The sequence below is a fragment of the Chloroflexus sp. genome, assembly GCF_049970315.1.
Lineage (GTDB): Bacteria > Chloroflexota > Chloroflexia > Chloroflexales > Chloroflexaceae > Chloroflexus.
The window spans coordinates 57,672-115,342 of sequence record NZ_JBMFNE010000011.1 but is presented as its reverse complement, the minus strand read 5'-3'; the positions used below and the strand labels follow the sequence as shown (position 1 = coordinate 115,342).

Here is a 57,671-nt window from a genome sequence, read left to right as displayed (position 1 = left end):
GAACGGCATACTGACCGCCATCACGCAAGCCACCGAAGAAGTAGCGTCCGCTATTGCTGGTAGAAATGGTTATTATTGCCGTCGTCTCCAAACCGTTGATCGTGCCATTACCGTCGGCATCATAGAGCAACTGCACCTGAATACCATCTAGACCAGTCTCAGCCCCATCTACCACACCATTGTTGTTGGCATCAAGCCACACCCGATTACCGACAGTCAAGCTGTAGAAACCGAAGTCAACCGTCAGATTGGTGTTGCTGTCACCATCTTCAGCGGTTGGTTCGTCGTCAACGCTCAGGGTGACTGCCCTGCTCACGACCGGCCCTGAACTGTTCGTCATCACTCCCACATTTGGCCCGATACCGTTGTCGTCATTATCGTTATCGTTATCAGGATCGGTCGTGTCGGCGCTGTCGTTGGCATTGCCACCATCGCTGCTACGGAAGAAGCGGAGAGGAGCGTCGTATGGACCAAAGTTACTGGCCGGAATGACGACGAGGTAGTCATCGGGGGCAAGGTTGTCGAAGCGGTAGAGACCGCCGCCGGTAGTGGTGGTCTCTGCCACCAGTGTGTCAGTACCGCTATCGTAGACGCCGTTGCTGTTGACATCACGGTAGAGCTGCACTGTCACATTATTGATACCGGGTTCGCCCGCATCTACTGCGCGGTTGTTGTTGTAGTCGTGCCAGACGAAGTTGCCCAGCGCCAGCGGACGGAAGAAGCCGAAGTCAACCGTCAAGTTACCGTTATTGCCATCGCCGTCGTTGGTTGGCTCATCTTGCGAGCGCAGGGTAATCAGGACTGCGCGCACGTTGCCGCTCCCGTCAGTAGTACCGTTATCGTCGTTATCGACATTATTATCGGGATCGGGCGTCGCCATACCTTCGTAGGGGCCATTAGCGCTGCCATTAGTGCCGGTGCTGGAGCGGAAGGCCGGTATAGCGCCGCTCGGCCCTAGCACCCCGCCGGCGGCAAAGTTGCTGGCCGGGATCTCGACCAGATAGTTGCCCGGATCAAGGTTGGCAAAGGCATAGAACCCGCCGCCGCTGGTAGTGGTCGTTGCCACCGGCGTATTTTCAGCCGGATCGATCGATCGTGCCGCTGCGATCCGCGTCGTAGTAGAGGTTGACGGTCACGCCGTCAATGCCGCTTTCGCCGACATCGAGCATGCCGTTGTTATTCACATCGTTCCAGACCCGGTTGCCGAGGTTGACCAATTGGTAGAGGCCGGCGTCCCACGTCTGGTCATTCTGGCCGGCCACCAACGTGATTAACGCAGTTGCACCGCTCGTCCGGTCGGGATCGCTATCGGTTGCATCATTACCGCCCTGATCGCGCAGACTGCGCACATAGCCAGTTGGCAGATCGAAGACCAGATAGTAGTTATTCGCCGGGATCAGATAACCAAACCCATACACACCGGAAGCATCGGTGTTGGTACTGGCAATCGGGCTATCGCCGGCACTTTGGCCGGGTGTGCCGTCATCGTCACGGAAGAGCTGGACCTGCACCCCACTCACTCCCGTCTCGTCACCACCGTCCTGCACGCCGTTGGCGTCGCGGTCGAACCAGACCAGATTGCCGAGGCTAGCCGGGCGGAAAAGACCGAAGTCAACGGTAAGATTACTGTTCTCGTTGCGCGCCGGATCGCTCATCGCAGCGGGGAGCGGATCACTCTCATCAGTCGGCTCGCTGTTGGGACGCAACTGCACAACGGTACTACGCACAACGCTGCCACTCTGCGTACCGTTGTCATCACTGTCGGTATTGTTGGTATTGGCATTGGGCGCCGGCTCGAAGGGGCCGCTAGCGCTGCCATTCGTGCCGGTGCTCGATACATAGCCGCTCGGCAAGACCACCTCAACCACATAGTCGCCCTGCACTAAGCCGCTGAACAGGTAGTAGCCGCCGTTGCCGGTAGTCGTGGTTGCCACGGGTATGGTCTCACCGGAGTCGCTGACATCTCCATCACCGTTGAGATCACGGTAGAGACGCACGGTCACGCCGTCAATGCCATCCTCACCGGTATCAAGCAGGCCATTGTTATTGACATCGTCCCACACCCGATTGCCCAATGAGAGCAATTGGTAGAGACCGGCGTCCCACGTTGGATCATTCTCGCCCGACTCCAGATCAACCGTGATCGTGGTGGCTGTTGCGCTCACCCCACCGGGTACGTCCGAGTCGGTCGTATCGGTGGCTGCCGCCGCGTCACCTACCGTAAAGCCGTAGCCGTTCGGACGGGTAAAGCGGACGCGGTAGAGACCGGGTTGCAGGTTGGTAAAGCTATAGCTACCGCTGCCATTGGTGGTAGTCGTCGCCGCCGTATCATCAGCGGTGCCAAAGGTGCGGTCGCGTCCGGCCCCAATCAGCGCGACGGTTACATTGTTGAAGCCGGGTTCGCCTGTCTCTTGCACACCGTTGCCATTGAGGTCTTCCCAGACCAAATCACCTAAGCTGGCTGGAATGACCAGACCGGCATCCCACGTCAGATCATTCTCACCCGACTCAAGCGTGGTGGCGATCATCATGCCGCTGGCGTCAGCATCGCTATCGTTGGTATCGTTCGCTCCGGCCACCTCACTCGCCAGAATATCGCGGTAGGTAAAGACCTCACCACTCGGCGCCGTGACGGTGATCTGGTACGTACCCGGCGCGAGATTGGTGAAACTGTAGAGGCCGCCGCCGGCAGTGGTAGTGATCTGGTTAACCACCACACCCACACCGGTTGTTCCATTTAGTGCCACGACGACACCATCAATCCCTGCTTCACCGGCGTCTTGCACACCGTTGCCGTTCGTATCGCGCCAGACCCGATCACCAATCGTAGCTGGGCGGTAGAGACCAGCATCCCATGTTAAGTCCTCCTCAGCCGATTCAAGAGTCGTTGTCGGCATAGCACCGGCAATGTTCGCATCGGAATCGCCGATATCATCACCCTGATCGGCAGTGGTGAAGAGATAGCCGAGCGGTGCTGTTACCGTAATGGTATAACTCCCCGGCGTAAGGCCATCAAACGAGTAGAATCCGTTTGAGTCGGTTTGAGTCGTCATTGTCACGGCATCGCCAGCACCAGTCGTGCCGGTTAATGTCACGGTGACATTTGGAATCCCCGGCTCGCCGGCATCTTGGCGGCCGTTGCCGTTGCGGTCTTCCCAGACGAAGTTGCCGATGCGCGCCAACTGGTAGAGACCAAGATCGTACTGCGGATTATCCCCAGATACTGGCGTGAAGGGCGCCGTCTCAAAATTGTCGTTGGCATCGCTATCGAGCGCATCGTCCCCACCACGATCTTGGAGGCTACGAATATAACCGATCGGAATCTCACTGAAGCGAATCCGATAGGTATCCGGGAAGAGATTGGTGAACTGATAGAAACCGTTGAGATCGGTGTAGGTGACATCAACGACGGTATTATCGCTGTTACGTAGCAACTCGACCCGCACGCCGGGAACACTGGTCGTTTCGGTCGCATCCTGGATACCATCAGCATCGAGATCGATCCATACCCGATCGCCGACCGTGATCGTCTCGAAGATACCGGCATCGACAGTTTGATTATTGTCACCCGATACCAGTCGGATAACGCCGGTGCGTCCATCGAGCGGGTTGGCATCGCTATCGAGCGCATCGTCGTTGCCCTGATCAGCGCGGGTGAATGAACGATTGGCCGGCAGGTTATCAAAGACGACGTAGTACTCTCCCGGCAACAGATTGTTGAACAGATACAGGCCGTTGATATCAGTCGTTGTGGTCATCACCGGCGTGGCGCTGCCGGGCCGGTAGAGGCGCACCCGCACCCCCTGCACACCGCTCTCGGTCGCATCCTGAATCCCATCCACATCGGCGTCGAACCAGACATAGTTGCCGAGGCTGGCCGGGTTGAGCACACCCATATCGAGACTGAGATCAACTGCGCTCGACACCAGTTCAACAATCGGTGTGCGACGGTTGGCATCGACATCGCTGTCGGTCTCGTTAGTAGCAATGGCTGCATCAGGCGGACTCAGCAGGCTATAGCCGGGAGTAGCACCAAACTGAACAAAGTAGCGACCAGGAGTCAAATTGTCAAAGCGGTAGAAACCGTTGCTATCGGTGGTCGTACTACCAACCAACACATCATCACCTGTACCGGCCACATCATCGGTACCGGGCCGATAGAGTTCTACTGACACATTTGCCACACCCGGTTCGCCACCATCTTGACGGCCATTGCCATTGAGGTCGTGCCACACCCGGTCGCCAATGCTGGCCAACTGGTAGAGACCAAGGTCCCAGCGCAGATCGTTCTCGCCGGCGCTCAGGGTGGTCGGCACGGTCAAGAAGGTCGTTGGATTGACATCCGAGTCCGCATTATCGTTCGTACCCTGATCCTGCGGGCTCACCACAAAACTGGCAGGCACGACGAAGCGTAGATAGTAATTACCGGCCAACAGATTGTCAAAGTGATAGAGGCCATCAACGTCGGTGACAGTGGTGTTGAGTACATTACCTGAGCCGTCGTAAAGCACGACCTGCACACCGGGCACACCGGCCGTCTCGTTGGCATCCTGGATACCGTTGGCATTGAGATCGAGCCAGACCCGATTGCCGATGCTGGCGGTTGGCACAATACCGAAGTCCCATGTTGGATCATTCTCACCGGGTACGAGCGTCGTCATTATGGTCTGGTGCGTCACCGGATCGGCATCGCTGTCGAGCGTATCATCGCCTTGGTCACGCGGACTAGCACGGTAGCCACTGGGTAAGCTAAACTCAACGTAGTAATCATCGGGAACGAGATTGGTGAAGGTATAGACACCACTGCCATTAGTGGTGGTCATCGCCACCGGCACACTGCTGCCGGGCCGGTAGAGGCGCACTTGCACACCACTCACCCCCGGCTCGCCGGCATCTTGAGTCCCGTTGTTGTTCGTATCACTCCAGACCCGATCACCAATGGCGGCAAAGACAAACAGACCCATATCCCAGTCGAGATCGTTCTCGCCTGGAGCAAGATCGATTAACGCAGTGCGGCGGGTGGTAAGGTCAGCATCGCTATCGGCAGCGTCGTTCGTCCCCTGATCGGTCGCTGTGACCGCGTACCCAGCCGGCGGCGGGCCAAACTGGACAAAGTAGCGACCGGGGGGTAGATTGGTGAAGCTATAGTTGCCACTGCTGTTGGTCGTCGTCGTCGCCACCAACTCATCGTCGGCCGTGCCGGCGAGGCCATCGTAGCCGGGCCGGTAGAGGCTCACCTCTACCCCGTTCACCCCCGGCTCACCGGCATCTTGGATGCCGTTGTAATTGAGATCGTTCCAGACCCGATCGCCAAGGCTCGCCAGCGCCGCCACCAAACCAGCATCCCAGCGCAGGTCGGTCTGATTGGCGGCCAGCGTAATCAACGTCGTAAGACCGGTTGCATCAGCATCGCTATCGAGGGCATCGTTCGACCCCTGATCGGGCGTGGTGAAGCTATAGCCGATCGGCAGATCGCTAAAGCGCACCCGGTAGGTACCAGCGTCCAGATCGGTGAAGCCATAACGGCCGGCGCCATCGGTCACGGTAATGGTTGGTTGCACACCGGGAGTCGCCGGGTCGCTATCAATCGAATTGCCGCTGCCATCGAGCAGCTCAACCGTCACGCCGGGCACGCCGGGTTCGGCGGCATCTTGGATGCCGTTATTGTTGGTATCGAACCAAACCCGATCACCAAGCGCAGCGCCACGGATAAAGCCGAAATCGAGGGTCTGGTTGCCGTTAGCATCATCGCCGTCGTTTACCGGCTCGCTGCCCGCCGCGAGGGTAATCGGCAACGAGCGCACCATGCCGCCGATCAGATCGCCGTTGTCGTCGTGGTCAACATCGTTATCGGGATCAGGCGTCGGATCATTGCCGCTGCTGGTGGCATGCCGAACAACGCGCCACCGGGAGCAAAGTTGCTGTCATCAACCACCACAATGTAGTTACCGGCGGCCAAATTGGTGAACTGGTAATAGCCGGCTTCACCGCCAACCGTCATCGTCACCGAATTGCCAACATGCTCGCCGGGATCAGGCTGGCCATTGTTGTTGAAATCGCGGAACAGGCTTAACGACACGCCATTAATGCCGATCTCGCTATTGGCCGGCTCGTAGCGGCCATCGTTATCGCGGTCGTACCAGACCCGATTGCCCAACCGGAGCATGCCGGACGACGCAATCAGACCGGCGTCGCGGCTACGGTCGAGTTGATTGGCTGCCAGCGTAAAGACGGTCGTGCGGCCGGTCGTCGTATTGGCGTCTGAATCAACCTCGTCGTTGCTGCCGGTATCGGCCGTGGTGAAGGTAAAGCCAGCAGGCAAGCCAAATTCGATGTAGTAGTCGCCAGCACTGAGATCGCTAAAGATGTAGTAACCGGGATTGCCCAGGAAATCGTCGGTGGTGACAGTGGTGGCCACCAGCGTATTATCCGAGCGATAGAGCCGCACGGTCATACCATTGACGCCCTCGCTGGGAGGTTCATCCTGAATCCCATTACCATTGCGGTCAATCCAGACATAATTGCCAACCGCCGTCACCATCACCAAACCGACGTCCCACGTATCATCGTTCTCGCCTGCAACCAACTCGGTCACAGCGCTATAGCGGGTTGCCGGCTCAATATCCGAATCGACCGTATCGTTGGCACCCACATTCGGCGTGGTAAAGCCATAGCCGGCCGGTGGAGTCACGCGGATGTAGTAATCGCCGGGCGGAATATCGAGTGGGTCAGAGAAGAGATAGAACCCGGGGTTACCGTCATTATCCGGGCCAGAGATAGTAAAGCCCACCCAACGATCACCGGTACTCGGCCCGGTTATACCGTCGTTATCTTGGTAGAAATCGATCCGAGCACCGTTCACGCCGACTTCACCGGTGTCTTGCACTCCGTTCAGATTAGCATCGAGCCACACATAATTACCATACGACGGGGGCAACACCGCACCGCGCCTAATCCCAACACGCGGTGGTTCGGCGGCGAGGAGCGGATCACCATTGATGGTAAGGGCACGGTAACCAAAGGTATTCCACGCCACCTCGTCAGGAGTACCACCGACCGGCGCCCGCATCGGCCATGTCAAAATAACCGAATCACCTGGATAGAGAATCCGATTCCCGAAATCGATGCGGATCGAACGGACAGTTGTAATATCAGCGGGCGGGACCGTCGACCACTGCGGATCAACACAACCGGGGGCATCTATTGGATTACCATCAATATCGGTCAGGCCCAAATCCGGATTACGACAAGGATTGTTAGTAGTGCTGTAGTAGACCGTCGCACCGTCGGGCACACTGATCGGACCGGCCAAATAGGGCTGCCACTGGCTACCACGCGATTCGGTAAAGCGCACCACACCGACATCACCAACCCACGGCAAAATATCGATCAAGACCAGATTGGTCAGTGCCACCGAGTTGGTATTAGTGATAATCAACTTATAGTCGGCCATACCGCCCGGCGTAGTCTGACCAACATCAGGATCGCGCGTCCAATCGGTATCGAGCTGACCCAACACCCACTTGGCCGAACTAGCAGTGGCTGCTGCCGCCAAACTCAAGCTGGTAATCGATGAAGAGCAGATCAACTCGGAGATAATACCATCGCCATCTAGATCAAAAGTATCGGGTACTTGTTGACTACACTGATCGATAAAGATTTGGCTGGGCGGATTGGCAAAACTTGCCAATGACGCCGTATTCGTAATCATCCCGGCAAGCGTAGCCGGATTGATTCGCGCTTGAAATCGAATCGTAAACGACTGACCGGGCGGCAAGCTATAGCTATCCCACCGCCAACGCAAGAGCATACGACCGGTACCGTTGTAATTCTCAATTGCCTCAAACACCGGAGCGGGTGCGCCGGACGGACTCGAAACCACCGACCAGCTACCGGCTACATAGCTCAAACTTGGCACCAACAGATCGGCTAACACCGGATTCGCCAGTGCCGCCGCTGAAGTACCGATTTGGATATTTTGTAAGGTAAGCGTGTACTCTACCGTATCGCCGGCATAAGCAATGGTCGGATTAACCGACTTTCCAACCACCGCACGCGCACCGGGTTCGATGATACGGGTGCGTGCCTCACTCACGCGCGTGGAGGTAAAGCCATTAAACGTATATGCACTCGTCGCCTGATTGACGATCACCGCATTGACGGGGCTGGCGGTCACAACGGCGCTGAAACCGTGACCGGTGGCGCTAAAGCCAAACGGCAGCGGATCAAGATAGCGCCAGCGGATAGCAGTAATCTGCTCGCCGACGCCAAGCGTCAACGTACTACACCCACCACCGGTCGTCGGCGCAATATTGATACAGTTCGTTGTGGTAAAGGGACTACCGGGCACGGGGGTAAAGGTTGAGTTAAGATTCGTTGTGTATTCGAGCGCAACCCGGATACCAGTAACATTCCCACCATCGACGGTGATGCGAGTCACCTGCAATTCGGGCGGTACCGGATCGGTAATAACCACATCAGTCAAAGCTGTCGTACCGGTATTAACCGCGTTGAGGGTGTAGGTTACCGTATCGCCGATCAGCGCCGTCGTTGGACCACTCTTACTCGAACCTAAGCCAGGCGTGGGCGGTTGAATCCGCCGAACATCATCATCGGTCAAGGTTAAGGTAACCGAACCGGCTTGTGCTGTCACATCTACGACATTGCGCACCTCGGTACCAACGGAAAATGTTGTCGCGGGGAAGAGCACCGTCACCGTGCGGGTAGCGCAGAGACTGCTCGGCACAGTCAGGCTGGTCGCCGGCCATGTCACCGTATTCGTACCGCTATTGTAGGCACCGCCATCTGAAGCACTCACGAACGTCGCGCCGGCGGGTAACGTATCAACAATTTGAACATTCGTGAGATTCAACGACCCCAGACCACTATTCGGAATACAGACCTGCACCTGATAGGTTGTCGGCACATCAGGCGCACCGCCGGACACAAACGTCTTCGTCGCCACCGCCCGCGGTTCGGCACGCGCCGTGATGGTCAACGGATTGGAGAGGCGAGGTGGTGCCGTTGTCGAGCGCATCTCGGCACGCAAAGTAGCCGTCGTACCATCAGGAGTTGAACCGGCAGGAAAGCGAACCCGCAGCTCAAGGCGACCACTATCACCGGCACTGAGAGGGGCAGTAAACGTCCACGTTGCAGTCCGGGTAGCCGGATTGTAAGCCGTCGTTGTTCCGGTACCCAGCACCTGCACATCACCGACGGCACCGGCCAACTCAGGCGGAATAACAGCAGTCACCGTTGCATTCTCGCACGGCGTATTGATCACGCTCGAACAGCTATAGTCAACTTTAATCACCGCCCATTGACCACTATCAACAATGGGAAAATCGGTGCTGAGCATCACACTGACGGTAGCGTTCGCAAAGGCAATCGTCGGCTGTAAACCGCTAGAAACGACAGCGATGACGAGCAACAAGCTTACGAACGAGCGACGAAGTGCGGCGATGTTGGTCCACATAAGCTTAGATTCCTTAAGTAAGCAGACACAGTACTTCGGGTATGGCCGAAGCTACACCGAAGGCCTATCGTAAAATATACGCTTCCGGCGAACCACAGCATTACCAGATGGAACTCATCGTAGCAACCGAATCGGTGAGGATACATCGAACAAACGACCGTATTACACACATAGTGTGAAGAGCAGTACTACCTCTTTGCTTACCGCCGAACTACCATCGGAACAGCAAGAGATGCAACGGAAAGAAGCGGTTTCGCCGCAACAGAACCTTCCTAACCACAACATCAGGGCTGCACAGGGTCGTATGTCTCGCTTGCTTCCTACCAGGCAATAAATTTTTCCGATGCGTAAAGAGTTCGCAACCGTATCACAGATGACCTGGCAAGGCAAATAGTTTCAAATACAACACAATTGAGAATCATGCTCATTTATTGAAACTTCAGCGATATAATCACCTTATTTAGAGAGAAACACAATACGAATCAATTATTAATCCCGCCAAAATTTTGACATATATGCAACAAATCAAGTTTGACAAGCTAATGCACAACTTTTGCAAATATTGCACACCACTGTAATATATGCTATACTCACGGCGTAAAGAATATCCCAAATGCCTCATAGAGCTACAGGAAGCGCTGTCTGCTTTTGCGATCAAGTAGGAACAGGTACTGTCCGAAAAAAGTAGTTCAGATTCTGCGCTACAGGTTCAATCGCCTCGCCTAATCAGCTAGAAAGGTGTGCGCAATGGGTCTGCTCCGTTTCGCCGTCAAGACCTTTCGCCTCTCGCTTATGCGGGTAGGCGCCGGATGGATGTTCGCCCTTCTTACTTTCAATTTCAATCGCGTGACCATTGCTGACCTCGGTGCAATGGCGGTGATCGTCACCACATTGATCGGACTACACCACTTCATTTCATTCTTCCAAGTCTACTGGGGCCGATTCACCGACCGTTACCCGATATTTGGCTTGCGACGAACACCTTACGTTATCCTCTCAAACATTGGCGCCGCACTGATTTTTATGGCACTTCCCAGTATTGCCATTGGCCTCGGTGAGCGCTCACTGCTCGCGACGATTGAGGCATTTGGGTTGATCTTCCTGTTCGGTGTGCTGATGGCGATGAACGGCAGCTCGTCGAACGCTCTTATCGCCGAAGTGACAACCCCCAAAGAGCGCGGCGCGGTGGTTGCGTTTATCTGGGCGACGGTGATTATCAGTGGAATTGTCTCGGCAGGCGTGTCGCGGGTGATTATGCCACAATACTCACCTGAATCGATGCAATTCCTCTACAACCTTACCCCGATTATCGTTACAGTGACCGTCCTGTTAGGCGTAATTGGTCTTGAGAAGCCAATCTCAAAGGAAGAGCATCGCAAGTTGTTACTGGCTGCCCCGGAAAAGGGTGAGGCCGGCCCACTCGGGACGTGGCGGGTAGCTACGAGTCTGATGGGACACAACCCACAAGTGCGCGGATTCTTCCTTTTCGTATTGCTGGCGATTTTCGGTATCTTCCTGCAAGATGCCATTCTTGAGCCGTTTGGTGCTGAAGTCTTCAATATGCCACAAAAAGACACCGCTGCTTTCCAACAGATGTGGGGTGCCGGTGCGCTCCTCGGCATGCTGGGCATTGGTATCTTGTCGAGCGTCTTCTCGATTCAGAAGAAGACCATCGCAACGCTCGGTGGCCTCGGTGTAGCCGGCGGTTTGGCGTTACTCATGATTTCGGCCATGACCTACCATCGCGAGATTATTCAACCGGCCCTGTTCATTATGGGGTTGGGTATCGGCTTCTTCAACGTCGGCACACTCGCCATGATGATGGAAATGACGGTTGAAGGTCAGACCGGCCTGTATATGGGGATGTGGGGCATGGCTCAAGGACTGGGTAACGGTTTCGCAAACGTTGTGAGCGGCTTAGGGCATACGGTCATGATCGAAAGTGGCCTCGTCTCGCCCGCCACCGGCTACGCCCTCGTCTTTGGCTTCGAGGCCTTGTTGATGGTGCTAGCTATCGGCATCTTGCGTGGCATTTCGGTACAGGAGTTCAAGGGCCTTACCCGGCAAGATATTACAACGACATTGGCAATGGACACGGCCTCTTAAGTAGCTGCAATCGTATTGCTTGGCGCGGAGATATGCTCCGCGCCACTGGAAAATCGACTACGCATGGCATTAGAGATTACTTTTGACAAGATCGCCGATGTCTACGACGCCCAGCGTGCGCACCCACCGGCAGCAGCCACCGCAATCGGTCAAGCGATTGTTGCCCAAACCGGAATCGGGGCGAAGGTGTTAGAAATCGGGATTGGCAGCGGGCGCATTGCGCTACCGGTAGCGGCAGCCGGTACGCGCGTGATCGGGATTGATGTTTCAACCGGGATGCTAACAACGGCACGCGAACGTGCCCAACAGGCCGACGTGCCGTTATGGTTGATCCGAGCCGACGCACAAGCATTACCGTTTGCGACAGCGGCTTTCGATGCAGTTCTCGCTGTGCATGTCTTGCACTTGTTGTCCGATTGGCGGACGGCGCTCGCCGAGATGGTGCGCGTGGTTAAAACGGGTGGACTGATTATTCAAGGGGTTGACTGGCGTGACCCGACATCATGTGTTGGCTTGTTACGCAGCCAACTACGACAAGCAGTGATGGATCTCTTACCCGGTTCGCGACCACCCGGAGCCGGGGCGGCGGTTAATCAGCATCTGGCAAAACTAGGCGTATCTGTTGGCGACCCAATTGAAGCAGCCCGTTGGCAACGCTCCATTAGCCCGGCGGAAGTGCTGGCCGGTATGGCCGCCCGCATCGACACCGAAACGTGGGCATTAAGCGATGAGATACTGCAAGCCGCTATCGAACGAGTGCAGGTATGGGCAGAACACCGGTGGGCAGACCTCAACGAGCCACAGGTCGTTGAACATCGGTTTCTCCTGACGGTAGGGCGTGTGGCATAGGAGTGTCGTGGTCGTCGTGGTCAAGGTGGAGGAAGATAATGTACACTCCTGAACAACTCGAACGACGAAATCGCTCACCATGGACGAAAGCCCAATTTATCTTGGCCCCTATTCAGTTTATCGTCTTTATCATCAGCTTTGCCCTGGTTATCCGGTATCTCGCTACCGGTGAGGGATACTGGATTGCAACCATCAGCGTCTGGATCAAGATTGCGCTGATTTGGGCACTGACCATCACCGGCATGCTGTGGGAACACGATATCTACGGCAAATACTTCATGGCGCCCGAATTCTTCTGGGAAGACTTGGGCAACCTGATCGCCATCATTACCCATAACGCCTACTTCGTGGCAGTGTGGCTCCACCTCGATAGCCGCACCGTGATGTGGGTGATGGTCTTTGCCTACGCCACCTACCTCTTCAATGCCGGTCAATTCCTCTGGCGCGGCATCCGCTCGGCCAAAGAGCGACGTCTGCTTGAGGCGCAATTGCGCGCTCAGGCATCAGGAACAGCAAAGGCGCAGTAACAACGATGAGGTTGCGGCACACCTAATGGCCGTGTCGCTCAGCGAGATTACGCTCCGGCGTACTAGAAAGCGGAATAGATTGTATGCCGATCAAATCGCGTGCAGTAGTTATTCCCAAGCGGAACACCATCGAAATTCGGACGGTGCAGGTCAATGAGCCAAAATCGGGCGATGTGTTAATCAAGACGGCATTTACCTCGATTAGTGCCGGTACCGAACGCATGCTGCTCGATGGCCGCCTCCCTCAACCCCAATTGCTCTTCCCGGTCGTTCCCGGCTACGAGACCGTGGGGCAGGTTGTGCAGGTAGGCAGCAAAGCACCGAAAGAGTTGCTTGGCCAGTGGGTGTATATCGGCGGTGCGCGGTGCTTCCGGGGAGTGAATGCTGCGTGGGGTGGGCAGAGCGAATACATCACTGCCGAGCACGAGCGGGTGGTACCACTGGGAACGATAGAACCGGCTACCGGTGTTCTCCTGGCGCTGGCGGCTACTGCCTTGCACGGTGTGCGCATCGGCCAGATTCGACGCACTGACCGTGTTCTCGTGTTGGGGCAGGGGATTGTCGGCCAACTGGCGGCCCGGTTGGCAAAATACGCCGGCGCGCAACACGTTGCCGTCGCCGATCGGGTGGCGGTACGGTTGCAGGCTAGTCAAGCTGATCAGGTGATCGACGTGACCCGCGAGTCGCTTGATGAGGCCATTGGTGAATCGAAAGTGGATGTGCTGATCGAGGCGACCGGTTCGATGGGAGCGCTGTCGGGAGCATTACCGTTGCTCGCGAACCATGGTCGGGTGGTATTACTCGGCTACTACGATCATATCAATATTCCCTACGCACCGGTTTTTATGCGCGAAGCACAGATTCTGGTCGCGCGTGAGTGGGAGTTTGGCCCCGATGGTGACCTCCCGCGGGTACGTGACCTGCTGGCTAATGGTGAATTGAAGGTGGATGGTCTGCTTACCCATTATGTCCCGCTTGACCGGATCCAAGCTGCGTACCGACTGGCACTGGAAGATCCGGCCTGCCTCAAAGTGGTGGTCACGTGGCCTCAAAACGGGGCGGCTGAGTAATATGACACCGCATGGAATGGAGAAGTAACGAACAATTGCCTGAGCGGAGCGACGACGCCTAGAAAGAGAAACAGCACATGCCTGCGCATCCCAAGCAGAAACAGACCAGTACAACCGCCCGGATGCTAGCCGTTTACGGCAAAGGCGGTATGGGAAAGTCGTTCTTTACTACCAATCTGGTCAGCAAATTGGCACTCTTGGGAAATAGGGTACTCCAGCTCGGTTGCGATCCGAAGCACGATAGCTGTAATGCTCTCTTCGGAGGAGTAAGCTTACCCACGCTTGGCGATGTCTGGCGTGAGTTTAAGGAAGCTGGGCGAGAAGATGAATTGGCCCCACATCACGTCATCTTTAAGACGACCATTATGGACGGAGCAGCAACCGTCTACGGTTGTGAGATCGGTGGTCCTGAAGTCGGACGTGGTTGTGGTGGACGCGGCATCACGTTCGGCTTTGATATGCTCGAAAAGTTCGGTCTGAGCCAATGGGCGCTCGATTTTGTCGTCATGGACTTTCTGGGCGATGTCGTGTGCGGTGGTTTTGCAACCCCCCTCTCACGTTCGCTGGCCGAAGAGGTCATTATTCTCTGTGGCAACGACCGCCAAAGCCTTTACGCAGCGAACAATATTGCCAGTGCGGCTAAGTACTTTGCTAGCATGGGTGGACGGACGAAACTCCTCGGCCTGGTCGTTAATCGTGACGATGGCAGTGGCGTAGCTGCTCGCTTTGCCGAGAAGATTAACTTACCGGTGTTGGCAAGTATTCCCCTCGACCGCACCGTGCGTGAACTGGCCGACGCTTGTAAACTCGCTTTGCAAGAACCTCGCTTTGACGCGATTTTCGACCGCTTGGCCCGCCAGATCATTGACCGCACGCTACCGGAAGTAAAAATGGAAGAAGTGCAGCCTCTCGCCTACAAAGAGTTTTTGAGTGTCTTTGGTGCGGAGGAGCCGGACATCGTACCCGATGGGGCGAGTGCCGAAGAGTTGTTTGGTGGGCAACCACAGCGGAAATCGGCACCGGTGATAACACTAGGTCTGATGGAGCGCGCGGTGGGCGACAAACCCGACATGGATGCACCAACCCGAATGGTGGTCAAGCGCTTACTCAACGAACTCGGTATGTACGTTACGGAAGCCAACCACGATCCCAAGAAAGGAATGACGCTCACCGTTGATGGCTACACCACCATTTGCATGGGGAGCGCTGACGATCTCGATAGTAAGATTGCCATTCTGGCTGCGTTAAAACGTTCGGGTGAGCAATTCCGTTATGTCGATTTACGCCGACCGGCTAGCCCATTCTACCGCTAACCGAGCGATTTGGTTGTAACCGTTGGGTGGATGATGGAGGTAAGTAATGCGGCTGCACCTTGCGACCAAACCGACCGAATATCGAGTTGCGCCGCTCATCCTGCGTGTACGTTGGTGGATCGAGGGATGGATTTGGCGCTGGGGCGAAACGGCAGCAACCTTGCACGCCAAAAGCCCTGATTTGCAACATCCACTATGGAGGCGGTGATGAACGGAACCGATATCATCCCTGATCTGAAAGAGCTTAGCCGTCTCCTGATCGAGCGGATGCGGGTAAAACGCCGCCCGGTTGCAATTACCTATTGTTATGACGGACCACCACCGGGATACGAGCCGGCCAATGTAGTCGCTTGTGCCATCGTGCGTGAAGCCGAACAGGGACGCCGAGTGTATATCGACGCAGAGCACCACGATTGCTGGGTCGGTCAGTACCACCTTGGCTTCAACCCCAATCCGGGGCCGTACATTACCGAGGGCATCTATCTGACCGATGCACAGGGCTTTTACACGCCGGAGGCAGCAGCTTGCAACAAACGACAAAGCTATTCGTTACCGGCCGGAATGATTAAAGCCTTGGCAGCGGCACCGCTCGATGATGTACCTGACGGTGTGCCGGTCGATCTGATGGTATGCGTGGTTGATCCGCAACGGGCAATGCAAATCGCCGGCGCTGCTAGTGTGCGGATCGGGACATTTCCGGTCGGTGAGTTAGGTGCTAGTGCTTGCGCCTCGATTTTTGCAGCCCCATGGCACACGAAAAATTCAGTTTTTGCCATTGGCGATGGCGGCGGACGGATGCATAACCGGCTCGATCCGAGTGAAATGTTCGTTTCCATCCCGCGATCACATTTGCGCTACGTGGTAGAATTAATAGAGAACTTCCGCATTGATCCACAAAAAATGCGTGAAGTGATTATGCCATCGTATGCCGCAAAAGCTAAACAGCCGCGAGAGGAGTGAACACTATGCCTAGCGGACTCGGAGAAGCCACCCAAATGATCGGTCCGTTGACGCCGGCAATCCTGTGTTGGGCCTGTTTGATCCTAACCGTTCTTGGTCTCGGTCTCACGTTCATCTGGACGAATGTCACGGCCTACGCTCGTCGCACTCGTAACGGGCGGAAACCGACGGCGGGATCGGTGGTCAAGTCACAACGTTAATCGGCCCACAGCGGGATCAGGGCGTACCCGTCGCATACAGCAGAGGGTTCGTTTATCTGTCCCGCCTACATCGGGGTTGATGGGTTGGGCGGGCATGTGCCCGCCCATACATTTTGTAAAGGTGTTGCGCAATGAACAATGAACACGACCAAGTAGTCACCACCGAAGAAGTATCGAGCAATGGGCAAGCGCCCGCGACGAATGCTCCGATACCACCCTACCCGTTTGTTGCCATTGTTGGTCAAGCTGAATTGAAGTTAGCGCTGTTGCTTTGTGTGGTCAATCCAACCATCGGTGGTGTGATGGTGATGGGCCACCGTGGTACCGCCAAATCGACATCGGTACGGGCCTTAGCAGCCATGCTACCGCCGATCAAGGCAGTGGCCGGCTGCCCGTATTCGTGCGCACCAGATCGGACAGCCGGTCTGTGCGATCAGTGCCGGGCGATTCCTGCTCAGAAGGGTAAATCCAAGAAACTGAGTGTGATCAATATTCCGGTGCCTGTCGTTGATTTACCACTCGGTGCAACGGAAGATCGGGTGTGTGGTACGCTCGATATTGAGCGTGCGCTAACGCAAGGAGTACAGGCGTTTGCTCCGGGCCTGCTGGCACGCGCCAATCGTGGGTTTCTTTACATTGATGAAGTGAATTTGCTCGAAGACCATTTGGTTGATGTGTTGCTTGATGTAGCCGCTTCGGGGGTGAATGTCGTGGAACGTGAAGGGGTGAGTATCCGCCACCCGGCACGCTTTGTGCTGGTAGGATCGGGCAACCCCGAAGAAGGTGATCTGCGACCACAATTACTCGACCGCTTTGGCCTCCATGCCCGCATCACGACGATCACCGATGTGAATGAGCGGGTCGAGATCGTCAAACGGCGCCGTGAATACGACGCCGATCCGTTTGCCTTTGCTGAGAAGTGGTCGAAAGAGACCCAGAAATTGCAGCGCAAGATTAAGCAGGCGCAACGTCGCTTGCCCGATGTCGTGTTACCCGATCCGGTGCTCTACAAAATCGCCGAATTATGCGTCAAGCTTGAAATTGATGGTCACCGTGGTGAGCTCACATTGGCCCGTGCCGCTACTGCTTTGGCTGCATTAGAAGGGCGTAACGAGGTGACGATACAGGATGTCCGCCGCATCGCAGTGCTCGCGCTACGTCACCGTCTCCGCAAAGATCCGTTGGAGACCCAAGATGATACTGTCCGAATCGAGCGAGCGGTAGAAGAGGTGTTAGTGCCGTAAGTGTGATGGCGATACGCATCCTGCCGCAATCCTTTCATCCTGTATGGACTGCGGCAGGCATCCTGCTGCAATCCACATAGCCAGGCACGTTACACCGTAGGAGGAATCGCATCTGGCAGCGTGACGAACAACAACGATCACGCTGACAGGAGTACATTATGGTACAAAGAGTGAAAGAACTACCGACAGGGCCACTTCCCTTCACGGCAATTGTCGGCCTCGAAACAGCCCGACAGGCTCTGCTCCTGTTGGCAGTCGATCCGCTACTGACCGGTGTCGCGATTGGGGCAGGAGCAGGTACCGGTAAGAGTGCGTTGGTACGCGCCTTTGCACATATGCTGGCCGGAGGACGTGAGTTTGACCCCACCTTACCCTGCAATTTGGTCGAGATGCCGATCGGCGTGAGCGAAGACCGGCTCTTGGGCGGGATTGACATTGAGGCGACGCTGGCCCTCGGCGAACGGGTGCATCGCAGCGGGTTGCTGGCACGGGCCAACGGCGGCTTGTTGTACGTTGATAGCGTCAACTTGCTCGACGATAGCACGATCAACCACATTCTCGGTGCGTTGGATAGCGGCGTAGTGCGGGTCGAGCGAGAAGGAATATCCGTTGTGGAACCGGCCCGTTTTGTGCTGCTCGTCACATATGACCCGGCGGAGGGTCCTCCCCGTCGCCATTTGCTCGACCGCCTAGGGTTGATCGTAGCGCCGATCGGTAAAGCACCGGTGACGACGCGGGCCGAGGTTGTGCGTCGCAACCTCCACCCCCCCCTTGATTACGAAGATGATGAGGCGCTGGTGTTGGCCGGCATTCTGGCGGCACGTGAATTATTACCGAACGTCACCATTACCGATGATCAGATTCGACAATTGAGTCTGACCGCACTAGCATTAGGGATCGAAGGGCACCGGGCCGATATGTTCGCGGTGCGGGCAGCCCGGGCAGCCGCCGCACTGGCCGGACGTGATGAGGTGAGTAATGAAGACCTTGAGCTGGCCGTGCGGTTAGTGATGCTGCCGCGTGCTACACGGTTACCAGAAATGACACCGGCAGAATCCCAACCACCACCACCAACCCCAGAACCGGCCCCACCACCACCGAGTCAACAACAAGAGGACGACGAGCAGAACAATGATGACGATCAACCACCGACGCCACCAGACGAAGAGCTGACAGTCGAGGATCTTATCCTGGCGGCAATGGATACAGAAGTACCGCCGGACATCCTCGAAACGCCGTTTACCGTGCGCCGACGTGGGCGGAGTGGTTCACGTGGTACTATTTCCGGGCAACGCGGTCGCCATATTCGTTCGGTACCGGGGAGTCCGGCTCAGGGACGGCTTGATGTCATTGCCACACTCCGTGCCGCCGCACCATGGCAACGACTACGAGCGAGCGACCATCCGCAACATCAGCATCGGCGTGGACGAATTCATCTACGTGCTGAAGACTTACACATCAAGAAATACCGTTCTAAGGCAGGGACACTCTTCTGTTTTCTGGTTGATGCCAGCGGTTCAATGGCTTTGCACCGCATGCGACAGGCGAAAGGCGCCGTCAATGCACTCTTGCAGCAAGCCTACGTCCACCGCGATCAGGTGGCGTTGCTGGCTTTCCGTGGTGAGCGGGCCGATCTGCTCCTTCCTCCATCACAAAGCGTCGAGCTGGCAAAACGCGCCCTCGACGTTTTGCCAACCGGTGGCGGCACCCCACTCGCAGCGGCACTCCTGGCGGCATACCAGATCAGCGAGCAAGCACGGGCGCGTGGTATCTTCCGCACCACCATTGTGCTGATCACCGATGGGCGACCCAATGTACCGCTTAAGGCCGACCCCACGATGGACAAAAACCGCCGGCTTGAACAAGCTCGTCAAGAGGTGCAGCAACTGGCCGGTCGGCTGCGCGCTGCCGGTGTCGGTGCTGTGGTCATTGATACCCAGCGCAGTTTCGTTTCACGGGGTGAAGCACAGCAATTGGCAGCTTGGCTCGGTGGGCGCTATGTGTATCTGCCAAACGGACGAGGGGATCAGATTGCGAATGCCGTCATTGCTGCTAGCGAAGAGATGTAGTCCCGTGTCATCAAACCAGAACCTGTGACACATAACAACACCGGCAACGATGATCGTTGCCGGTGTTCGTGTCCCCGGCAGGCCGGCCAGTAGAGGGAAGGAGGAGAGTGGAAGAGGGGCAACGGGGCACTGAAGAGATGATGTACAAGTAGCACTGAGGTTCGCTACAGTTGCCTCTCTACCGGCGGGCCATGCCGTCTTCACATGCCTATAGCATACGATGACAAGTTACAAGCGGCAAGAGTTCTTTATTCCCCTTTGCCATGACCCACATGGGTAGCATATAGCAGTATTAACTTTTGCGAGACAGCCGGTTGTCATAGCGCATGCACTCACAACCATCAGACAACAGATTGGCAACCAAGATGTGCTACAATCAAGAATAGTAAACCAACCGGCTCAACAAACCGTTGCATATGCCGTCTAAATCACGAGGCCCAACTCTATTTGACGCGCAACGTCAACAGACGTTGCAGCAACAAGCGCCACTCGCGGCACGGATGCGCCCACGCACGCTCGACGAATTCGTCGGGCAGACGCATATCATCGGTGAGGGTAAACTGCTGCGACGGGCAATTGCCAACGATCAGCTCTTTTCGCTGATCCTGTGGGGGCCGCCGGGGAGTGGCAAGACCACACTAGCTCAGATTATCGCAAGTAGTACCAATGCCCACTTCGAGCCGTTGAGCGCAGTGAGTGCTGGGGTCAACGATCTGCGGCGGGTCGTGCAAGAGGCTAAAGATCGGCTAGGCATGTTCCAACAACGCACGGTCGTCTTTATCGACGAAATCCATCGCTTCAACAAGAGCCAGCAAGACGCTATCCTCCCTTACGTAGAGGATGGCACGATCATTCTGATCGGCGCGACAACCGAGAACCCTTCGTTTGAAGTGAATGCAGCCTTACTCTCGCGAGCGCGCATCTTCACGCTTGAAGCGTTGACCGATGAAGAGATCGGCATATTGATCGACCGGGCACTGAGCGACCGTGAGCGTGGTCTAGGCGATCTGAAGATCATGCTGGCGAGCGATGCGCGTAAATATCTTATCAATATGTCAAATGGTGATGCGCGAACTGCACTGAACGCGCTCGAGGCAGCGGCCCGCTCGAAGCCACCGGCCATCGGCGAGACTCGGCTGATCACGGTTGATGATATTCGCGACGCCTTGCAAAGCCGAGCTGTGCGCTACGATAAACGTGGTGAGTTGCATTACGATGCTATCTCGGCGTTACACAAAAGCATACGTGACAGCGATCCCGACGGTGCACTGTATTGGTTGGGTCGTATGCTCGATGGCGGTGAAGATCCACTCTATATTGCCCGCCGGCTGGTACGGATTGCGGTTGAAGATGTGGGATTGGCCGATCCACAAGCGTTACCGCAGGCGATTGCAGCACAGCAAGCAGTACATTTTCTCGGTCAACCGGAAGGGGAGTTAGCGCTAGCGCAAGCGGTGGTCTACCTTTGCCTCGCGCCGAAGAGCAACGCCCTCTACCGCGCGTACAATGCGGTGCAACGTGACGTAGCCGAAACCCGCAACGAGCCGGTACCGCTCCATTTACGTAATGCACCAACGGAGTTGATGAAACGATTGGGCTACGGACGGGGCTACGAATATGCGCACGATTTGCCGGAAGGTCGGTCGGATCAAGAGCATCTGCCACCAAATCTGGTTGGTCGAATCTACTATGAACCGACTAACCGCGGTTTTGAAGCGGTCGCCCGTGAACGATTGGCGTGGCGCGAGGAACGTCGGTCGCAACCGGAACCGCCAGCACCGGCACCACCCGAGGAGTTAGCGCCCGGTGAAGAACCTCAGGCGCCGCCGGCGGAGACATCGCCACGGCGGCGTGGTAAACGAACTACCTTTTAGGGTTTCGCAGCGGCACGATGTTATTGTGCCGCACGATAAGCTGTTTCCTGACAAGGAACAAAGGTATGATTGACCGAGCACACGTCGTCATTATCGGTGCAGGCGTGATCGGCGCCAGTATTGCCTTTCATCTGGCCGAACGTGGTCTGCGCGATGTGATCATCCTTGAACGCGAAGAAACCGAAATTAGCGGAAGCACTGCTCGCTCGGCAGCCGGCGTGCGTCACCAATTCTCATCACGTACTAACGTGTTACTGTCGCGCTATAGTATCGAACGGTTGCGCCACTTTGAGAAAGAGGTGGGTGGTCACGCCGAACTACACCAAGTCGGTTACTTATTTTTGATTAACGACGAGGCGACATGGGCGCAATATATGCATAATGTCGCGATGCAACGCGAGCTAGGAGTGCGGGTTGAGGTACTTACCCCTGACGAAGCAGCTCGCTTTATCCCAAGGATGCGGATCGACGACCTCATTGGCGCAACATTTGGCCCTGACGACGGTTACTGCGATCCCTATGGAATCGCGCTCGGCTATCTGCGCGCAGCACAACGTCACGGTGTGCGTCTGCGCCGTAGTACACCGGCCATCGGATTCCACATCAATAGTGGGCGAGTCACGGCAGTTGAAACGCCAGCCGGTACCATTGGCTGTGAGATCGTGATCAACTGTGCCGGGCCATGGGCCGGTGAAGTCGCGGCGTTGGCCGGTCTCGATCTACCGGTGCGACCATACCGTCGTAACGTCTATATGACCACCCCCTTCCCGGTCATCAATGCACCGATTCCACTCACAATTGACGTTGCCACCGGTTTCTATATGCGACGCGAAGGTCAGAGTATTTTGATGGGCCGCTCGAAACCTAACGAGCCAAGTAGTACCAACACGAACGTCGATTGGGAATGGCTAGAAGCAGTGATAGAAGCCGGCATCTATCGCTTCCCAATCCTTGAGTCGGCAGGGTTAGCCGAGCAACAGTGTTGGGCCGGGCTATACGAAATCACCCCGGATCATAACCCCATCCTTGGTCGACACCCCGACCTTGAAGGCTATATTGATGCCAGCGGCTTTAGTGGCCATGGCATTATGCACGCTCCGGCTACCGGTCTGCTGATCGCCGAAGAGGTGATCGATGGACGGGCACACACTATCAATATCGACGAGCTGCGGATCGACCGGTTCCGCCGCGGTCAACTCGCATCCGAATTCAATGTTATCTAATGAGGTGATGAACCATGACACTTGATGAAGCCATCGCCGAAATCCAGCGCCGAATTGCTGCGGCTAGCCCCACTGCGGTGACAAGAGTGACGCGCGTGTCAACCGAGGAGGCGAGCATTCGCGCGTATGCCCCTGCTGCTGACGAACAGGCGATCAAGAATGCGACGAACGAGTTTACCATCTCCCTACTGACTAATGAGGGTCTCGATGTGCAGGTATTAGTGTATGACATTACGACCTCGCTCCCGCCAGAGGAGTAGGTGAGCGGGGATGACGAAGGCCTCATGTGGGGATTCTGCTGAGTAGATCAACCGGTTCGGAGGGCAAAAGAACCGCCCCGCTCACGTCCTTGCAGTCACAAGGGCGGAGGCGGGGCGATTACAGTACCACCACGATGCTGTCTCTGTGGCCTGCGTAAGATTTAGAGGATCATCTAGCCGGTGACGGCATAATCGCAGCCTCGGCTTATGTTCATCTCATCGTCGCTCACCGTCCATCAACACTTGCTGCAACTGCCGTTTGAGCCGCGCAAATGCTGGGTCGGTGACGAGGGCATACGAGCGCGGTCGTGGTAGATCGACCCGTACTTCCAACGCGATCCGCGCCGGGCGTGGCGTGAGGACATAGATACGATCGGCGAGAATGATCGCCTCGTCAATGTCGTGGGTAACGAGCACGACGGTGCGATCCAACCGATCCCAGAGCGTCAGCAGCCATTGCTGCAACTGAGCGCGGGTAAGTGCATCGAGCGCACCAAAAGGTTCGTCGAGCAGCATAATCGGGCGATGCCAGAGGACGGTGCGTAAAAAAGCGGCGCGCTGACGCATCCCACCTGACAAAAGAGCAGGGCGGGCATCGCCCCAGCCTTGCAAGCCGAAATCGGCCAGCAACGCACGCGCCTCGCGGCGGGCCGCCGCGACATCGCCGCCCTGCACAACCGTCGCCAACACCGCATTCTCGATCACCGACAGCCACGGCAACAGCGCATCACGTTGCGGCATATACGCCACCTGCCCGCGCCGACCGGTCACCTCAATTCCGTCGATCAGCACTGCACCGGCATCAGGCGATTCAAGACCGGCAATGATGTTGAAGAGAGTCGTTTTTCCACTCCCGCTCGGACCAATAACGGCGACAAACTCGCCTGCCGCGGCCTGCATACTCAACCGGTCGAGCACCTGAACCGGACCGGTTGGCGATGCGAAGGTCTTACTAATTGCACGAAGTTCGAGCGTTGACATATATGTATTGTGATGGCAAGACGCGAAAACGCACCGGGCAGAAGATCGTTTTCACGTCTTGACACGGCTACGGCAAGAAATCGTTGGTAAACGCCTTTTCCGGCTCGATCATGCGAGCGATCAGGTTACGATCGGCCATCCACTGTGCGTAGGCACGCCAGACTTCAAGCTTCTGCTCGCCCCAGCGTGCTGCCTCGGCCTGATACTGACCGGCCAGATATTGCTGACTACGCCGGACAAGTTCGGCATCGAGTTCAGGCGCAGCTTTGAGCAAAATATCGGCTGCTTCACCCGGTTGCTCAATGGCAAAGCGATACCCGGCGCTCGTGGCAGCGAGGAAGCGTCGCACAAGATCGGGTTGTTCGGCAATGAGCTTCTCACCGGTGATGAGCACGGGCGTATAGTAATCGGGAATGCACTGGAGATCATTCATCATCACAATGTTGAGTGGCACGCCCCGCACCTCAGCCTCGATTCCCGTCCAACCCTTAAAGATCCAGACAAAATCCACTTCATCACGCTCGGTCGCGACAAAGAAATCGGAGCTGCCGATGTCAACGAACTGCACCTGATCGAATTGATCGCCAACTCCAGCGCATTCGAGCAACCCCTTAATCACTGCTTGTTCGACGGGCGAACCGAATGCACCATACTTTTTACCGATAAAATCGCGCGGGCTAGTGATGCCCTCTTCAGCACGGCTGGCAAAACCACTCGTATTGTGCTGAATAATCGCAGCAATCGAGACAATCGGTACGCCCTCGACCCGAGCCTGAGTTACGCCTTCCTGATACGAAATACCAAAATCGAGGCGGCCCGTTGCCACCAACTGCTCGACAGTCCCCCCCTCTTGTGCGCCGAGGATCTCAACCTCTAAGCCTTGCTGGGCATAGTAGCCTTTCGCCTGAGCAACGTACAAGCCGGTATGGTTGGTATTCGGCGTCCAATCCAGTCCCACCCGCACTTTGGTGAGAGGAGCTTGGGTCGACGTTGTCGGCGTAGCGGCACCACCGCCACAGGCGGTCAGCAGGATGACCAGGGTCAGCAAAAACCATCTGTGCATTAGTGTTCTCCCTTCCAAAACACGATCCAGCGTTCAAGCAAACTCACCAACGAAAAGAGGGCAACCGTGAGTAACGAGGTTACTAATGCCGCGACAAAAACCTGATCGGTGCGAAAAGCGCGTAACGAACGGGCGATGTACACGCCCAACCCAGCGCTAGCCCCAATCCATTCGGCCAAGACTGCACCGATAACACTGTAGGTAATCGCGACTTTGATCCCGGTAAAGATCATTGGCAGCGCTGCACGCAAACGGAGCAAGCGAAGCAGTTGCCAGTAGGTAGCACCCATCGCCTCAAGGAGACGGCGCTGATCGCGGTCGGCGCTTTGCAAGCCATCAATTGTATTGACCACAATCGGGAAGAAGGTAATCAGAGCGACGACCAACATCTTGGGTAAAAGACCGAACCCAAAACCCACCACCAATAACGGTGCAATCGCAACAATCGGCACCGTCTGAGATGTTACCAGTAGCGGATAAAGGGCGCGACGGAGCAACGGCGAGGCATCGAGGGCCACGCCCAGCCCAAAACCGGTCACCAATGCCAGTGCGAAGCCGGGGATAGTCACGGTAAGGGTAGCCAAGGTATGTTCGACCAACACCGGCAAGCTGCTCAAGAGCGTAGTCACAATCCGAGACGGTGGTGGCAGCAACCAGACCGGTACAGCCCAAAACCAGACCAGTCCCTCCCAAAGGAGCAATAAGCCAACCACGAGGAGAGTCGGCGGTCCGTATTCAGCCAATCGAATCCGCCACGTTACCTGCACCGACAACGGCCGGGTTGGAGGAGTAATAGGAGCAGAAGCCTCTTCACTCATACTTCGCCAACTTTTCGGCAATCGACGAACCGTTGGGATCGTAATCAACCTTGATCAGGGTAAAGACCCGGCTAGCACCGGCGGCCAGTACAGCGTCTTGCGCCCGTTTAATCACGGCCATAATCGTATCGTAATCACCTTCAATGGTCGTTTCCATTGGACAGACACGGTACGTCAAGCCACTTTCGGCCACTACCGCAATCGCGGCATCAACAGCGGCATAGGTCGTAGCTTTATCGGGCAAACCGGCGGGCAGAACCTCGAAACTGACGGTAACTGCGGGCATACGTTCCTCCTTAACATACGATCATCTAACAACAAAAAACCGCCGCCCCAGCGAATGGAAGCGACGGTACGTCACATCACTTAGCAATCCCTCCGCTGGCATAACCCAGATCAGGTTCAAAGGGTTAGCGGCATCAGTTGGGCCGCACTCTCAGCCAGGCTCTCCCGGCACCCCTCGCTACATATGAAGTTGTGTTGGTAATGATAGAAGGAAGTTAAGCGCTTGTCAAGCGCCAGACAACAACGACCGGCTAGTGCCGGTCGCTTCTGGTGGGCCGCCTCGGATTCGAACCGAGAACCTGTCGGTTATGAGCCGATTGCTCTGCCGTTGAGCTAGCGGCCCGCTGCCTTATTATAGCGAAGAGCAAGGATTGTCGTCAACTCATCGGTTTTTGCCCAACTACCAACAGCATTGAGCGGGTTGGTGGGATGGCCGTCGTAAGGACGAAGAAGAGCGCCTTGGCGAGCACACGATGAGGAGCGCGGAACAGCCGGCCGGCTTCGAGACCGACTCGCTCCCACGGTGATTCAAACCGCTTGAGCGCAATGCGAAAACCGGCTTGCTCAACAAGCCACGTCAGCTCGTCCATGGTGTACGTGCGGCTATGGGTGGTATAGCGCGCCTCGCCCTCAAGCAACATTTGATGGCGAAACTCTTCACGGGTACTCAAGCTCTGCCACAACAGCATGCGGACAATCGCCCGCGCCCGACTTTTGAGATACAGCTCATTGGGTGTCGTAATCAGCACACGACCACCGGGTCGAAGGACGCGGTAAAACTCACGTAAGATCGGCAGGGGCGAATAGACCATGTGCTCGATCACTTCTGAAAAGATCACCCAATCAAAGCCGGCATCAGGATAGGGCAGCGGTTCGCGCTCAAGATGAACCCGCCGTACTTCGACCCCTAACCGATCCCAGAGCGCTTTGCGGGTAAGAGGGTCGAGATCGGCCCCACTGACTCGAAAACCGGCGCCAACTAATAATTCGGTAAACTGGCCCGGAGTGACACCGACTTCAAGTACATGCGCGCCATGCGCCGGCCCCATTGCTCGCAACATTGCGGCGAAGCGATGGCGATGTAAGCGGAAGTAGGCCTCTTTACCATCGGCACGCGCGCTCTGGGCCACCCGCGCAAAAAGAGCTGATTCATCAACTTTCGTCATGGTTTGTTCGTCTATGTAATAAGAAGTTGCACATCATCGCTTACACGGTAACGGCGGTCTACCTCATTATGCCGCGCCGTATAGTATCATACTCGTGACAGATCGGCGAGTCGGGTATCGCGCGCCGGTTTGATAGGAAGGAGCCGAGGAATGTTTCCACCTTCTCAGTCGTCAACCCCACAACGAAGCGAATTGAGCCGACTGTTTCTGCGATGGCTCATCTACTCGCTGGCAATCTTTGCTGCGGTCTGGATCGTACCGGGGATCGAGTTTAGCGGGCCGGGCTGGCAGATTGGGGTAGTAGCTCTGCTGTTTGGGCTGCTTAACGCTCTGCTACGGCCCCTGCTTTACTTCCTGACCTGCCCGCTCGTTATTTTGACCCTCGGTTTGTTTGGCTTGGTGATCAATGCGCTGCTGTTAGGATTAACGTCAGCACTCGCCGACCAGCTTGGTATCAATTTCGTGGTTAATGGCTTCTGGCCGGCCTTTTTTGGTGGCGTGGTTATCTCGCTCGTCAGCACGACCTTGCAATACCTTGCCGGCGATGTCCAATTTCGGATCGTGGTTGAGCGTCGGCCAAGGGAGTAAGGAGGGGTACAGTGACGCCCGTACCCCTAGCGACGAATAATGGCCTCAAATCCGTTCACGAGCGCGATGGAGCCGTATCGTGCGGGTTAGCAAGGTAGCACCCAGCAATAACACACCAAGGAAGGGTATCCCGGCACTCGTATTCGGTAGCGGTGCTTGACTACCGCTTTGACCACCTGCCGCCGGTGGTACAGGTATGGTGGTAGCGGTCACCGTGCCACCCGTCATCGGCGTCACCGTCACCGAAGCAATTACCGTCACCGTTGCCGTCACCGTCGGGCTACTCGTCACTACCGGCGTTCGACCGATCGTTGGTGACAACGTCGGAGTAGCCGTCGCCACCTGCTGTGATCCGACCACCAACACGGTACTGATATTGGAAAAGACCGGCCGACTCAACCCGCTATAATTCGCCTGCGCTTGAACCACAAGGAGCGTACCCACTGCCACGTTAGGCTGGACACGGGTTGCAATGGTCAACTCTACCCGCTCACGGGGGGCGAGATCAGGTGCAACGTAGGTTACTATCCGCCCGTTGATCACCGGATCGGCCCCGCGACTTGCATTGGCATTCAACACCTGCAAGTTCGCCGGCATAACGCTGCGAACATTGACAGTGCTGATCGTTTGAGATGGATGCGAGTTGCCCAAGATTACCGTAAAGACCACGTCCTGACCGGCATAAACACTTCCCCAATCACTCGATAGCCGCAAGAGCAGATCAGACTCACCGAACACAGCCGGTGCAGGTGGCTCGGTTGGAGTTGGCGACACCTCCGGTGTCGGCGTATTGGTTGGCGGTACCGGCGGACGAGGACGCGGCGTTGCTGTTGGGCGAGGCACAACCGTGACGACCGGCGCCGGTGATGGCGGCTCCGTCGGTAACACCGGTGGAGGAGCAGTGGGCGGCGGTGGTACGGGTGATGCTGTTGGAGTAGGCTCAGGAGGCGCCGGAGGTCGTGGCGGAGATGTTGGCCGTGGGGTAGACGGTACCGGAGTGTTGGTTACAACCACCGTTGGCGGGATAGCCGTCACCAATGTTGGGGTAGTAGGCACCGTTGGGGTTGGGGTTGCCGTGAGGGTTGGGGTTGCAGACGTTGGTTCTGGAGTGGGCTGTGCTGATCCGGCAACCGTGACATTGACAACATTTGAAACACCGATCCGCAAACTACCCTGTTCAAGTGTCGCTTGATTAGGAATAACCGTTCCCTCGCTGACCGATGAACCTACCCGTACCTGTATCGTTACTGATGCCGGATTAAGACTACTAACGTTTAGCGTGCAGAGCACCGTCTGACCCAAAAAGCACGATCCTCCTACCGCCGATACGTTGAGTACTTCAAGCTCAGGTGCTAGTACATCACGTAGCGTCAGGGTAAGCGTACTATCACTTTGGGTCGTCACGGCAAGACTATAGCTAAACGGTTGACCGGGCGCCGCTGTACTTAATGAAGCAAACTTGTTCACGCGGGTGATACCAGGGGTAGGTGACGGTGTCGGTGTATTTACCGTCGGCGTCACCGCGGTCGGTGTATTTACCGTCGGCGTCACCGCGGTCGGTGTATCCACCGTCGGCGTCACCGCGGTCGGTGTATTTACCGTCGGCGTCACCGCGGTCGGTGTATCCACCGTCGGCGTCACCGGGGTTACCGTTCCTGGCGTGGGTGAATTTACCGGTGTAAACGTTGGTGGGCGCTGTTCAAGGCTAACAGTCGTTTCAGTCACAGCCATCAGCCCCTGCGCCGGCACAACCGGCGGGAGCAACCAATTCAGCACCTCGAACGAGAGAGGTACCACAATCATCAAGACACTCACCGCAATCGCCATAAGTTCCCAGATCGTCCACGGTGCCGGAGCACGACCGCGACCAGGGGGTAACTTGGCAGAGTGCGACGGTTTTGGTGGCATACAGCCTCCTTGCCTCAACTGAGCGGGCGCGAGTCGACCAGATCGGCAATGACGATCAGGCGTTGCGTATCCCAGTTGGTGCAGGTAATCAAGGTGAGAACGGGTGATGGAGTCGGATCCATCACCTCCACCTGCGTTGGCCAAACATTGCGCAATTCACGGACACGGTAGCGGTACTGCCAACTACCTGTTTCGAGCACAATCTCATCACCAACCTTAAGTGCCGGTAGATTACGAAACACCGCCCCGCGCAAACCGGCGTGACCCGACAACACGGTGTTACCTGTCGTTCCCGGCAAAGCTGTGCCGTGATGGTAGCCGGCAGCATACTCGGCCACCTGCCACGCACCATCGACCACAAAGACCTCGTAGACAGGTGTATCCAATTGGATCGCGGGGATACGCAACCGTTGCGGTCGGGGATCGGTTTTGGGTAAGGGTTGAACATGCGTTTGTGGCGCAAGATAATCTGGTGGTTCGACGGCCAATTCAGATTTCGTAAAGGGCAAGGCAGGAAGATGAGGTGCAGCCGCCGGTGGAGCGACCGGAGCCGGTGGGATCGGTATTGTCGGTGCAAGCACCTCAGGTTGGGTTTGTGCTATCCATGCTCGCCACCAATCACGCCCGTAGCCATCGATCAGCCAGTATGCAAAGACTGCAACCATCGCGATAAAGAGGATGACTTCGGTGACGAGCAGTACTCGATCAACCCAGGTGCGCTGCAAGAAGCCGCGTAGTGCCTGTTCACGCTGCACCGTGCGTGAACGTAACTGTGCCGGACGCAGCGGATGGCGCCGAGCCGGGATTTCTTGTAACAGGAGGTGTTGCAGCAAATCGCGATCACTGATCGGCTGTTCCGACGATACAGCCAACCAGCGGGGAGAGGAGCGTTGCTGCGAAGATGTGGTCATCGTCGTACTGTTACTGACTCTGCTCGTGAACAGAATGGTACACTCGGTTGAGAATCTCGCTGTATCGCAAGCGGCATTACAACCTTTTCGGTTTGAAAAACGACATATTCCGCATGATTAGCACACAAATATGCATTCCATCCATTCGATTGCAAGCATTATAGCCGAGGCTAGAATGCTCTGCAATAGGCAACTATGGCTATCTACCATGCAAACACGCGGTCAAGTATTATCCGGTCAGGGCCACACAGAGACGTTCTACCCCGGCAACAAAGACGTGTGGTTCGGTCAGCGCCGACAGCATAATATGACAGCCGGGAACATCACCGTAGAAATAACCAGGATGGACAAAGACGCCCTGTTCAAGGAGATAGAGAGCGAGCGCCTCTTCATCATCCCAGCCGCTGATGGAAGGAAAGAGATAATAACCACCGGCAGGAGGACGGGCATGGATACGGTGGTGATCGGCGAACCGTTGCAGGGCAAAGGTCAGATTCGTGCGCACCCGTTCAACCATCGCTGAAACAAACGCTTCACCGGCAGCGAAGAGGGTCGGCAAGAGGAACTGGCTGAGCGCATTTGCCCCAAGCAACGTATCGTTAAGCAGCTCTAGCCGTGCAGCAAAAGCGCGCGCAGGTCGGTTAAGTGCAATCCATCCCAATTTGAGGTCGGGTAAAGCGAACAATTTTGAGATACCGTTCAGGGTAAATACCGGCAGATCGGGATGGAGGGCCGCCAACGGCGGAGTCGAAGGTGCTGCATACGTAAATGGAGCAAAGACCTCATCACAGATGATAGGTACACCGAGCAGATCAAGGGTTGTCAGCGAATGTTCGACAATTGCGCCGGTGGGGTTATGTGGTGAGACGATCAAAATTGCGCGTGTTCGGTCATCAACCGCGCGACGCAACGAGCGTTGGTTGATCTGCCAATCCCGGTCTTCATCGAGTTGATAGCTACGCAATTCCAGATTACGGAGCGCAGCCAGATATTCAAACAGTGGGTAGGTCACATTCGGTACGAGGAGGTTATCACCCGGATCGGCGAGTAAAGCAAAGAGCAGACTATAGGCCTCGCTCGTGCTGGCCGTCAGGAAAATATCGTTGGGCGTGAGAACCAACGGTGGCGTACGCCGTGCGTAATACGCGACAATTGCCTCGCGTGCTGCCAAATCACCGTGAGGATCAGGTCGGTAACAGCGAGTTGTCCAGTATTTAGCGGCAGCAGTTGCCAATACCTCCGGTGGAAAGAGCAACCCTTGGGTTGTCGGGTTACTGCTTGTTAGATCGATCAGATCGCCGCGTGCTGCACACGCTTGCCGGGCTACCTCCAACCGATTGGGTGACAAATCAAGCTGGGTAAAAACGCCGGCCATCCTACGCACCATTCAGCGAAACAGCGAGATGACGCCAAAACGCATCACGTTCACCGGGCACAAACGGCAGATAGAGTGCAACCCGGTCGAGCAAACCCTCGTACCGTTCCCGCAACGCCGCTGGCAGATCGGCCGGATCGGCTTCCACAGCAAAGGTCGCCATCATTGTTTCGTCGATCAGTGCAGTCATCTCGGCCCACCGCTGCTGCGCCGCCAAGCGCGACAACTCTTCGCCAACCTCACCCCAGCCATGGCATTCAAGCACAGTGCGGTAGGTCGGTGTCGAGGCATAAAAGGCAATTTGCTGACGCACGAAGGCGCGCATGCGGGCGCGTTCGGTGGCATTATGTCCGGTAATCACTAAAGCACTTCCGGCGATGATACACGCCGCCGGATCGCGACCGGCAGCCACAGCTCCGGCGGTAATCTGCGGGCGCAAAACTTCGCGCAAATAACGGGCACTTGAGAGTGGATGGGCGTGGAAGCCATCGCATATCTCACCGGCCAGATGGGCAAGACCGGTATTCACACCGGCGATATAAATTGGGATCTGCGGATGATCGATCGGGCCAGGACTAAAGAAAGGTGTCATCAACGTATGTTGATAGTATTGTCCGCGATAATCGAGCTTGCTGCCAGTCTGCCAACACTGCCAGATGGCACGGAGCGCATCGATGTAGTCGCGCAACCGGCCTACCGGCGAATCCCAGACGCTGCTAAAACGTCGTTCGATATGGGCCTTCACCTGTGTGCCTAACCCCAACACAAACCGCCCGCCACTAAAACCGGCCAGATCCCACGCAATCTGAGCCGTCACCATTGGGCTACGTGGAAAAGCGATTGCCACCGCCGTACCGATAGTAAGCCGCCGCGTATGTTCGGCAGCAATTGTGAGGGGGAGAAAGGGGTTGTGGGCTGTCTCCGGTGCCCAAAGCGCAGCAAAGCCAATCGCCTCGGCAGCTTGGGCCACGGCGGCGGCGTTCGGCAAGGGATTGGCATCAACCTGAAAAGCGGCATCGAGCAAGAGCATAATGTTCTCCGTGACAGATCGGCTTCTGAATGGATATGATAGCAGATGTTAGGGCAAGAGGTGCAGGCCACTACGGGTGCGAAACTCGCGACGCGGGCTGAGGGTGAAGAGCCGCCAAGAGTCACAAAAGACATAGAATCTTGGCTTTTTGCGAGCTTTAGGTGTTTTTATGGTTATTCCTATGCCGCACGCCACAGCGCAAGTTGGCTACCTTGCGCAAGACCTCTACCATTGCCGCATTCCGTAGAGCAAGCACCGAAGGATGGTGACCACATGGCCCCGAAGGGCTGCTACGGTTGCGAAACTGGCGACGCGGGCTGAGAGTGAAGAACTGTCAAGCGCCACAAAAGACCCAACATCTAAGAGGGTCGTTTTGCGCGGTTTGGGTGTTTTGGTGGCTCTTTATCACTCATCCCACAACGAAGGAAGGGTTGGGAGGGCAGATACTGCTACGAAACGATGCACAAATGATACGTTTTCGATGAGTAATAGAATCCCGCTCTTGGGGGAGATTGCTTCGCCTCGCGGCGGGCCGAGCGGTGCTCGGCCCCGACCGCTCGGCTCGCAATGACAAGCGAGAAGCGGCTCCTCACTCCACATCGCAAGATCAGCCACCGGGCGCTGCGACGATACCGTTGCGTTCGTCGTTTACGGCCTAATCTGATGCAGCAGCGCCGTCAAACGGTCATAATCCTCTTTGAGCAGCCGGGCCAATTCACGGCCAACCCGCACCAGATAGGCAGGGCCATCACGGCGGGCCAATGCGATCGCGCGGACGGACACGGCCAACAGTTCATCCGACGGCACCCCGGGAGCGAGCAAAACGGTGCGCAAAAAATCGAGTTGCTCGCCGAACATAACCAGTTCAGCATCGGTACAAGGATAGACTGAATAGTGAACCGGTGGCGGCTGGGGCGGCAGGCGTTGAAACAAACGCCCATCGAGGGTGTAACCGACCGTCAGTGCAGCGAACTCGGTTTGCAGCACCTCGCCGAGATCGGGATGTTCGCGGTAGATTTGGTCGTCGTACAGATTGCGCCCGCTGTAGGTACGGCCACGCACAATCGCCCGACCACCCGGTTCGCGGCTGCCGGTATGAATATCGTAGACCAGTCCATAGACCTGCATATTGGTATCACGAGTCGTGGCCCGCACCAACGCGCCAAACGGCGGCGCAGCCAACAATTCGTATGTCGCAGCGACAAACTGAGTCGTCGAAGACTCGATAATTTCACCGATCCGGCCATTTTGCGGCATCGTCATGAGTATCATCCCTGCACAAACTGCTTACTCTCGCGCTTGGCCGAAACGCCAGCCGGCGCTTCGGCGCGCTGGATCGCACCAGAGACCATCTGCTCGAACATGCGCCGCTCGGCGCTGCGAATCACCGCTTGTTCGTGAGCACGCTGCAAGGCAATCGGATAGCCCAGGCCGCGCGCCGCTTGATCGTAGACCAACGCATGCACCTGATTGACCCATGCCGGCTGGCTCGCCACCCAACCGGGTAGCTCGACACGGGCCAGCTCGCGCCCGACCCGCAAGAAAAAGAAGTGAATCTGGTGATGTTCGTACCGCTCAACGCTAATCCGGCTCAGCGAGCGAAAAATAGGACTGCGCTGACCTTCACGCAAACGCGGCGCAAACAGATCGGCGTCGATCAAGTCTTGGCACACCATACACGACGGGGTGAGTCCCTGTTTGGCATCACTACATTGGGTACAATTTGCCCCGCGCTGCGCTTTGACATTCACATCAGGGCACAGCATCAACCGGACCAACCCCATCACCTCTGGCGAGCGACTGCGACTGATGTACGAAGCAACCGGGATGGCTAGCTTCTGCATCTGGTCGAGATATGCCAAATACTGCTGCAAAAAGTGATCGCGTACTTTCGCGTCGGCATTCGCCAACGCCCATCGAATCAAGGTACCATCTTGTAATGCTACACGTGGAAGGTTCGGATCGGTCAGATAGTCGGCGGCTAATCGTGCCAACGCTAATCCTTCCTCAACATCACGCCGCATACTCAGCACCGCACCTTCAATGGGAATGCGGCGCGTGTCATCAGTCAAAAATAGCTCATCTTCGGTAAAGAAGAGGCGCGGTAGCGATTCGAGCCGAGCTTCTGGGTTGGTTCCATACCGGATATAGACCTGCCCAATGTTGATCAAGTAACAATCAACCTCACCGTGGCGGTCGACATCGAGATGCGAGCCATCGGTCGCCACGATTGCATAGTCGTTGGGTATAGGTGGCAAATCGCCTACCGTATCGAGCGCCTCCACCGGATCGGCCAATAGCCAGTTGAACGATGGTGAACTTAACTCAACCGCGGTATGCCATGTATCTTCCTGACCGACCCCGGCCAGATAGCGTTGGCGCACCTCATCAAGACGCTGATCACGCTGTCGCGCTTCACGGGCAACGGTCTGGCTCATCACACGAACCTGTTTACCGAGCGCAGCGAGATTAAGACTCATGCCGACTCCTTCGCTCACCTGTTCGTATTGTTTAGGATAGATGATCCGGTACGGTCTGTCAATGTACGTGGGCAAAGGAGAACGTTACGGTAAAGGTGCAATGTTCGATATACCGAGAGTGTGCTGTGCGAGCGATCGCACTTCCAGCTTGCACCATACCGTTTGCGAGATAACCGACGCCCCACTCAACATGCAGGCAACTCACGCGCAACCATCACCATAAGCAGACTGCATGCGCAGCTTGCATAGCTCCAGCGCTACTACACAAATATCATCATTTTAGAATATTGCCTAGCTACGCTGTCCTTGCTACATCGGGAAACACTTCGGCGGTATTCTCAACCGGGTTGCCGCAAGCGCGCAAACTGAACATCTACACTACGTTCATCCCGATGACTGCACGCTAGCCACGTACACACAATAGCCCCTGCGCGTAGAGCCATTGTAAGACAACGGCTCTACGTTCACCCTTGCCTGCCCATCCTCAACCTTTGCCTAGCAATGGTATCATACACCAACGGCATCCATCCGTCGCCCATCAGCCCTCGCCGGCGATGCGCGACGTTACGATTCAGGGTTGGCTATGTCCATCACGACCTACCAAGCGGCACTAGACTACATCTACAGTTTCATCGACCCCACCCGCCAAGGATCGCCCGATCCCTCTATTGCCCAACGCGGACTAGATCGAATTACCGCATTATTACGCGATGCCGGCAACCCACACCAACAATTACGTGCCGTCGTGGTAGCCGGTACCAAAGGCAAGGGCAGTACGTGCGCGATGATTGAAGCCATGGCGCGTGCCGCTGGGTTGAAGGTGGGGTTGTGGACATCGCCGCACCTCAGTTCGTACCGCGAACGGATCCAGATTGACCGTGAGCCGATTAGTCAGCAGACGCTGATCGAGTTGGTCAATGCAGTGTTACCGGTGGTAGAGGGGTTTGACGTAGCGACCTATGGCCGGCCTAGCACGTTCGATATTGGTTTTGTGATGGCGATGCGCCATTTTGTCGCCAAACAGGTCGATCTGGCCGTCGTCGAGGTTGGTTTGGGCGGAAGGTATGACGCGGCGGCGACGATCACACCACTGGTCGCGGTGATTTCCTCGATCAGCTATGACCACATGGCGATACTGGGGCCAACGTTGCGCGACATTGCCTACAACAAAGCTGGTATTATCCGCGCCGGCCAACCGGCAATCACGGTACCGCAGCACGTTGAGGCGGCAGCGGTCTTCGTCGCTGAAGCGCAGACGGTTGGCGCGCCGCTCTGGCTGGCCGCTGAGGCGGCAGTGGAGCCGTGGCTGGCAGACGGACAGCCGTTAGCTTATCCAGCGCCGCCGCAGCCGGGCAAGTTGCACGGCACGTTCCAACGAGAAAATGCGCGGTTGGCGATGGGAGCGGCGTTGCTGTTGCGCGGGCAGGGGATTGCGATTGACGATGCAGCGATCCGGCGCGGGTTAGCCGCAGCGTGGTGGCCGGGACGGTTTGAGTTGATCGACGGCCCACCGCGCATCTTGATCGATGGCGCCCACAACGGTGATTCGGCAGCAAAGTTGTGGCAGGCTATCGAGCAAGAATTACCACATCACCGGTTTATTCTCGTGCTCGGTACATCGCGCGATAAAGATATTGCTGCCATCGCTGCCGCACTCGCTCCGCACGCCGATCACATCATCATTACCCGTTCGAGCCATCCCAAAGCGATGGACCTCGACCGCATCGCGACTGAGGTCGAACCGTTCACGAGTGCGCCCATCACCATCGTACCTATCGTGGCCGAAGCGATTGCGACAGCACGCACCTTAGCCGGTCCCGATGACCTGATCTGCGTTACCGGCTCGCTGTTTGTAGCCGGTGCAGCACGCGAGGCGTTGGGATTGGCGGTGGCAGATTAGATTGGTTATGATGAGGCGCTCGTGTATGAGCGTAGTCCAACACGCCAAAACAAGCGCGACGCCAGGAGTAACACACCGGCGACTATCGGCGCGAGCGCAAGGTAGAGCGGATCCAGCAGACCGATGAGTGCCGCCGCCGGGAAGGTGGTGAGGAAGGCGATTGGGATGATAAACGTCAAAACCAATCGGATCGTCGGGCTATAGACCGTTACCGGAAAACGCCCCGTCTCATAGATAGCAGTGAGCAGTTCGGTGACATTCTCGACCTGCACCAACCAGAAAGCCGTCGTCACCAGGAGCATCCAGATGGCGTAGGCCGTTACGATGCCGCAGCCGAGCAAAAAGAGAAAGGCAAGCAGTTGCACGGGAGTGGGCCACATATCACCAAGCCAAAGCCCGTAACCGATCAGGCCTAAACCGGTGAGGAGATCGGGCAACACGAGCAGATTAATCTGGCGCAGTGACGCCATAAACTGGCTATCAACCGGCTTGACCAACACAAAATCGAGTGTCCCTTTCTGAATATGTTCGACGATGCGGGTAATGTTGGGGCGCATAATACCATCGATCAAGCCCTCGAAGATACGAAAGAGACCGACGACCAGCAACGCCTGCGGCAACGTCCAGCCGCCGAGCGTGCCGCTAAACTGGAAGAACACGAGCGTACCGAGCACACCCCATACGAGCCACAAGGTGCTCTGAAACAGCGCAGTGACAAAATTGACTCGATACTCGAGGGCGATTTGTAAGCTATTGTGAGCAAAGAGGGCAAACAGGCGAAGGTAGCGGAGCATAGGACGTATATTCTCGTGATACGTGACCAATGATGAAGACGCATTGCAGGTATTGTACCAGAAGAGAAAAACGCACACCGTTGTGACATGCGCGACTGCCAGCACCGACACACCTCACCGAGCAGCAACAGACGGTACAGCATCGATCCCCCTCGCCGCGGAAGATTCGGAGCGGAATGACATCACTTGACAAGGCGCACAAACACTTACCGAGCATCCCACCATAACATCACCACATCGGCGCTGGAATACGGGAGACGATAGCAGTACGGTAGTGCGCATTGCGTCCTTGAGGGTAAGGAACGATGGACGCGACACACGATCACTCAACGACGTTAGAAAACCAGGACACGAGAGTAGGCCAATGCGGGTCTTTACATGCGACAGTAGCCCCGCAACCAGGCAGGGCTACCGTCGCATTGCTGTATGATAACGAGCTGAGATACCTATCACAACCCTACGCCCGTGCAAAGCGGGCAAACTGCGGCGCCAATGCCGGCGGCAGTCGGCCAACGATATGCGCACCGTCGCTACCGAATTCCTCAACTTCGATCACACCACGCTGTCGCCAGAGCGCAACGAGGTCGTTACGCTGGTAGGGGATCAACGCATCAACCCGCACCATGCGTTGCGCCAACGTCGCCACAATCCGCTCACCAAGCGTCTGCAACCCCCAGCCGCGCTGGGCTGACACGGCTACAATATCACCGGGCAGACCCATCTCAGCAGCGATCTGGTCAATACCCTCAGCAGTTGCACCCTCGAGCAAATCGATCTTGTTGAGGACCGTCAAGATCGGCTTATAATCGACCTTTAGCTCGCGGAGAGTCCGCTCAACCGTCTGCGCATGCTCTTGAGCATTACGATGGGTCACATCAACCACGTGCAACAACAGATCGGCTTCCTCAATTTCTTCAAGAGTAGCCCGAAACGCAGCGATCAGTTGGGGTGGTAATTTTTGGATAAAACCGACGGTATCGGTCATCAGCGCAACGGTATTACCGGGCAACAATACCTGCCGCGTAGTCGGATCGAGGGTAGCAAACAGCTTATCTTCCGCCAACACATCGGCGCCGGTCATCGCGTTGAGTAAGGTACTCTTGCCGGCGTTGGTATAGCCGACCAGTGCGATAATCGGTACACCGGTCTGACGCCGACGCTGACGGTACAACTCGCGGTGACGGTGAACATCGGCTAATTGCTCTTTCAGCCACGCGATCCGGCGTTCGATCAAGCGGCGGTCAATTTCGAGCTGCGTCTCACCGGGGCCGCGCAGACCGACCATACCACCGGCTGAAGTACCACCACTGGTACCGGTCTGTCGCTCAAGGTGCGTCCACTGTCGGCGCAGACGCGGCAAAAGGTACTGATACTGGGCCAATTCAACCTGCAAGCGCCCCTCATGAGTGCGAGCGTGACGGGCAAAAATATCGAGGATCAACGCAGTACGGTCAATAACTTGCGTTTGTAACTCCTCTTCCAGATTACGGATCTGGGCCGGACTGAGTTCATCATCGAACACGATGAGATCGGCTTGCGTCTGCTCGCGCAGTGCCGCCACCTCTTTCACTTTACCGGGACCGATAAAAAACTTGGGTTGCGGCTCGGGTAAACGTTGAAAAACCCGACCGACCACTTCCAGATCGGCCGTCTTGGCGAGGAGGGCCAATTCGTCAAGTGAATCCTCTACCGGCCATGGGCTACGAAAACTGGCGACTTCGGCACCGACCAGCAAAGCCCGCCGGCGCGGCATTGTCGTGGAATAAAGGCGTTTTCCGTCGTGAGTGCGGATCTCGTTAATGGCAGTCTCCTTTGACCGTGCAAGCATTCGGACCATACGCATTTATATTGTAGCACGCTCACCCGGTCACTTCAAGCATGTGCCGGGCTGGTGATAGAGTGACAACCGTTAGTAATTGTTATTTTTCGCACAATCAGTAGTATCTATTATACACTGTAAATGGTATGAAGCAAGAGGTATCATCCTCTGGCTTGCATTCCGACGCTAGACGATGAGGTCGCTGCGTCGCTCTACGACAGAGGAGGGTAGGCATGAACGACACGTGGCTTGCGTTGACGGCTGCGGTAGTGCATCAGCGTGATCTAATCTGTGATGCCGAACACGAACGACTGGTGCGCGAAGCGCGTCGCCTCCGCCGTCAGCGCTCGTGGTGGTACCGATTATGGCAACGCCTCATCAATACCATAGGGCGCAAATAGCACAGCCCCAACGGCGTAGCGCCGTAAGATACAACGTGATACCGGAGCGGGTGGTCGGTGACCACCCGCTTTGTCTAGAACCCATTAAGTTGTAGCCGGTTGCGTTAGTCTGGCAAGTCGGCGTTGTAGGCGCCACGTCGTCAACGGGCCAGCCGGCGGCTCAATCCAGCGTGCGAGTGCAGGAATGGTAGCCGTGCGCCGATCCTGAATAACGCGACGTTGGCGCAAGAGCATTGGCACTTCGGCCAGAGCCATCAGCCGCCCGGCGATGAGTGCCGGTTGGCGGCGCAAAGCAGCGTAGGCGATAACCATACCATCGTAGGCGAGGATCGACGGCAAACAGGCTACCAGCAACGGCGTGGGTAAGCATCTGATAATCATGCGAAGTCGGTTACGTCCGAGCAAGCGTTGCTTTAGCGGGCTAGCAACACCGGCCGTCGCCGAATAGATATGGCGCGCACGAGCATGCGGCGCCAAGACACACTCCCAACCACGTAACCGCGCCCGCCACGCCAGATCGGCGTCTTCGAGATAGCTAAAAAAATCGGCGAAGAGACCGATATCATCAAGCATTGACCGGCGTAATAACGCTAAACCACCACTCGCCCCAAACACCGGTTGCGGTTGCGATGGTAAGGCGCTAACCGGCAGACCAAGGTCACGATCGGTAGCAATACCATCGGCCTGAAAACGAATACCGGCTCCGGCGACAATATCCGGTTGACGACTAAAGGTTAACACGCCGGCAGCCCACCCTGCTGCCGGTGAAATCACCAGGGCCTGCCACAACGCTGCCACACACCCCGGCTCGGCCAGTGCGTCATCGTTGATCAGCAGGATGAGATCGCCCCGCGCTACAGCAATACCGGCATTCACCCCGCCGGCAAAACCGGCGTTGTATGGTAGATCAAGCACCCGTACCGTCGGTAGATGCGCGCGCACCCACGCACCGGCCCGATCACGTGAGTGGTTGTCAACCAGTACGATCTCGTCGGATGGACGCAACTGGGCCATTACCACACTGAGGCAGGCCGGTAAGAAACGACGTGCGTGGTAGGTTGGGATAACCACTGAAATGGGCGGACGGTCGGACATAGTAGTGACTTCGGATTGTTCAGTAGGCATGCGCTTCCCATTGTAATCGAGATTGGCGGGCGACAAAATAGGTAGAACTTCTAAATAATTATCGCCCTGTACCTGTACCGCTGCATCGAACGCATAGAAGACTGCTCCCAACTGACTCCAATTGGCAACCGTTTTTGTCCTTCCTTCCCCTCTTGACATGTCGCGTATCATCTGCTATATTGTATACAATCCTTTTTGGGCATAAGAAATATATCTTATTTGTATAAACTGTTTTATTCGATGGTAATAGGTGAAAATCCATTTACCATCTTGAGGACATCGATCATCTTTTTGCTACTACACCCAATTGTAATGAGCAGATTGTATACAACTAATGATACATCCTCCGCAGATCACGTCTACCGGCGCCTACGCCGGTTGCTGATCGAAGGCTATTACCCACCCGGTACCCGTCTCATTGAGGAACGCCTGGCTCAAGACCTTGGCGTTAGTCGAACACCGGTGCGACAGGCACTCGTGCGCGCAGCCGCCGAAGGGTTGGTGCAGATCTTTCCCAATCGCGGCGCGGTAGCCCGGAACTTCACAACCAACGATCTGCTCGAGATGTACGATTTGCGCGCTTTGCTCGAAGGGCACGCAGCCTATCTTGCCGCTCAGCATATCACAGCGGCACAGTTGGAGCGGATGGAAGCCGCCGCTGCTGCACTCGAGGCTTCGTTACAGCAGCACTTCGACCGTCGTGAAGACGAAGTTCACTTCCTGGTTGAGCAGAACGCCATCTTTCATCAAACCATCGCTGAAGCTGCCGGTAATCAACGCTTGATTGCGATGCTCAACCAGATCGTTGCTATCCCCTTGCAGTTTCGCTCGTTCTATTGGTATCGCGCCGAAGAGCGCCACATCTCCAACTTTTTTCACCGCAGTATCTTGACCGCACTGAAGTTGGGTGACGGCGATCGTGCCCGTGCAATGATGCGAGAACACATTTTCTATGGCCGTGATGTGTTGTTACAGAGCCGGCGCACAGAAACTGCGGCGTTCGGCGAGGAGTAGGGATTGTGAGTCGTCAACGTCCACCACGACCACTCGATGATATCCGTGTGTTGGAACTAGGTGCGTTTTTGGCCGGGCCGTTCTGTGGTCAGTTGCTGGCCGATTTCGGGGCTGAGGTGATTAAGGTTGAACCACCCGGTAAAGGCGACCCGATGCGGGAGTGGGGCCGCCATCGTTACAAGGGTCGCACTCTCTGGTGGCCGGTATTGGCCCGTAATAAGAAGTCGATCACCATCGATCTGCGCACTCCCGAAGGGCAGGCACTGGTCAAACGGATCGTTCCTCACGTTGATATGGTCCTCGAAAACTTTCGTCCCGGTACGCTCGAAGCATGGGGACTGGGTTGGGAAGATTTGAGTGCTCTGAATCCCGGCTTGATCATGATCCGGGTCAGTGGATTTGGGCAGACGGGACCATACCGCGATAAGGCAGGTTTTGGTTCCATTGGTGAGGCGATGGGTGGTATTCGCGCGATCACCGGCTTTCCCGACCGCCCCCCAACGCGCATCGGTATTAGTATCGGTGATTCGCTGGCGGCAACGTTTGCAACGCTGGGTGCGCTCGTGGCGCTTCATCAACGTCAGCGTAGTGGGCAGGGACAGGTCGTTGATATTGGGATCTACGAAGGGGTCTTGGCCCTCATGGAGAGCATGATCCCCGAATATCAGTTGACCGGCCATATCCGTGAGCGCACCGGCAATATTTTGCCCAATGTCGCTCCCTCGAATATTTACCCCACTGCTGATGGCGGTTGGTTTGTGATTGGGGCTAACGCCGATACGATTTTCACCCGTCTTGCTCAAGCCATGGGCCAACCCGAATTGGCCCGCAACCCGCGTTTCGCCACTCACCAAGCGCGCGGCGAACACCAAGCTGAACTCGATGATCTGATTGCGGCGTGGACGATCAATTACACCGCTGATCAACTCCAAGCCATGATGGACGAGTATGGCGTCCCGGCGGGTCGTATCTACACCGCCAAAGAGATGCTGAGCGATCCCCATTTTATTGCGCGTCAGTCGATCATCGGTGTCCACGATCCCGAATTGGGCGAGATCAAAATGCAGAATGTCGTTCCACGCCTTTCGGCCACACCGGGTGGTATCGATTGGACCGGGCCGGCACTCGGTGAGCATAACCGCGAGGTGTTTGTCGATCTACTTGGGTTGAGCGAGGATGAATTGGCAACGTTGCAAGCGAAGCGAGTAGTCTGATGGAAGCCGTCACGATTATTGATGTCGCCCCGCGCGATGGCCTGCAGAATGAGCCTGAGATACTCGATCCGAGCACACGGGTTGAACTGATCGAACACCTGCTTGCTGCCGGTGTGCCACGGGTTGAGATCGGGTCGTTTGTCAATCCGCGGCAGGTGCCGCAAATGGCCGGCGCTGCGGAAATTGCTCGCCTGCTCACCGAGCGCGGTTATCATCTGGCGGCGCGCACCACGAACGATACGTTTCGCTTTACCGCACTTGTTCCCAATCAACGTGGCTACGAATTGGCGGCTGCTGCCGGTCTACGTCACGTTCGTTTGGTGCTGGCTGCCAGTGACGGGTTGAATCAGGCCAACTTCAAACGCACGACCGCCGAATCACTAGCCGAGTTTAGTCAACTCGCCTCACGCATCTACTACGACGGCCTTGCATTTGGTGTCGCCATCGGTGCGGCGTTTGGCTGTCCATTCGATGGCTACGTTTCCCCTGAACGAGTCATTTCGATTGCCGAACACGCCGTCGATCTCGGTGCCAACGAGATTATTTTCGCCGATACCACCGGTATGGCCGTGCCGACGCAGGTGGCAAAGTTGTGCAAACTGGCAATGCATCGGTTGCCGCATGTCACCCTCACGATCCACCTGCACAATACCCGCAACACCGGGTATGCCAACGCTTTTGCTGCCTGGCAGGCCGGCTTCCGTTCGTTCGATGCAGCGGTAGGTGGGATCGGTGGCTGCCCCTTCGCCCCTCGTGCCGTCGGTAATATTGCCAGTGAGGATTTGGTTCACATGTTCAACGGTATCGGTGTACCCACCGGGATCGACCTGCCGACTCTTTTGCACACCTCTGATTGGCTGAGTACAACCCTCGGTCGACCACTGCCGGCCCTCACCGGTAAGGCCGGCCCGGTCTATACCTACGTCACTACGGCAACACACCACACGTCCTAGCGGATTCTTCGGGGAGCGATTGGTTTTATAGGGAGGAATGGAGACATGAGTTACCGTATTGGAGTCGACGTCGGCGGTACCTTCACCGACCTCATGCTCTTCGACGAGGAGAGCGGGCGCTACTGGCGCCACAAGACGCCTTCTACACCGCATGATCCGTCAGAGGCAGTGCTGGCCGGTATCGCGGCCATCTGCCAACAGGCCGGGATTGCCCCCTCGCAAGTAGCCCAAATTATGCACGGTACGACCGTCGCGACAAACGTTATTCTTGAGAGCAAGGGAGCGCGCGTCGGTCTCGTTACCACCGAAGGATTCAAGCAGATTCTGCACCTTGCCCGCTCGCAGACGCCAGGACCACTGGCCGGATGGATGATTATGATTAAGCCGGAACCACCAGCAACCTTGGCCGATACCCGCGAGGTGCGTGAGCGGATGAGTGCCCGTGGTGAAGTGGTTCGCCCACTCGATGAAGAGCAAGCTGAAGCCGTTATCCGTGAGTTGGTCGATTCGGGAATCGAGTCACTCACCATCTCGTTAATCAACTCATACGCCAACCCCGACCACGAGCGTCGGCTCAAGGCGATTGCTCAGCGCGTTGCTCCTCATCTGCCGGTGACAATCTCATACGATGTGTTGCCGGAGTTTCGCGAGTATGAGCGCACCCTCACCGCAACCATGAACGCTTATGTCAAACCAAAAGTCAAGACTTACGTACACAATCTCGATCAGAGTCTGCGCCAACAAGGCGTACAGGCCAAACTGAACATCCTGCGCTCGGACGCCGGCCTGATGACTGCCGAGACGACCGAGGAGAACCCGGTCTACACGCTGCTCTCCGGCCCGTCAGGAGGTGTAGCAGGCGCACTCCACATTGCCATTCGCGCCGGGTATCCTAGTATCTTGACCTTTGATATGGGTGGCACCTCAACCGATGTTTCGCTCTGTATGGGCGAACCGAACATTGCCCGTGAGACGGTCCTGGGCTATTTCCCGGTAAAAGTGCCCTCGGTCGATGTACGCTCGGTTGGCGCTGGCGGTGGCTCCATAGCCCACGTGCCTACCCTCACTCGCGCCCTCCGCGTTGGCCCGCAAAGCGCCGGGGCCGTGCCCGGTCCGGCATGCTACGGCAAAGGCGGTACCGAACCGACCGTTACCGATGCCAATCTAGTTTGCGGCTATTTGCCGCCAAGCATCCTCGGCGGCGCGATGCAGCTCGATGTGGCTGCAGCTAAGGCAGCGATACAGAAGATTGCCGATGCTACCGGCCTCAGCCTGATGGATGCCGCCGAAGGAATTTTGCGCATCGTCAACGAGAATATGTTCGGCGCACTGCGGCTGGTCAGCGTGCAACGCGGCTTCGACCCGCGCCAGTTTGCCTTGATGGCTTTCGGCGGAGCCGGTCCACTGCACGGCAATGCACTGGCCGAATTGCTCGGTTGCTATCCGGTGATCGTACCCCCCGCACCCGGCTTGCTCTGCGCACTTGGTGATCTCAGCGCCGATTATCGCGACGAGTTTGCCCGCACCTACATCCGCACCGTCGATCGGGTTGAGCAAGAGGAGATGGTCGGGATGCTGCGTGAACTGGGCGCAGAAGCACAGGCGATGCTGACCAATGAGGCCATCCCGCCCGCCCGCCAAGAGATTCGCTACTTCGTCGATATGCGCTACTACCGCCAAGGCTACGAGATGCCGATTGCGATCAGCGAGGCCGAATTCGAGCAAGACCTGATCCCGCTGCTGGTGCAGCGCTTCAATGAGCTGCACGACCGCACCTATGGTTTTATGCTCGACAGCAACGTCGAGATTGTCAATCTGCGCGCAGTCGGCATTGGCCGCGTGACGAAGGTGGAGTTGCCGGAAGCCGAGCCGGGTGATGCCGATGCCAGCAGCGCCTACACCGGCGACCACCAAATCTACCGTCACGGTGAATGGATCACGGCCAAACTCTACGACCGCAACAAACTACGCCCCGGTATGCAGATCGAAGGACCGGCCATTATCACTGAAGTCGATAGCACAACAGTGGTGCTGCCCCACCACACCGCAACCGTGGATCGGTACTTCAACCTGTTGATCAATCGGAGCTAACTGCTGTGCAGCGTTGCACCAAGACGAATAGCGAGGAACAACGATGGCAACCAATCTCAAGATTGCGTCGATTCCCCAGATCGAGATCGATCCGGTCACGCTCGATATTATCGAGAATGCGCTCAAGAATACCCGATACGAAATGGACGCCGTACTCTACCGCACGGCGATGAGCCCGGTGATCCGTGAGCAGCACGACCAGTTTCCAATGATCACCGATCCGCACGGGCGGATGATCGTCGGTCAGTTTGGTTCGTATATTGCTGGCTTACTCGACAACTGGGATCAAACCATCGAACCCGGTGATGTCATTTTGCTCTCCGATCCGTACCTCTGCGGTGGGGCGATCAGCCACATCAACGACCTACTGGTAATGCTGCCGATCTTTTACGGCGAGGGTGAGGATCGCGAACTGATTGGCTGGGCCAGCATGTTCGGCCATGCCCAAGATGTGGGTGGTCCACTGCCCGGATCGCTGCCAACCAACGCCACCACCATCTTCGGCGAAGGGTTGCGGTTGCCACCGGTTAAGATCTACGAACGCGGCAAACTCAACCGAGCCGTGCTCGACATCATGCTCAACAACGTCCGCCAGCCCGAAATGAACCGCGCCGACCTGATGGCAATCATTGCCAGTTGCCGCACCGCCGAAAAGCGGGTCATCGAGCTGTGCGACCGCTTTGGCAAAGATGTCTATCTGGCAGCCACTCAAGCCCTGCTCGATCGCACCTACCGGGCGATGAAGGAACTGATCGTGCGCAACCTGCCCGAAGAACCACAGTCGTTTGAAGATTATGTCGATGATGATGGGCTGGGCAATGGGCCGTTTAAGATGAAGTTGACAATCTGGCGCGAGGGTCATGAAGCCTACTTCGACTGGACGGGCACCGACCCGCAGGCGATGGGGCCGATCAACTTCTACCTCAACGAATCGATGTTCAAAATGTTCATCGGCGTCTACCTGATTATGGTTTTTGACCCGCAAATCCTGTTCAACGACGGCTTCTACCCGCTGCTGCATGTCATTATGCCCAAAGGCAGCCTTATCCAGCCGGAGTTTCCGGCTGCACTGGGATGCCGCACCCATGCCCTCACCCGCCTCTTCGACGTGCTCGGCGGTGCGCTGGCCAAACGTGCGCCCGAGTTCACTACTGCTGCCGGCTATGGCACCTCGCCCTACCTGCTCTATTCCGGCTACGATAAGGACGGTGAATTCTTCTATCTGATGGAGATCAACTACGGTGGTATTCCCGGTCGTCCGATTGGCGACGGAATGGACGGGCACTCGTGGTGGCCGCTCTTTACCAACATTCCCACCGAATACCTTGAGAGCTACTATCCGATCCGGATCGAACGCTACACCAGTATTATGGACTCAGGTGGCGCCGGCTTCCATCGTGGTGGGAATGGTATCGAGAAGATCTACACCTTCCTCGAGCCGGGCGAAATCTCGATCCACGACGACCGCTGGTTAACACCGCCGTGGGGCAACGTCGGCGGTAAGCCGGGTAGTCGGTCAACGAAGATTCTCGTGCGTACCGATGGCACACGCAAGGTATTGCCCAGCAAGTGCGACCAAATTGCGGTTGAGCCAGGTGATCAATTGATTTACCGCACTGCCGGTGGCGGCGGTTGGAAAGATCCACTCACCCGCCCACCGGAGGCCGTGCAGCGTGATGTACGCTACGGGTTGGTCAGCCGCGAGAAGGCCCTGAATGACTACGGCGTCGTACTGACCGACACGTTAGACATCGACGTGGCCGCTACCGAAGCCAAACGCACCGAGCTGGCTGCTGCCCGTGGCGAAATCAAAGGCTTCGACTTCGGACCGCCGCTGGAAGAGTTGCTGGCCAATGCCGAAGCCGAGACCGGCTTGCCGGCACCGCGTAAACCGCAACCGGTGCGATGGGCCATGGCCCGCGCCGCTCGTCGCGAGCGTATGGCACAGCCTGTCAAGCAACACGAAGTCACAGCCGACTAGAAAGAAGGCTCGCTTCGCTTGACCAACTACCCACCGGTGCACCGACACCGGTGGGTAACCGCCTGAGGAACTATGACACGCTTTGAGCAACTTACCGACGACTACCGGCAGCACGGTTTAGCCGGCCGAGTCGGCTTCGGCGAACAACCGGCACTGCTGGTAATCGACTTCATCAAGGCCTACACCACCCCCAGCTCTCCGCTATACGCCGCACCCGGCGTGCCGAATGCAGTGCGCGCTAGCCAACCGGTATTGGCGGCTGCCCGCGCCGCCGGCATTCCTGTTATCTACACTACCGTCGCCTATGCCGCCGATGGCCGCGACGGTGGTATATTCGTACAAAAAGTACCGGCACTACGCCAACTCACCCACGACTCGCCGCTGGTTGCGATTGTTGATGAGCTACGCCCGCAAGCCGGTGAACTGGTGATCGAAAAGAAATATGCCAGTGCCTTCTTCGGTACCCACCTTGCCGCTACGCTGACCGCCCTACGGATCGACACAGTGATCATGGTGGGTTGCTCAACCAGCGGCTGTATCCGCGCCAGCGCAGTCGATGGGATGCAACACGGCTTTCGGGTCATTGTCCCACATGAATGTGTCGGTGATCGAGCGCCTGAACCACACCTCGCCAACCTCTTTGATATTGACGGAAAATACGGCGACGTCGTAAGCGTCAACGACGTATTAGCGTATCTGCACCGACGCTCAATGAATGCGCCGTCCTCACCAATCAATACCGATGCGGTCGAATAGCGCCAACCACCGCCAGACCGTCCGGTTGATAGCATATTTCCTTCCCCTCCCTGGATTTGGGGAAGGAAATTCACATCTTGACTCTTCTGATGCAGAGCAGTAAAATGAAATATGAGTCACTAAATATGGTATCCTAATTTTTAGATAGTATAGTATAGATTGGTCAGCAGCGATGCGCCACCAATATCGCTGGATCCTTCTGGCAGGTGTGGTCGTCGCACTCAGCGGTTGTCTGTCAACACTACCTACAACTGTAGATGTGAACGGGCCATTGCCGGCTACACTCCCACCACTTGCGCAAACTCTGCGCGCCACTATTGTGCCGACAGACTTTCCGTCAGCACAAAGCATTTCTATACCTTCGACAAGCAGCCCAACGAGTGCTGCAATTATTGTTGCTACTCCCGTACCTGAACCACCAACACCAACGCTTGTACCGATACCAACCATCACGTTACCTACACTACCATCGCTTTCAAATGAAGAACGATGGCGTCGCCAACAACTTGACCGTCAAATCTTTTCCGAGCTTCGTTCGTATACCACAAAACGCAGTGAACTATACTGGTACGATCCGGTTAATGAGCAAAAAGTTCTTATTGGTATTATCAATGGTGAGTTTATGGCGCAGGCACGCTTTATATTCCGAAAAGAAAATAGATTAGCATTGGAGGTACCATACCAGATTAATCAATCGTATGGTCTTTCCGCCCTCTCACCTGCCCTGGTCGAACGGATACACGCCGCCGGATACTCCGATTGGATTGAAACATTTGTCTATATTACACCGGATATCCAACCGCAATCGTAAGGCTGTCGTTATGTCGTTGCAGTACAGTTACAGGTTAGTTGTATAATTGTTCTCGCTTTTTGTATCTTCATTGTTGGCTACACGCTCGCTTAGGAAAGGAACCGCCGTGAGTAGTCGATATCTCGAAATGGTGCGTGGACAACGCCGCCGGAGTGGATGGCAATTTACTTCAAAGTCACTCCTCGCCATTCTTGCTTTCATCGCCATGATCGGCTCGGCGGTTTACTGGTGGGGAGTCCAGAGTCAACTGACCGGTAATTGGATTATTGCTGCAGCGTATACCGCCATTCTCGTCTTAGCGCCACCAAGTTTAATGTCATTCCTCATCCCGTGGTCACCGGGTGGTATGCTCTTACAACGGATCAATGCCCGCACATGGGGATACGTTGCGGTCATGATCGCTGCCCTCTACCTCGTCTACTATTCCTTTGAAATCCAATGGACATGGTGGGCATCTCAACCGGTCGTACAAAGTACTGGGCTGGTGATCCAACAAGTCCTTATTGGTATCATCGGTTTTATCATTATTCCGGCACTCTTGTGGACACCGGTAACTTCCGAAGAACTCGTTGAGCAAATTCGCCAAGCCCATCTTGTTCGTCGCTACGAATTACAAACCCAGGCGGATATTGCCATCCTTCGGGCGACCTTGTTGCGCGCTCAAGAGAAAGCGTTGATCGGTTTTGCAAATCTGACGGTGCAAGAGCGAGAAGAATTGGCAGCCGTGATGCGCGGCTTGGTGAAGGGGATCGATGCAACCCTCCGCGACATCGGTGAAAGTGTGAAAACGGTGAGTGGGGCTACTATTCCATTTAATAGTCTCGAAGATAATGAAGATATTCGCCAATATCTTGATTTTGTTGCTGAAACATTAACTGAGAACTCGCTCATTCCCCGCCGCTCATCGGCCAATGGTCAACACGAAACTACTAGTCGCCATCTCGCTCAATCCGAAGGAGAAGAATACTACGAGGATGATCGACGCACACGTGCTCTCCGTCAACGATAGGTAGGTGGACTGATGCGCGGCTATCGTTTTACCACCGATGATCGGCTACCCGAATCCGATCTCCAAGAGTTAGCCGATGAATTAGCCATCCAGTTGCATTATGCGCTAGGTGAACGAGTGTTCCTCTTGCCGCGGAGCGATGTCGCAGAGCTGATCTGGCCATATATCGATGACCTTCACCCCGACGACCAGAACGATGTGGTTTGGCTCGTTTGGCATCTGTTCCAAGAAGCGTATGAGCTGCAAGAGGCATGAGCCGCCTCACGTATGACTACCATTCGTCGGCTGGGCATCTATGGAGGGACATTCGATCCGATTCACTTTGGGCATTTGGCAATCGTCGAGGAGGCACGTTGGTATTGCAACCTCGATCGGGTTTTGATCGTTCCTGCCGCAGCCCAACCGCTCAAAGCCGGTCATCTCGCTGCTGCTCATCATCGGTTAGCGATGGTGCAGTTGGCCTGCGCCGATAATCCGGCACTGTCGCCTTCGACTATCGAACTCGACCGTCCACCGCCGTCGTATACGGTTGATACATTGCGCATTTGCCGAGAACAGTACGGCACAGATACCGAACTCTATCTGATTATCGGCGCCGATGCTGCGGCGGAACTGCCTGCCTGGCGTGAACCTCACCAGATTGCCCGGCTCGCTCAGCTCGTGGTGGTGAAGCGACCCGGCTATACCCTAGACCTACCGGCATTATTGGCCGCCGTTCCTCCGTTGCATAACCGTATCACCATGATCGATGGGCCACAACTCGCCATTTCGAGTACCGATTTACGCCAACGACTGGCAACCGGACGACCGGTCCGCTACCAGTTGCCCGACGCCGTCTATACGTACATTCAACACCATCATTTGTATCAAACCGAGGACAGCCATACATGACCGGCAACAGCGAACGGTTGCTAATTGAAACGACCACTGCGTGGGGTATTCCGCTCTCCGAACACCAATATGCTCAGTTTCAGCGCTATCTCGATGAGCTGATCATCTGGAATGACCGTTTCAACCTAACGGCAATACGTGACCGTTCGGCGATGATCCGACGGCACTTGCTCGACTCACTCTATTTAGCCCGCGATTGGCGAACAGCACCGGCAAATCTGATCGATATTGGCAGTGGCGCCGGATTTCCGGCCTTACCCCTTAAAATCGCCTATCCGACCCTGCCGGTCACCTTGGTTGAAGCTACCGGCAAGAAGGCCGCATTCCTGCGCCACGTGATTGAATGCCTTGAGCTAACCGACGTGCGGGTGCTAAATGAGCGGATCGAAATAGTCGGACGTAATCCGGCCGAACGTGAGCAGTACGAGGTAGTCACTGCCCGCGCAGTAGCCGAGTTGCGCGTATTGGTCGAATATGCGCTTCCATTGTTACGGATGGGTGGTCGCTTGCTGGCACCCAAAGGCCACGACCCGGCCGACGAAATTGCAGCAGCACAGCACGCCTTGCACGCACTTGGCGGTGAAGTGAGTGCATATGAGCCGGTGCATATCCCCGGCGAGGAGCCGCGTAGTCTCGTTATCATCACCAAAATTGCCCCCACACCATCACGCTTCCCACGCGCAATCGGCATCCCGGCCCGTCGACCATTGTAACCTTGTAAAGCAGGGTCAAAACGGCGCTGCAACGTTCGTGCAATCGGTATCCCGGCCTGTCGGCCATTATAACCCTCACGTACCCGAAAGAATCGGCACTACCTCCTGAAACTTCTTCCGCCGATGTTTCGTACAGATCAATGGTTGTGAAGGAAGAAGTGGCGTGTTACAATACAGCTATCATTTCATCGCCACCATTCCGCGACCATCAGTACCGGCCTAGGCATCTAAAGGAGGAGTGTCCATGTCCATTCTCGGCCGCATCAAAGATTTGATAGGTGCCAATATCAATGCCATGCTTGATAAGGCAGAGGATCCGGAGAAGATGGCAAACGAATATCTACGCCAACTGACCAACGAGCTCTACGAAGCGCGTACTGGAGTTGCCCAGGCGATGGCCGATGAAACTCGGCTCGAGCAGCGTCGGATAGCCGCCGAAGCCGAAGCCGAGCAGTGGCAGATCAAGGCCGAACGCGCGCTGCGAGCCGGCGACGAGAACTTAGCCAAAGCAGCTCTTGCCCGTAAAGTGCAAGCCCAAAAGTTGGCCGAGCAGTATCGCGCGCAAGAAAAGGCCCAGGAAGAGCAAGTGGAAGCTTTGCAACAAGCATTGATCGATCTCGAAACCCGTATTGCCGAGGTCAAGGCCCGCAAAGAGCTGATCATTGCCAAGAAGAACCGCGCCCAGACCCAAGAAGCATTGCAGCGCACAGCCGCTTCGATTGGTCGGGTCAGTGCCCTCGATAAGCTCGATCAGCTTGAAGAGAAGGTTGACGACCGCTTGGCCCGTGCTGAGGCAATGGCAAAACTCGAAGGCGATTCACTGGAGGCCCGTTTCCGTAATCTTGAGAAAGAGACTGAAGTGGATGCCGAACTGGCCGAGCTGAAGCGCAAGTTAGGGATGGCTTGATCTAAGTAAGCTGCCGTTACGCGCACGAGTACGGGCAGGTCGCCGACCTGCCCGTGTTGTTATCGTACCATTACAGCCATTACAGCGCCGGTTCGTAGCAAGCCCGGCAACGCGCTTCGTACATATCGAGACCGCCGACAACGATAGTCGGTGCGTTAGCCGGCGCCGGCTTGCCGTCGATCAGTCGCTGTGAGCGGGTGGCGTATGCACCACACTTGACGCAGATGGCGTACAGTTTATCGACCTGTTCGGCAAGAGCCAAGAGGTGCATCATTGCCGGAAACGGTTCGGCGCGATAGTTGAGGTCAAGACCGGCTACAATCACCCGCGCGCCACGGTCGGCCAATACCTGACAACCACGCACCATCTCGGCCGGATCGTCATCGAACAGGTGCAGCTCGTCAATCGCTACGACCTGCACATCTTGGGCATAGGCCAGAATCTCGCGCATCGTCGCAACCGTGATCGCCTCAAGCCGACTACCGCTATGGCTTGCTACGTGTCCTTCGGCATACCGCGTATCCATTCGCGGCGTAAAGATCCGGTACGATTGACGTGCAATTCGTACCTGTCGCATGCGTCGGATCAACTCTTCGGTCTTGCCGCTGTACATACAGCCGCAAATCACCTCGATGCGGCCGCCATCACTTGGACGAGTCATTGTTTTTCCCTCAACTTGTAGTATGCTAGTGACGACATCGCACATTAACTTGCGGAGTATAGCATATATGCCGTACACATCACGCCAAACCGAAGATGAACGTCTGCTGCGTACCGATCCGTACCGCCAACCACACGATTTTATTCATACTGACACGTGGCGCGTGCTACGGATTATGGGCGAGTTTGTTGAAGGGTTCGAGAATATGGCCGGCCTGGGGCCAGCCGTCTCGATCTTCGGCTCGGCTCGGATTCCACCTGACTCACCGATCTACGCCGCAGCTACCGAAACTGCACGACTATTAGCAGAGGCCGGCTTCACGATTATTACCGGTGGTGGCCCCGGCCTGATGGAGGCGGCCAATAAAGGTGCGCGCGCCGGTGGTGGCCGATCGGTAGGCTGTACCATTGAATTACCGTTTGAAACCGGTGCAAATCCGTTTGTCGATCTTGAAGTCCGTTTTCGCTATTTCTTTGTGCGCAAGATTATGTTTGTCAAATACGCGCACGCATTTGTGATTTTTCCAGGCGGCTTCGGTACGTTAGATGAGCTATTTGAGGCATTAACTCTTATTCAAACCGGTAAGATTCACGATTTTCCCATTGTGTTGTACGGTTCTGAATTCTGGAAAGGAATGATCGATTGGGCACGTACTACGTTGTTGGCAAATGGCACCATCGATCAAGCCGATGTTAACCGCCTACAAGTCTGTGATGACCCACAACAGATTTGTACGTTGATTGTCGAATCGTACCGACAACATGTCGCACGGAAAGGCGGCGATCCGTGGACACGCTGATATGGCAAGCCGATCCGGAGCTATGTGCCTTGCTCCGCAGTTATTACCAAGGCGAGGCCGGTCTCTGGCCGACAATTATCGCTCGTGTTGAGCAAGAGTTACGCGCCCGTCAACTGCCACCGGCCCCGCGCTATGTCCGATTTCGCCGCACGAACGACGGGTATCTCGTTGAGATTCGCCCGGCACAATGAACCACAGACAGTACATAAAGCCAAATAGGAGAGAGGCGAGAGCATATCCAACTCGTAACGTGTGCCATTGCACACCTTTTCAGTTGGTCCTCCAAGTGGTAGGGATGGGCAGTAAACCCAACCCCTACCGAACAATTGATACACCCCCATCGCCGACGGCCCACTAACCAACACCTATTCTACACCACCGGATACCCACTGCGTTCAAAATACTGGCGACGGTAGTATTCCATATACTCACCTGACTTGATCGGGCGCCACCACGCTTCATTTTCAACAAACCAGCGTACCGTCTTTTCCAGCGCTTCATCGAAGGTATGGCGTGAACGCCACCCAAGCGCGCGCAGTTTCGAGCAATCGAGGGCATAGCGGCGATCATGACCGGCACGGTCGGCAACGTGCTGAATGAGAGTATGCGGCTTGCCGAGAATATCGAGAATCTTGCGCGCCATCTCGATATTTGGCGTCTCGACCTCAGTCCCAACGTTGTAGACCTCACCGATCTGGCCTTTGTGCAGTACGACATCGATGGCTTCACAATGATCGAGCACATACTGATAATCGCGCACCTGGAGACCATCACCGTAGATCGGCAAGGGTAGATTATCGATGGCGTTGGTGGTAAAGAGGGGGACCGCCTTTTCGGGATAATGATAAGGGCCGATGTTATTCGAGCCGCGAGTAATCGTGATTGGTACACCGTAGGTGATGTAGTAAGCGTAGACGAGATGTTCGGCTCCGGCCTTGCTGGCCGAATAGGGACTGCGTGGTTCGAGCGGATCACCCTCACGCGAACGGCGCGGGGCCGGAATAGCGCCGTACACTTCGTCGGTACTAATCTGGTGAAAACGTTCGAGTTTCAGTTCACGTGCCACTTCCAGTAATGCCCACGTACCGTTTACATTGGTGCGCACTACGGCATCGGGCGCCATAATTGAGCGATCGACGTGTGTCTCGGCGGCAAAATTGATGATGGTATCGATATCATACGTGCGCACTGTTTCCCGCACTGCATCGATATCACAGATATCGCCACACACAAAGATAAACCGCGGATCGTTAGCAACCGGTGCCAGATTAGCAAGATTACCGGCATACGTCAGCTTATCGTACACGACGATGCGATAATCGTCGTATTTGCCGAGCATATAATGCACGAAGTTGCTACCAATAAAGCCGGCTCCACCGGTCACGAGAAGATTTCGCATAGGTTGGTCGAATCCTTTCACGAAAACTTACAGGTTAGCTTTCTAGATACAAATGGGCAAGCAACAGTCTAACCTGTATCCTAACATACGAATATGATCGCTTGGGGAAAACAGGTGATTCGAGATAGTCGAATCCTAAAATCTCACGCTCCTGCCTGAGTAGACTCATCGGTGAAGATCCGATTCTTTGCCCGCGACTCGGCCGCCAAGCGCTCTTTGTAGACTTGCACACGGGCCAACAGTGTCGGATCGGCGCTGGCGAGAATTTGGACGGCCAACAAACCGGCGTTACGTCCATTCCCGATTGCGACGGTTGCGACCGGCACACCGGCCGGCATCTGTACAATCGAGAGCAGCGAGTCGAGACCGTTCAGTGCTTTACTCGGTACCGGTACACCGATCACCGGCAATGGTGAATGGGCAGCGATCATACCGGGTAAATGCGCTGCACCGCCGGCCCCGGCGATGATTACACGAATACCGCGTTGATGAGCGGTCATACCGTACTCGGCCATATCCAACGGCGTGCGATGAGCCGAGACAACGCGCGCTTCGTAAGGGATGGCAAATTCGCGACAGACATCAATCGCACCTTGCATGGTCGGCAGATCGCTATCACTACCCATAATAATACCGACGAGAGGATGCTCGGACATAG

At 56.1% G+C, this 57,671-nt stretch carries 50 protein-coding genes, 1 tRNA gene and 1 riboswitch (1 of these 52 only partly in view); of the genes, 30 read left to right on the top strand and 21 right to left on the bottom strand.

The window, feature by feature from the left end; translation table 11 throughout:
* The 3 genes from ACP5OT_RS09670 to ACP5OT_RS09660 form a co-directional block, all read right to left on the bottom strand.
* Window positions 1-1,066 carry part of the coding region annotated (locus tag ACP5OT_RS09670; RefSeq protein WP_428131990.1) for an SdrD B-like domain-containing protein on the bottom strand (this coding region is incomplete at its 3' end). The annotated region extends 3,307 nt beyond the left edge of the window, so 1,066 of the 4,373 annotated nt are shown.
* Between the two features lie 10 nt (window positions 1,067-1,076).
* Complete coding sequence (locus ACP5OT_RS09665; protein ID WP_428131988.1) at window positions 1,077-5,807, bottom strand: SdrD B-like domain-containing protein; 4,731 nt, start codon at window positions 5,805-5,807, stop codon at window positions 1,077-1,079.
* 8 nt (window positions 5,808-5,815) lie between these two features.
* The gene (locus ACP5OT_RS09660) at window positions 5,816-9,475 is read right to left on the bottom strand and encodes an SdrD B-like domain-containing protein (protein WP_428131985.1); all 3,660 of its coding nucleotides are present in this window, start codon (window positions 9,473-9,475) and stop codon (window positions 5,816-5,818) included.
* Window positions 9,476-10,222: 747 nt separating this feature from the next.
* Here ACP5OT_RS09660 and ACP5OT_RS09655 point away from each other — a divergent pair.
* From ACP5OT_RS09655 to ACP5OT_RS09595, 13 genes are all read left to right on the top strand, one after another.
* Window positions 10,223-11,581: a BCD family MFS transporter gene (locus ACP5OT_RS09655; protein WP_428131983.1), complete on the top strand. Its 1,359-nt coding sequence runs from the start codon at window positions 10,223-10,225 to the stop codon at window positions 11,579-11,581.
* A 63-nt stretch (window positions 11,582-11,644) separates the two neighbouring features.
* On the top strand, window positions 11,645-12,430 hold the full coding sequence (locus tag ACP5OT_RS09650; RefSeq protein ID WP_424675674.1) for a class I SAM-dependent methyltransferase: 786 nt from the start codon (window positions 11,645-11,647) through the stop codon (window positions 12,428-12,430).
* A gap of 38 nt (window positions 12,431-12,468) precedes the next feature.
* Window positions 12,469-12,957 (top strand): 2-vinyl bacteriochlorophyllide hydratase, encoded by a 489-nt coding sequence (gene bchF / locus ACP5OT_RS09645; RefSeq protein WP_428131981.1) that lies wholly within the window; start codon window positions 12,469-12,471, stop codon window positions 12,955-12,957.
* An 83-nt stretch (window positions 12,958-13,040) separates the two neighbouring features.
* Window positions 13,041-14,027, top strand: coding sequence for a chlorophyll synthesis pathway protein BchC (bchC, locus tag ACP5OT_RS09640; protein ID WP_015941834.1), 987 nt, complete (start codon window positions 13,041-13,043; stop codon window positions 14,025-14,027).
* Between the two features lie 77 nt (window positions 14,028-14,104).
* On the top strand, window positions 14,105-15,340 hold the full coding sequence (locus tag ACP5OT_RS09635; RefSeq protein WP_424675672.1) for a chlorophyllide a reductase iron protein subunit X: 1,236 nt from the start codon (window positions 14,105-14,107) through the stop codon (window positions 15,338-15,340).
* Window positions 15,341-15,386: 46 nt separating this feature from the next.
* Entirely contained in the window at window positions 15,387-15,548 is a 162-nt protein-coding gene (locus ACP5OT_RS09630; RefSeq protein ID WP_424675671.1) for a hypothetical protein, read from the top strand.
* Window positions 15,548-16,300: a DUF169 domain-containing protein gene (locus tag ACP5OT_RS09625; RefSeq protein ID WP_424675670.1), complete on the top strand. Its 753-nt coding sequence runs from the start codon at window positions 15,548-15,550 to the stop codon at window positions 16,298-16,300. The genes ACP5OT_RS09630 and ACP5OT_RS09625 overlap by 1 nt, the downstream gene beginning before the upstream one ends.
* Window positions 16,301-16,305: 5 nt before the next feature.
* Window positions 16,306-16,500: a hypothetical protein gene (locus tag ACP5OT_RS09620; RefSeq protein ID WP_287904522.1), complete on the top strand. Its 195-nt coding sequence runs from the start codon at window positions 16,306-16,308 to the stop codon at window positions 16,498-16,500.
* A gap of 131 nt (window positions 16,501-16,631) precedes the next feature.
* Window positions 16,632-17,744, top strand: a complete 1,113-nt coding sequence (gene bchI / locus ACP5OT_RS09615) for a magnesium chelatase ATPase subunit I (RefSeq protein ID WP_424675669.1) — start codon at window positions 16,632-16,634, stop codon at window positions 17,742-17,744.
* A 158-nt stretch (window positions 17,745-17,902) separates the two neighbouring features.
* Window positions 17,903-19,813, top strand: a complete 1,911-nt coding sequence (gene bchD, locus ACP5OT_RS09610; protein WP_424675668.1) for a magnesium chelatase ATPase subunit D — start codon at window positions 17,903-17,905, stop codon at window positions 19,811-19,813.
* Between the two features lie 416 nt (window positions 19,814-20,229).
* The gene (locus tag ACP5OT_RS09605; RefSeq protein ID WP_424675667.1) at window positions 20,230-21,687 is read left to right on the top strand and encodes a replication-associated recombination protein A; all 1,458 of its coding nucleotides are present in this window, start codon (window positions 20,230-20,232) and stop codon (window positions 21,685-21,687) included.
* A 65-nt stretch (window positions 21,688-21,752) separates the two neighbouring features.
* Complete coding sequence (locus tag ACP5OT_RS09600; protein WP_424675666.1) at window positions 21,753-22,910, top strand: NAD(P)/FAD-dependent oxidoreductase; 1,158 nt, start codon at window positions 21,753-21,755, stop codon at window positions 22,908-22,910.
* A gap of 14 nt (window positions 22,911-22,924) precedes the next feature.
* Complete coding sequence (locus tag ACP5OT_RS09595; protein WP_424675665.1) at window positions 22,925-23,170, top strand: hypothetical protein; 246 nt, start codon at window positions 22,925-22,927, stop codon at window positions 23,168-23,170.
* A gap of 216 nt (window positions 23,171-23,386) precedes the next feature.
* Here the strand turns inward: ACP5OT_RS09595 and ACP5OT_RS09590 are convergent, their stop codons facing one another.
* The 6 genes from ACP5OT_RS09590 to ACP5OT_RS09565 form a co-directional block, all read right to left on the bottom strand.
* Complete coding sequence (locus ACP5OT_RS09590; RefSeq protein ID WP_424675664.1) at window positions 23,387-24,151, bottom strand: ABC transporter ATP-binding protein; 765 nt, start codon at window positions 24,149-24,151, stop codon at window positions 23,387-23,389.
* A gap of 67 nt (window positions 24,152-24,218) precedes the next feature.
* Window positions 24,219-25,214, bottom strand: coding sequence for an ABC transporter substrate-binding protein (locus ACP5OT_RS09585; protein WP_424675663.1), 996 nt, complete (start codon window positions 25,212-25,214; stop codon window positions 24,219-24,221).
* Window positions 25,214-26,032 (bottom strand): ABC transporter permease, encoded by an 819-nt coding sequence (locus ACP5OT_RS09580; RefSeq protein ID WP_424675662.1) that lies wholly within the window; start codon window positions 26,030-26,032, stop codon window positions 25,214-25,216. The genes ACP5OT_RS09585 and ACP5OT_RS09580 overlap by 1 nt, the downstream gene beginning before the upstream one ends.
* Window positions 26,025-26,318 (bottom strand): thiamine-binding protein, encoded by a 294-nt coding sequence (locus ACP5OT_RS09575; protein ID WP_015941821.1) that lies wholly within the window; start codon window positions 26,316-26,318, stop codon window positions 26,025-26,027. Before ACP5OT_RS09575 ends, ACP5OT_RS09580 begins: the two co-directional genes overlap by 8 nt.
* 69 nt (window positions 26,319-26,387) lie before the next feature.
* A riboswitch (TPP riboswitch) is annotated at window positions 26,388-26,503 on the bottom strand.
* 82 nt (window positions 26,504-26,585) lie between these two features.
* Window positions 26,586-26,660, bottom strand: a tRNA-Ile gene (locus ACP5OT_RS09570).
* Between the two features lie 34 nt (window positions 26,661-26,694).
* Window positions 26,695-27,483, bottom strand: a complete 789-nt coding sequence (locus tag ACP5OT_RS09565) for a class I SAM-dependent methyltransferase (protein ID WP_015941820.1) — start codon at window positions 27,481-27,483, stop codon at window positions 26,695-26,697.
* A gap of 150 nt (window positions 27,484-27,633) precedes the next feature.
* Here ACP5OT_RS09565 and ACP5OT_RS09560 point away from each other — a divergent pair, with 150 nt between their 5' ends.
* Window positions 27,634-28,071 carry a phage holin family protein gene (locus ACP5OT_RS09560; protein ID WP_424675661.1) on the top strand — a complete coding sequence of 146 codons (438 nt, stop codon included), beginning with the start codon at window positions 27,634-27,636 and terminating at the stop codon, window positions 28,069-28,071.
* A 45-nt stretch (window positions 28,072-28,116) separates the two neighbouring features.
* Here ACP5OT_RS09560 and ACP5OT_RS09555 read toward each other — a convergent pair whose 3' ends face one another.
* The 6 genes from ACP5OT_RS09555 to ACP5OT_RS09530 form a co-directional block, all read right to left on the bottom strand.
* Window positions 28,117-29,979, bottom strand: coding sequence for a hypothetical protein (locus tag ACP5OT_RS09555; protein WP_428131979.1), 1,863 nt, complete (start codon window positions 29,977-29,979; stop codon window positions 28,117-28,119).
* 14 nt (window positions 29,980-29,993) lie between these two features.
* Entirely contained in the window at window positions 29,994-30,890 is an 897-nt protein-coding gene (locus ACP5OT_RS09550) for a sortase (protein ID WP_424675659.1), read from the bottom strand.
* Between the two features lie 229 nt (window positions 30,891-31,119).
* A complete protein-coding gene (locus ACP5OT_RS09545; protein ID WP_424675658.1) occupies window positions 31,120-32,265 on the bottom strand; it encodes a pyridoxal phosphate-dependent aminotransferase in 1,146 nt (381 codons plus the stop codon).
* A 1-nt stretch (window position 32,266) separates the two neighbouring features.
* Entirely contained in the window at window positions 32,267-33,295 is a 1,029-nt protein-coding gene (locus ACP5OT_RS09540; protein WP_428111395.1) for an LLM class F420-dependent oxidoreductase, read from the bottom strand.
* Between the two features lie 648 nt (window positions 33,296-33,943).
* Window positions 33,944-34,558: an HAS-barrel domain-containing protein gene (locus ACP5OT_RS09535; protein WP_424675656.1), complete on the bottom strand. Its 615-nt coding sequence runs from the start codon at window positions 34,556-34,558 to the stop codon at window positions 33,944-33,946.
* Between the two features lie 5 nt (window positions 34,559-34,563).
* On the bottom strand, window positions 34,564-35,775 hold the full coding sequence (locus ACP5OT_RS09530; protein ID WP_428131977.1) for a DNA double-strand break repair nuclease NurA: 1,212 nt from the start codon (window positions 35,773-35,775) through the stop codon (window positions 34,564-34,566).
* A 583-nt stretch (window positions 35,776-36,358) separates the two neighbouring features.
* Between ACP5OT_RS09530 and ACP5OT_RS09525 the strand changes: the two genes are divergently transcribed.
* The gene (locus ACP5OT_RS09525; RefSeq protein ID WP_424675654.1) at window positions 36,359-37,675 is read left to right on the top strand and encodes a bifunctional folylpolyglutamate synthase/dihydrofolate synthase; all 1,317 of its coding nucleotides are present in this window, start codon (window positions 36,359-36,361) and stop codon (window positions 37,673-37,675) included.
* Between the two features lie 5 nt (window positions 37,676-37,680).
* Here ACP5OT_RS09525 and ACP5OT_RS09520 read toward each other — a convergent pair whose 3' ends face one another.
* Entirely contained in the window at window positions 37,681-38,469 is a 789-nt protein-coding gene (locus ACP5OT_RS09520; protein ID WP_428111400.1) for an ABC transporter permease, read from the bottom strand.
* A gap of 457 nt (window positions 38,470-38,926) precedes the next feature.
* Entirely contained in the window at window positions 38,927-40,297 is a 1,371-nt protein-coding gene (gene hflX, locus ACP5OT_RS09515; RefSeq protein WP_424675652.1) for a GTPase HflX, read from the bottom strand.
* A gap of 224 nt (window positions 40,298-40,521) precedes the next feature.
* On the opposite strand from hflX, the gene ACP5OT_RS09510 reads away from it, so the two are divergent.
* Window positions 40,522-40,689, top strand: coding sequence for a hypothetical protein (locus ACP5OT_RS09510; protein WP_428131975.1), 168 nt, complete (start codon window positions 40,522-40,524; stop codon window positions 40,687-40,689).
* An 84-nt stretch (window positions 40,690-40,773) separates the two neighbouring features.
* Here ACP5OT_RS09510 and ACP5OT_RS09505 read toward each other — a convergent pair whose 3' ends face one another.
* Window positions 40,774-41,973 carry a glycosyltransferase family 2 protein gene (locus ACP5OT_RS09505; protein ID WP_424675650.1) on the bottom strand — a complete coding sequence of 400 codons (1,200 nt, stop codon included), beginning with the start codon at window positions 41,971-41,973 and terminating at the stop codon, window positions 40,774-40,776.
* A gap of 153 nt (window positions 41,974-42,126) precedes the next feature.
* Between ACP5OT_RS09505 and ACP5OT_RS09500 the strand changes: the two genes are divergently transcribed.
* The 12 genes from ACP5OT_RS09500 (at window position 42,127) to ACP5OT_RS09445 (ending at window position 54,154) form a co-directional block, all read left to right on the top strand.
* Complete coding sequence (locus tag ACP5OT_RS09500) at window positions 42,127-42,828, top strand: GntR family transcriptional regulator (RefSeq protein WP_424675649.1); 702 nt, start codon at window positions 42,127-42,129, stop codon at window positions 42,826-42,828.
* 5 nt (window positions 42,829-42,833) lie between these two features.
* Window positions 42,834-44,042: a CaiB/BaiF CoA transferase family protein gene (locus ACP5OT_RS09495; RefSeq protein ID WP_428111407.1), complete on the top strand. Its 1,209-nt coding sequence runs from the start codon at window positions 42,834-42,836 to the stop codon at window positions 44,040-44,042.
* Entirely contained in the window at window positions 44,042-44,995 is a 954-nt protein-coding gene (locus ACP5OT_RS09490; RefSeq protein ID WP_428131973.1) for a hydroxymethylglutaryl-CoA lyase, read from the top strand. The genes ACP5OT_RS09495 and ACP5OT_RS09490 overlap by 1 nt, the downstream gene beginning before the upstream one ends.
* A gap of 45 nt (window positions 44,996-45,040) precedes the next feature.
* Window positions 45,041-47,086, top strand: a complete 2,046-nt coding sequence (locus ACP5OT_RS09485) for a hydantoinase/oxoprolinase family protein (RefSeq protein ID WP_428111411.1) — start codon at window positions 45,041-45,043, stop codon at window positions 47,084-47,086.
* Window positions 47,087-47,129: 43 nt separating this feature from the next.
* Window positions 47,130-49,067: a hydantoinase B/oxoprolinase family protein gene (locus ACP5OT_RS09480; protein ID WP_428111413.1), complete on the top strand. Its 1,938-nt coding sequence runs from the start codon at window positions 47,130-47,132 to the stop codon at window positions 49,065-49,067.
* A 72-nt stretch (window positions 49,068-49,139) separates the two neighbouring features.
* Window positions 49,140-49,823, top strand: coding sequence for an N-carbamoylsarcosine amidohydrolase (locus ACP5OT_RS09475; RefSeq protein WP_428111415.1), 684 nt, complete (start codon window positions 49,140-49,142; stop codon window positions 49,821-49,823).
* Window positions 49,824-49,995: 172 nt separating this feature from the next.
* A complete protein-coding gene (locus ACP5OT_RS09470; RefSeq protein ID WP_424675186.1) occupies window positions 49,996-50,634 on the top strand; it encodes a hypothetical protein in 639 nt (212 codons plus the stop codon).
* 106 nt (window positions 50,635-50,740) lie between these two features.
* The gene (locus tag ACP5OT_RS09465) at window positions 50,741-51,643 is read left to right on the top strand and encodes a hypothetical protein (RefSeq protein ID WP_424675187.1); all 903 of its coding nucleotides are present in this window, start codon (window positions 50,741-50,743) and stop codon (window positions 51,641-51,643) included.
* A gap of 12 nt (window positions 51,644-51,655) precedes the next feature.
* Entirely contained in the window at window positions 51,656-51,898 is a 243-nt protein-coding gene (locus ACP5OT_RS09460) for a hypothetical protein (protein WP_424675188.1), read from the top strand.
* Between the two features lie 12 nt (window positions 51,899-51,910).
* Complete coding sequence (nadD, locus tag ACP5OT_RS09455) at window positions 51,911-52,534, top strand: nicotinate-nucleotide adenylyltransferase (protein WP_424675189.1); 624 nt, start codon at window positions 51,911-51,913, stop codon at window positions 52,532-52,534.
* Window positions 52,531-53,247 carry a 16S rRNA (guanine(527)-N(7))-methyltransferase RsmG gene (rsmG, locus tag ACP5OT_RS09450; RefSeq protein ID WP_424675190.1) on the top strand — a complete coding sequence of 239 codons (717 nt, stop codon included), beginning with the start codon at window positions 52,531-52,533 and terminating at the stop codon, window positions 53,245-53,247. Before nadD ends, rsmG begins: the two co-directional genes overlap by 4 nt.
* A gap of 244 nt (window positions 53,248-53,491) precedes the next feature.
* Window positions 53,492-54,154, top strand: coding sequence for a PspA/IM30 family protein (locus ACP5OT_RS09445; RefSeq protein WP_424675191.1), 663 nt, complete (start codon window positions 53,492-53,494; stop codon window positions 54,152-54,154).
* A gap of 79 nt (window positions 54,155-54,233) precedes the next feature.
* On the opposite strand, the gene ACP5OT_RS09440 is transcribed toward ACP5OT_RS09445, so the two are convergent.
* Entirely contained in the window at window positions 54,234-54,815 is a 582-nt protein-coding gene (locus ACP5OT_RS09440; RefSeq protein ID WP_424675192.1) for a thymidine kinase, read from the bottom strand.
* A 67-nt stretch (window positions 54,816-54,882) separates the two neighbouring features.
* Here ACP5OT_RS09440 and ACP5OT_RS09435 point away from each other — a divergent pair, with 67 nt between their 5' ends.
* Together ACP5OT_RS09435 and ACP5OT_RS09430 are read left to right on the top strand one after the other, a co-directional pair.
* A complete protein-coding gene (locus tag ACP5OT_RS09435; RefSeq protein ID WP_015941791.1) occupies window positions 54,883-55,614 on the top strand; it encodes a TIGR00730 family Rossman fold protein in 732 nt (243 codons plus the stop codon).
* A complete protein-coding gene (locus ACP5OT_RS09430) occupies window positions 55,602-55,805 on the top strand; it encodes a hypothetical protein (protein WP_424675193.1) in 204 nt (67 codons plus the stop codon). Before ACP5OT_RS09435 ends, ACP5OT_RS09430 begins: the two co-directional genes overlap by 13 nt.
* 179 nt (window positions 55,806-55,984) lie before the next feature.
* Here ACP5OT_RS09430 and rfbB read toward each other — a convergent pair whose 3' ends face one another.
* Window positions 55,985-57,013: a dTDP-glucose 4,6-dehydratase gene (gene rfbB, locus ACP5OT_RS09425; protein WP_424675194.1), complete on the bottom strand. Its 1,029-nt coding sequence runs from the start codon at window positions 57,011-57,013 to the stop codon at window positions 55,985-55,987.
* Between the two features lie 143 nt (window positions 57,014-57,156).
* Window positions 57,157-57,669: a 5-(carboxyamino)imidazole ribonucleotide mutase gene (gene purE / locus ACP5OT_RS09420; protein ID WP_424675195.1), complete on the bottom strand. Its 513-nt coding sequence runs from the start codon at window positions 57,667-57,669 to the stop codon at window positions 57,157-57,159.
* Window positions 57,670-57,671: the final 2 nt, after the last annotated feature.

Bases quoted from the DNA above. Each gene is read 5' to 3' on its own strand.
- ACP5OT_RS09665 (WP_428131988.1), bottom strand. From the start codon at position 5,807: ATGGTGCGCTCGTTGCCGATTACCCTCGCGGCGGGCAGCGAGCCGGTA.
- ACP5OT_RS09660 (WP_428131985.1), bottom strand. From the start codon at position 9,475: ATGTGGACCAACATCGCCGCACTTCGTCGCTCGTTCGTAAGCTTGTTG.
- ACP5OT_RS09655 (WP_428131983.1), top strand. From the start codon at position 10,223: ATGGGTCTGCTCCGTTTCGCCGTCAAGACCTTTCGCCTCTCGCTTATG.
- ACP5OT_RS09650 (WP_424675674.1), top strand. From the start codon at position 11,645: ATGGCATTAGAGATTACTTTTGACAAGATCGCCGATGTCTACGACGCC.
- bchF (WP_428131981.1), top strand. From the start codon at position 12,469: ATGTACACTCCTGAACAACTCGAACGACGAAATCGCTCACCATGGACG.
- bchC (WP_015941834.1), top strand. From the start codon at position 13,041: ATGCCGATCAAATCGCGTGCAGTAGTTATTCCCAAGCGGAACACCATC.
- ACP5OT_RS09635 (WP_424675672.1), top strand. From the start codon at position 14,105: ATGCCTGCGCATCCCAAGCAGAAACAGACCAGTACAACCGCCCGGATG.
- ACP5OT_RS09630 (WP_424675671.1), top strand. From the start codon at position 15,387: ATGCGGCTGCACCTTGCGACCAAACCGACCGAATATCGAGTTGCGCCG.
- ACP5OT_RS09625 (WP_424675670.1), top strand. From the start codon at position 15,548: ATGAACGGAACCGATATCATCCCTGATCTGAAAGAGCTTAGCCGTCTC.
- ACP5OT_RS09620 (WP_287904522.1), top strand. From the start codon at position 16,306: ATGCCTAGCGGACTCGGAGAAGCCACCCAAATGATCGGTCCGTTGACG.
- bchI (WP_424675669.1), top strand. From the start codon at position 16,632: ATGAACAATGAACACGACCAAGTAGTCACCACCGAAGAAGTATCGAGC.
- bchD (WP_424675668.1), top strand. From the start codon at position 17,903: ATGGTACAAAGAGTGAAAGAACTACCGACAGGGCCACTTCCCTTCACG.
- ACP5OT_RS09605 (WP_424675667.1), top strand. From the start codon at position 20,230: ATGCCGTCTAAATCACGAGGCCCAACTCTATTTGACGCGCAACGTCAA.
- ACP5OT_RS09600 (WP_424675666.1), top strand. From the start codon at position 21,753: ATGATTGACCGAGCACACGTCGTCATTATCGGTGCAGGCGTGATCGGC.
- ACP5OT_RS09595 (WP_424675665.1), top strand. From the start codon at position 22,925: ATGACACTTGATGAAGCCATCGCCGAAATCCAGCGCCGAATTGCTGCG.
- ACP5OT_RS09590 (WP_424675664.1), bottom strand. From the start codon at position 24,151: ATGTCAACGCTCGAACTTCGTGCAATTAGTAAGACCTTCGCATCGCCA.
- ACP5OT_RS09585 (WP_424675663.1), bottom strand. From the start codon at position 25,214: ATGCACAGATGGTTTTTGCTGACCCTGGTCATCCTGCTGACCGCCTGT.
- ACP5OT_RS09580 (WP_424675662.1), bottom strand. From the start codon at position 26,032: ATGAGTGAAGAGGCTTCTGCTCCTATTACTCCTCCAACCCGGCCGTTG.
- ACP5OT_RS09575 (WP_015941821.1), bottom strand. From the start codon at position 26,318: ATGCCCGCAGTTACCGTCAGTTTCGAGGTTCTGCCCGCCGGTTTGCCC.
- ACP5OT_RS09565 (WP_015941820.1), bottom strand. From the start codon at position 27,483: ATGACGAAAGTTGATGAATCAGCTCTTTTTGCGCGGGTGGCCCAGAGC.
- ACP5OT_RS09560 (WP_424675661.1), top strand. From the start codon at position 27,634: ATGTTTCCACCTTCTCAGTCGTCAACCCCACAACGAAGCGAATTGAGC.
- ACP5OT_RS09555 (WP_428131979.1), bottom strand. From the start codon at position 29,979: ATGCCACCAAAACCGTCGCACTCTGCCAAGTTACCCCCTGGTCGCGGT.
- ACP5OT_RS09550 (WP_424675659.1), bottom strand. From the start codon at position 30,890: ATGACCACATCTTCGCAGCAACGCTCCTCTCCCCGCTGGTTGGCTGTA.
- ACP5OT_RS09545 (WP_424675658.1), bottom strand. From the start codon at position 32,265: ATGGCCGGCGTTTTTACCCAGCTTGATTTGTCACCCAATCGGTTGGAG.
- ACP5OT_RS09540 (WP_428111395.1), bottom strand. From the start codon at position 33,295: ATGCTCTTGCTCGATGCCGCTTTTCAGGTTGATGCCAATCCCTTGCCG.
- ACP5OT_RS09535 (WP_424675656.1), bottom strand. From the start codon at position 34,558: ATGACGATGCCGCAAAATGGCCGGATCGGTGAAATTATCGAGTCTTCG.
- ACP5OT_RS09530 (WP_428131977.1), bottom strand. From the start codon at position 35,775: ATGAGTCTTAATCTCGCTGCGCTCGGTAAACAGGTTCGTGTGATGAGC.
- ACP5OT_RS09525 (WP_424675654.1), top strand. From the start codon at position 36,359: ATGTCCATCACGACCTACCAAGCGGCACTAGACTACATCTACAGTTTC.
- ACP5OT_RS09520 (WP_428111400.1), bottom strand. From the start codon at position 38,469: ATGCTCCGCTACCTTCGCCTGTTTGCCCTCTTTGCTCACAATAGCTTA.
- hflX (WP_424675652.1), bottom strand. From the start codon at position 40,297: ATGCTTGCACGGTCAAAGGAGACTGCCATTAACGAGATCCGCACTCAC.
- ACP5OT_RS09510 (WP_428131975.1), top strand. From the start codon at position 40,522: ATGAACGACACGTGGCTTGCGTTGACGGCTGCGGTAGTGCATCAGCGT.
- ACP5OT_RS09505 (WP_424675650.1), bottom strand. From the start codon at position 41,973: ATGTCAAGAGGGGAAGGAAGGACAAAAACGGTTGCCAATTGGAGTCAG.
- ACP5OT_RS09500 (WP_424675649.1), top strand. From the start codon at position 42,127: ATGAGCAGATTGTATACAACTAATGATACATCCTCCGCAGATCACGTC.
- ACP5OT_RS09490 (WP_428131973.1), top strand. From the start codon at position 44,042: ATGGAAGCCGTCACGATTATTGATGTCGCCCCGCGCGATGGCCTGCAG.
- ACP5OT_RS09485 (WP_428111411.1), top strand. From the start codon at position 45,041: ATGAGTTACCGTATTGGAGTCGACGTCGGCGGTACCTTCACCGACCTC.
- ACP5OT_RS09480 (WP_428111413.1), top strand. From the start codon at position 47,130: ATGGCAACCAATCTCAAGATTGCGTCGATTCCCCAGATCGAGATCGAT.
- ACP5OT_RS09475 (WP_428111415.1), top strand. From the start codon at position 49,140: ATGACACGCTTTGAGCAACTTACCGACGACTACCGGCAGCACGGTTTA.
- ACP5OT_RS09470 (WP_424675186.1), top strand. From the start codon at position 49,996: ATGCGCCACCAATATCGCTGGATCCTTCTGGCAGGTGTGGTCGTCGCA.
- ACP5OT_RS09460 (WP_424675188.1), top strand. From the start codon at position 51,656: ATGCGCGGCTATCGTTTTACCACCGATGATCGGCTACCCGAATCCGAT.
- nadD (WP_424675189.1), top strand. From the start codon at position 51,911: ATGACTACCATTCGTCGGCTGGGCATCTATGGAGGGACATTCGATCCG.
- rsmG (WP_424675190.1), top strand. From the start codon at position 52,531: ATGACCGGCAACAGCGAACGGTTGCTAATTGAAACGACCACTGCGTGG.
- ACP5OT_RS09445 (WP_424675191.1), top strand. From the start codon at position 53,492: ATGTCCATTCTCGGCCGCATCAAAGATTTGATAGGTGCCAATATCAAT.
- ACP5OT_RS09440 (WP_424675192.1), bottom strand. From the start codon at position 54,815: ATGACTCGTCCAAGTGATGGCGGCCGCATCGAGGTGATTTGCGGCTGT.
- ACP5OT_RS09435 (WP_015941791.1), top strand. From the start codon at position 54,883: ATGCCGTACACATCACGCCAAACCGAAGATGAACGTCTGCTGCGTACC.
- rfbB (WP_424675194.1), bottom strand. From the start codon at position 57,013: ATGCGAAATCTTCTCGTGACCGGTGGAGCCGGCTTTATTGGTAGCAAC.
- purE (WP_424675195.1), bottom strand. From the start codon at position 57,669: ATGTCCGAGCATCCTCTCGTCGGTATTATTATGGGTAGTGATAGCGAT.